This window comes from Streptomyces sp. A3M-1-3 (genome assembly GCF_024213665.1).
Classification (GTDB): Bacteria; Actinomycetota; Actinomycetes; order Streptomycetales; family Streptomycetaceae; genus Streptomyces.
On record NZ_JANAVP010000004.1, the window covers coordinates 1 to 55788 of the forward strand.

Sequence of the window (55788 nt, forward strand, 5' to 3'; positions counted from 1 at the left end):
CCGGGGACCAGTGCGCCCAAGACCGTTCGGGGCGTGCGGCTGAGCGGGCTCACTCCTGCTCAGTCAAGAGGAACGGTTGCAGGGGATGCAGAAGTCGACCCGGTCGGCCGGCGGCCCGGCCACCACCCGGAACGGGTCCTGCCGGTCGTCGGCCGGGGACCCCGGAACCAGGCGGTTGAGCATGGCCCAGGACGGACTGTGCGCGGTGCTGTGCAGCTGGGACACGGGATGAGATCTCCTTACGGTCAGGACGTTCGGCGCTCAGCGCGGACGGCGCCGGAGCAGCAGGGCCGCGCCCACCGCGGCGCCGGCGAGGACCGCCGCACCGCCGGCGAGCAGGGGCACGAGGACGCGCGGCGAACCGGCGGCGGCCGCCGACACGGTGGTACGGGGCACGCTCGCCGGCGGCGACGGAGGCGTCGGCGCGTCAGGGACCGCGTTGGCGACACCGTTCGCGCCACCACCGGGGAAGACCACGTCGGAGCACGAGTAGTAGGTGTCCGGGGTGTCCGTGTTCCGCCACACGGTGTACAGCACATGGCGGCCCGTCAGCCCGGTCGGGAGGGTGCCGCTGATCCGGTACGCACCGCCCGCGAGCTCCGGATCGGTGACGGTGGCGAACGGCTCCGCCGCCAGGTCCGCCCACCGCAGCGGTACGGCAGGATCGTGGCCCTCCTCGGTGAGGTAGAGACTAAACGTCCCCCGGTGCGGGATGGTCGACCGGTACGTGAGCGTGAACCGGGCCCCGGCCGTCAGCTCGGTCGCGGGCCAGTCGGCCCGCGCGAGGTCCAGCCCCCGGTAGGCGTCGATGCCCGCACTGCACAGCTTCCCGTCGGGCACGACCTCGCGGTCGCGGCCCCCGACACCGGCGACCCGCAGGTTGTCCCACGCGTCGAACGCCCGCCCCCCGTTCGCGGCAACGGCCGCGCGACAGGCCGGCGCCCCCTGCTGCTCCCCCTCGGGACCGCACGCGGCGACCCGGCTGACGGGATCGGTGGGCGCCCCGTGCGCGTACGCGGGCCCGGCCGCCAGGGCCGTGAGCAGAAGCGGTGCGACACCGGCGAGCGCGGCGGTGGCAGTGCGGTGGGCGGTCATCCGTGGCAGACCTCCTTGGTGGGCCCGGCAGCCTGCCGTGTATTACGGCCTGGTCACGCAGACCGTTCAACGGACGGAAGAACCAGCTCCGCACACGGCCCACCAGTCACCCGGTCACCGCTTCCTGGCTGCGGTCCTGCCGTAGCCGCGATCTCCTGGAGTCATGGCAGACCACCCACTGATCCAGTTCACCAACGAGCTGATGCGCCTCACCGACAACCTCGACCAGACGACCGCCGCCGACTTCGTCCAGCGGGTGTACGACGCCGGCCGGGAGACGGGCATGAAGGAAAAGGCAATCGAAAGCCCACCGTGACCACGCCTCGGCCGCGACCCCGATCGTGCGGCTTGGTGGCTCCGCTGTGACTAACCGTCCGTCGAACTGGCGGACAGGGTTGGTGAATTCGCAGGGCGTTCGCAGAACCGGCGCTTGTAGGGAACGCGCAGCAGTGCGGCATAGAGGACACCGAAAGCTGTCCACGCCAGATAGAGGCCCGGAAGGCCGAGCCCGGCGTGGACACCGAGGAGCCAGCCGAGCGGGACGAGCAGCGTGTAGTCGCTGGTCACGGAGGCGATCATGACGGTCTTGGTGTCACCGGCAGCGCGTAGCAAAGCAGCGTGGGACATGGCGAGCGCCAAGGGGGCCATGCTGAGCAGCGCCAGCGGTGTTGCGGTCCAGGCGTGATTCACGACTTCGGAATCGGTGGTGACCTGGGAGAGCAGTGGTCGGCCGAGGGCGAGCGCGGCAGCGGATGGCAGGGCGAGCATGAGGAGGAGCAGCTTGGCTCCGGTCCGTTGCCAGGCGGCGGCGCGTTCGTGGTGGCCGCTGCCGAGTTCCTGGCCGGCCAGGATGGTGATCGCCGTGGAGGCCGAGGCGAGGAAGGTGAAGATGACGAGGGTCAGGTTGTCCACGATGCGGTAGGCGGCCAGGTCGTGGGTGCTCATGCGGGCGGCGAAACCTGCCATCAGGGCTTCGTTGACATAGCCGATGCCCAGGGTGCTCATCTCGGGCCAGCCGATGCGCCACAGTTCCCTGGTGCTGGGGTGTGCGTTGTCCAGGTCTTCGGTGCGCCGCGGCAGCCGGTTGCGGCTGTACAGGAGCAGGTAGCCGGTTCCGGTGGCGGTGGCGGCGAGGGTAGCGAGGGCGGCGCCGGTGACGCCGAGGCCGGCGTGGAAGATGAGGAGCAGGCCGAGGGGAAGGTTGACCAGGTTGACGAGTAGCGCGGTGTACATCGAGACGCGTGTGGCGCCGATGCCGGCGCAGGCGGCCTGGAGCGTGAAGGAGACGGCGGCGAACGGCACGGCGATCGCCATCAGTCGCAGGTAGGTGCTGCCGGGCCCGAGGACGTCATCGGGTGCGCCCAGCACGGTCAGGGCGAGGGGGGCGACGGCGTACAGGACAGCGCCGAGGGCTGCGCCAACCCCGATGGAGGTGACGATCCCGGCGCGCACGACCTGGGCGACCTCGCCGGGCCGTCCTGCGCCATGGCTCCTGGCGACCAGGACCTGAACGGCGGTGGCCCAGCCGCGAACGACGATCAGGGCGATGAGGTACACGGGGGCGGCGAGGGCGAAGGCCCCCAGAGCACGGGTGGACAGCCGGGCGAGCATGACCGTGTCGACGATGTTGAGGGTGATCTGGGTCAGCCCGGCGATGAGCAGCGGATAGGCCAGGGTCCATGCGCGGCGCACGGTGGGGCGTTCGGGGTCGTTCACAGTGCGGCCTGGGCGGCTTCCAGCAGTTCGACGTCGCGGTCGAGGAGGATCAGGGTGTCCACGCGTGAGTCCTTCCAGGCCAGGATCCGATCGATGATGGCCGGGAGGGGGCCTGGCAGCGCGAATTGGTCGAGCAGCGTGTCGGGGACCGCGGCGATGGCGTCGGGCTTGTGACCATCGGTGAGGTGCTTGCGGATGGTGTGCGCCGGGCCTTCGTATCCCACCCGGCAGGCCACATCGAAGTAGGTGTTGCGTCCGCCTGGTCCCACTGCGCCGAACAGGTGCGCGAACAGGGGGCGCAGTTTGTCGCGCCCCTGTTCGACGGTTTCGGCGCGGGCCACGTACAGGATGGGACAGATCTTGATGTCGGCGGGGGTGCGGCCCGCGAGGGCGAGGCCCTCGTCCAGGGGGCGGGTCAGTGCGGCTTCATGTTCGGGGGCGTACATGCCTGCCAGCCAGCCGTCGGCGATCTGTCCGGTCAGCCCGACGTTCCGAGGGCCGATCGCGCCGAGGTAGAGGGGGATGTCGGGGCGCAGGGGTTTCATGTCGGACCTCACCGGGCGGGCGCTGCCGCTGGAACCTGGTCCGCGGTAGGGGAGCTGGTAGATCTCGCCGTCGTGTTCGACACGCTCTGTGTGGGTGACGGCTTTGCGGACGATCTCGACGTACTCGCGAGTGCGCCGGAGCGGTTTGGCGTAGGGCTGGCCGTGCCAGCCTTCGACGATCCACGGGACGGACAGGCCCAGGCCGAGCTGGAATCGTCCGCCGGAGAGCATGTCCAGTGTCATGGCGGTCATCGCGGTGGCGGCGGGGGTGCGTGCCGGGATTTGCATGATGGCGGTGCCGAGCTTGATGCGGCTGGTGGTGGCGGCCAGGTAGCCGAGGATGCTCACGGCGTCGGGGCCGTACTCTTCCACGCTCCATACGGAGTCGACACCGATCTGTTCGGCTCGCTGGACTGTGGGGAGGAGTTCTTCGATGGGTTCTCCGCCGTAGCCCAGGGCCAGCCCGAGACGCATGTAGTGGCTCCTTGTCGTAGTGCCGAAGCGTGTGTGGGTGAGGATCGGTCGCGTCAGGAGAACGGCAGGGGGTCGTGGACGAGTCCGGTCGCGGTGGGCGGTCGGGGAACCCAGCCGCGGGCGACGGGTTCGCGGTAGAGGCGCACACCGCCGAGGAAGGAAAAGGCGGCCGGGGCGTTGCAGGACAGGCCGGGCACCATGACGCGCGCGACATGCAGTCCTGCGGCTCGCACCTCCGGGGTCGTCAAGTCGACCGTGATGGCCCGCAGCCCCTGCGCGGCGAGCACTTGGAGGTAGTCGTCCAGTCCGGTTGCGAGGCGGCCGCTGTCCTGCGACTGGTGCCCCCGATGCGGGCTTCGGGGGGTGCGGAGCCGGTCCAGCCGGGTGTCCTGCATGCGTGGGTCGAGGTAGACCTGAAGGTGCAGGCGTACGTCGTTGACGTCGCGCCAGTCGGGTCGGAAGTCTTCCCGGTAGGCACGGTCTTCCCGGTGGGGCCGGTAGGGACGGTGGTCGATGCGGCCGGCGCGGACGGCGCTCCAGAAACCGCTGTCGTGGTCCAGCAGTTCCAGGCCGGTTTCGTGCATGCCGATGGCCTCGGTGAATGCCTTGACCGCGGACGCCTCGGGAGTGGAGCGGCAGGCGCTGCCGAACGCGACCAGGTGCCGCTCCAGGTCCTCGATGAACACACCGGCGACGGTGATGTCGAACGTGGACGGGATCCGCAGGAAAGTCACGCGGAGGCCGGAGGCGGTGGCCTCGCCCAGCGCGGTGGCGAGCGGCCCGCTCAGCTCCAGGGGCAGGAGGCCGGCGGGGGCGCCGCTGAGCCACCACAGGGTGACTGCGTCCCGTTCCAGCACCTCCCGCAGTGCGGCGAGTTGCGCTTGCTCCTGGCTCGTGCCGGCTGCTGTACCGGCCAGAACCGGGTAGTTGGTGGGTGGTTCGGCACGGCGCGCGCCGCGGAAGTAGTTGACGTACGTCAGCGACGCGGGAACAAGGATCTCGTTGTCGTCGCGGAGGTCGCGACCGGTCGCCCAGGAGATCGGCAGGTCAGGGGTCATCGCAACGAACGGGAAGCCGCGTTGGGCGTACTGGGCAGATGAGTACAGGGCGAACTCTCGGGGATCGACACCCGTGTGGCCTGCCCGGGACAGCTGGGCGTAGGACGCGGTCGGCAGTGTGTCGGGGACGACGTTTCCGCAGTAACGTTCGACCGCCTCACCGATGGCCGCGCGGCGTGCCTGCTCGTGGTCGCCGAGCGCGGCGCCGCCGGTGACGGTGTCGACCGCGGCCGGGGCGAGCTCGGCGTGCGTCGACAGGTGGGCACTGTAGGAAATACAGCTCGGCACTGTTTCCACGCGTGGAAGGTCCTGGACGACCCGTCGGATCAGACGGAGTCCGGTGTCCCCAAGACGGCGGGCGCCATTGTCTGCGCCGGCGGCCCCGCGTTCCACCGGTGTTGTTCGGCCGGATGGTGCCACAGGTAACTCCACACTCCTCGGTCCGTGGAACGGAACGGGCACTCACTGGGCTGTCATTGGCTCACGACGTACGGCGGGAGGCGACGAAGCCGCCACCTCCCGCCGCCCGGTTCAGCTCGCGGTCTGCTCGTCCTCGACGTCCTCACGCCACTCGAACGGTGCGTCGACCGCCGGCGTGTGGGACTTCAGGCAGCCCGACTGCGGCTCTTCGGGTTCCTGCCAGCCTGCGTGTGCCATGTGCGTCCTCCTTGAGATCGGCACAGGAGGCACCTTGTTGCACATCCTGTGCAGTTACAAGTGCTGGGCATGAAGGCTAAGGGGTGGGCTCGGGGTGCTCAACACCCCTAACGGGCCAGGGTGGTGCGTTCCGGCCGCTCGTACTGACGGGACGGCTCATGGCATGAGTGCGGTCAGCGTCCCGCGCCTGAAACGGATGGGACAGTGATGACAGGCCGCAACACAGGAGGCACAGGCCGGACCGATCAGCATGAGCGGGCTCGGCCTGTTGCCACGCCTGCTCACGGAGTCTGGTTGGCGTGTTTTCCTCCGTTCAGTCGCTCGTTGCTCGCCCACTCGAGGCCGGGAAGAACGGTGACTTGCGGGATCCCGGTGCGGGGGTGTTCGGTCACCTCCGCCTTGACGCGGTAGATGTCGGCCAGCAGCGCCGGTGTGAGGACCTCCCCGGGTGCTCCGGTGGCCACCATCCGGCCGCCGTCCATCACGCAGATCCGGTCGCAGAAGGATGCGGCCAGGTTGAGGTCGTGCAGTGCGATGACGGAGGTGGCGCCGAGTCTGCGGACGAGCCGGAGCGCGTCGAGTTGATGGCGCAGGTCCAGGTGGTTGGTGGGCTCGTCCAGGACCATGGTTCCGGTGCCCTGCGCGAGCGCGCGGGCGATCAGTACCCGCTGCTTCTCCCCGCCCGAGAGCCGGTCGAAGGGCGCGTGTGCCAGGGCGGCGACATCAAGTTCGTCCAGCGAGCCCAGGATGATGTCGCGGTCGTCGGCATCGTCGCCTGCGAAGGCCCGCTTGTGCGGGGTGCGGCCCATGGCCACCACGTCGTACACGGTGAGCTCGAAGTCCCCGGCAGTTTCCTGCAGCACGGCCGCAAGCCGCTGCGCCAGGCGCTTGCCGGGCATCCGCCATACGTCGTCGCCGTCCAGGAGTATCCGCCCCGACGTGGGGCGCACCGCTCGGTAGATCGTGCGCAGCAGGGTGGACTTGCCTGCGCCGTTGGGGCCGACGAGGCCCACCACCTCACCGGGTTTCACCTGCAAGGAGACCTGGTTCACCAACGGCCGGCCGTTCACGACGACGGATACGGCTTCGGCTTCGAGGGCGCCGGGTTCAGGTATCGGCCTGTCCGTCATCGCGTCGCCTTCCGCCGCATGAGCCAGAGGAAGAACGGGCCACCGACCAGGGCGGTGAGGATGCCGACGGGTATCTCCTCCGGGCTCATGAGCGTGCGCGCGGCCAGGTCGGCGGCGATCAGGAAGGCTGCACCGAGAAGCGCGGCGGCGGGCAGCGCACGGCGGTGATCGGCGCCCACCAGCAGCCGCACCACGTGCGGCATGATCAGGCCGACGAAGCCGATCTGGCCACTGACCGCGACGATGGTGCCGATCATCAGGGCGACCAGCGTGAACAGGGCACCGCGGAAGCGGTGTACGTCCAGGCCGAGGGCCGCGGCCGCTTCCTCCCCGGCCAGCAGCAGGTTGAGCGGACGGCAGACGCCCAGCAGGATCGCCGTACCGAGCAGCACGGCGCCTACGGGGATCCATACCGTCGTCCAGGTGGTGCCGGCCAGTCCGCCGAGCATCCACCGCAGTGCCGACTGCGTCTTCTGGGGGTCGTTGGAGGTGACGACCAGGAAGCTGGCCACTGCCGAGAGGACTTCGGCCATGGCCACGCCCGCCAGCACCAGCCGTACCGTGGTCATCCGCCCGCCGGACCGAGCCAGGAAGTAGACCGCGAGCAGGGCGGCCAGTGCCCCGCAGAATGCCGCCGCGGGCAGGGAGAACATGCCGAACAGCGTCACGTTGAGGACCAGGACGAGCACCGCTCCGACCGACGCGCCCGACGACACCCCGAGCAGCATCGGATCGGCCAACGGGTTGCGGACCAGGGCCTGCAGCGCCATCCCCGACACCGACAGACCGGCGCCCACCACTCCGGCCAGCAGTACTCGGGGCAGCCGCACGTCGATGACGATCGTCTCCCGGACCGGTGTCCAGGTCGGCTCGGCGAGTGCCGGATGCATCCGGTGCAGCAGAATGCTCCAGACCTGGTCGGCCGGGACGCTGATCGAACCGACCGCGATCCCGGCCGTCGCCGTACCCGCCACGAGGAGGCCCAGGAAGGCGAGCACCATCGTGTAGGGGATCCCCGGCCGGCGGGCGGTGGCTTCCCCGGCTCCTGTTCGTGTGCTGACGGCGCCGGCTGCCCCGGGTGCTTGCTTCACATCGGTCACTGGAAGCGGTCCGGGTGGATCTGACGGGCCAGCGACTCGACGGCCGACGGCACCCGGACGCCGAGCACGGTGGACGACAGTGGCAGCACCGCGAACCGCTTGTTCTTGATCGCGGGCACGTCCTTCAGCGCCGGGTTGGCGAGCAGGAACTTCTTCTTGTCCTCGACGGGCTGGTCGCCGTAGTCGTAGATGACTATGACGTCGGGAGCGCGTTCGGCCACCTGCTCGAACGACACATCGCCGAAGGCCTTGTTCACGTCGGCGAAGAGGTTCACCCCGCCGGCGCGCTTGATCATCTCGTTGCCGATGCCCTTGCCGCCGGCGGTGAAGGCGGTTTTGTCTCCGCTGTCATAGACGAAGAGCTTGGTCGGAGCGATACCGGCGAGCTTGTCCTCGACTCGCTCAAGGGTGCCGTGCAGTTTGTTCACCTGCTGTTCGGCCCGCTCCGGTACGCCGAAGATCTTCGCGACGGTGCGGATCTCCTCGTCCATCTTGGCCATCGTCACGGGCCCCGTGGAACATTCCTCGATGTTGAGGTGGGTGTTGATCCCGGCCTTGGTGAATGCGGGGCGGCTGCGTCCCTCCTTCTCGTCGAAGGTGGTGGCGAAGCCGCCGTAGATGAAGTCCGGTTCGGCGGCCAGCAGCGTCTCGAAGGACGGGTACTCCTTGGACAGCACCTTGATGCTGCCGTAGGCGGCCTGATACTCCGGCAGGATCTTGTCGTCGAGATAGCCCGTGCCCACCATCGACTTCTCCAGCCCCAGCGCGAGCATGACCTCACTCGCATGCTGGTTGAGCGACACCGCCCGCTGCGGAGGACGCTGATAGGTGGTCTTCACGCCGCAGTTGGACACCGTGACCGGAAAGCCCTTGGCAACGGAGCCCGCCGAGTCGGCGTCGTTCCGGGCGCTGCCGCCACAGCCGGATATCAGCAGAGTCGACGCCATGGCCAGCAGCAGGGACAACGAGCGTTTACCCATCATCTGGTGGGTCCTCTCACAGCATGGTGGATCGGATGGTCATCGCGTGTCGCGAAACGGCCCGGAACGGGCGCGCGCCGCATGGAGTGGAGACGTCGGGCGGAAGCGATCAGGCCGGCGGCTTGGCCCGCCGAGCCCTGGCTCAACGCCGGATCGCCTGGTTGGCCGCTTGCTTCATGAACTGCCCAACCCCCTTCTCCCGAGGGAATCCGGCCAGCATCTCGGTTCACCCACCCCGCACTGCTGCACGTTATTGGCAAGTACCAAACAACTGCAATACGCCAATGTCTGGAGGGGAGGGCTCACAGGTGCACGCCAGGTCGCGCTCGGGGCGACGCGCCCCGGGACGTGACCGACGTAGCGCCCGCAGCCGTCTGCGGCTTGGTGAGAAGGAAACGGACGAGGCGGCCGACCAACCCGGCCGAGATGGTCCTGCACATGCCGGCCGTTCCCCTGGACGATGCCCGCGAGGCCGCCCGGCGCCCCCTGCCTGACCAGGCCCGACCGAGGCGCATCAGCCCGCTACACCGTTCGAGTGGACCTCGCGCGGACGCTGGACGCGTCTGCGACTGTCCGAGGACAATGCGATCGGCCGCCAGGATGCCCGGTTCCACTACCCGGGGAACGCAAGCCAACGCTACGGGCCTGTCCCCCATCGGCTTTCGCGCCTTCATGGCCATGAATGGTCGTGACTGAACCTCCGTCAACAGGCAGCCATCGGCTGAAACGCGTCATGGTCGGGCGCGGACGTCGCGCTGCTGCACTTCCTTGATAACCGTGGCCACAGTGGCGAAGTCGTTGTGATGTACCCAAGGGTGGGGTGGTGAGCATGTCCGTTCCCCAGATCGACCTTGATGACGAGACGCTGGCCGAGTCGATGCGCCTGATGGGCGTGACGACGAAGAAGGAGACCGTCAACGCGTCTCTGCGGGATTATGTGGCTCGTATCAGGAGGCTTGAGGCTGCCGAGAAGCTGGCCGAGCGGGGCGAGCGCGGCGAGTTCGAGGAGGCCGCAGCCGCGTACGACGCTGCTGAGCGCGCACGGCGGGGCTTTGGGTGATCACCTATCTTGTTGACACCTCTGCGCTGTGGCACCTGTTCCGCACCCCTGGGGCGCTGCATCCCTCGGACGGGCACATCGCCGCCGGCATGTTCCGTATCTGCGAGCCGACGCGTACCGAGTTTCTGTGCTCGGCCACCAGCCCGTCTCACCGCGACGAGTTGGCGGGGGGCTGGATGCTCTTTGCCAGCTCTCGCCGGTCCCGAAGAACGCGTGCCTCTGGAGCCATCGATCTCCTGGTATGCGCGACAGCGGTCCATCACGGCGACACCGTGCTCCACCGTCGCGGGAGTCTCGGTGAAGAGGGGTCGGCGCGAAGCCGGATGGGCGAGCTCGCCCAAGGCTCGCAGCCCTGTTTCCACCGCATGCGACGACCAACCCTGATCACCCCAGTAGGTCACGCGCGCCCCCATCGGGCATCCACTACATTTCGGACGCGCGGCGTCCACTGTGCGTCCACTTGATCTTGGTTCGGGGCTACAGTGAGGGCCCTCGGGGATTCCCCGAGGGCCCTCACTCCTGCGTTTTCGCAGGTCAGAACGATTCTGCGTCACCACTGCACGGTGGGGCGGGTGGGACTCGAACCCACGGCCGACGGATTATGAGTCCGCTGCTCTAACCGGCTGAGCTACCGCCCCTAACGGCGCGTCGCGCACATTTGTGCGCGCCGTCTGCCGCAGCATAGCCGCTCATACGATCTCCTGCCTCGGGTGGTCGGCAATGCATGACCATGAGGACTGCGCTGCCCCCTGCCCGGTTCCGGGAGACACGGAACCGGCACGAAAGAGGCAGGTTGCGGCAGGTTGGAGACGCGAAAAAGGACCCTCTGGAGGGTCCTTGTTTCGGTTCTGCTCCCCCGGCTGGACTCGAACCAGCAACCCTCCGGTTAACAGCCGAATGCTCTGCCAATTGAGCTACAGGGGATCGCGCTCCCCCGACTGGACTCGAACCAGTAACCTGCCGGTTAACAGCCGGCTGCTCTGCCAATTGAGCTACAGGGGATTGCTGCGTTGCCTCGAACGTACCCCCCTCCGGCTCTGCCGGGCGGCGCGTGCTCGCTGCGACACATACATTAGCGCAAGCAGGGGGGTGCTCCGCCAATCGGTTCGCCCCTGGGTGATCACGGGCCCCGACGGGTAGGCGGCCAGCACCGACGCAAGGGAAGGGTGGCAGCCATGCGGTACAGGCTCACGTTCGTCGCCGGACTGGCCCTCGGATACGTACTCGGCACACGGGCTGGACGCGAGCGCTACGAACAGCTGAAGAAGTCCGCACGGCAGGTCTCTCAGAACCCTGCCGTGCGCAACGCCGCCGAGGCGGCCGCGCAGAGCAGCCGCGAGGTGGCCGGGAAGGCGTTCGCCAGCGTCAGCGACAAGGTCGGGGACCGGATGCCCGAGTCGGTCGCGCAGCGGGTGCGCTCGCTCCGGGAGCGCGGCACGAACGCCGAGGACGACTGGGGAACCACCAATACCTAGTGGTGCTGGCCGGCCCGGCCGTGCGGCAGAATCTTGCGGCATGGGGATAGTCGCCGGGCTGGACAGCTCTTCCGCCTTTACACGCATCGTCGTCTGCGACACGGACACGGGTGCCGTGCTGCGACAGGGGTATGCGCCCCATCCCCAGTCCGGAGCCGCCGGACCGGAGGGCAAGCCGACCGAGGTCGACCCGCAGGCCTGGCTGCTGTCCCTCGGTGAGGCCGCCACCGGCGGGCTGCTCGAGGGGGTCCAGGCCATCGGCGTATCGGCGCAACAGCACGGTCTGCTCCCGCTGGACGCGCAGGGCTCCCTGGTACGTCCGGCCCTGCTCGGCAACGACAAGCGGGCGCAGGTCGCCGCCGCCGATCTGATCGACGCGCTCGGCGGGCGGCAGGCCTGGGCCGAGGCCGTCGGCTGCGTACCGCAGTCCGCCCAGCCGGTGGCGAAGCTGCGCTGGCTGGCGAAGAACGAACCCGAGGCGGCCCAGCGCACGGCCGTGGTGATGCAGCCGCACGACTGGCTGGTGTGGCAGCTGCTCGGGCGGCCCGTGCGAAGGACCACGGACCGCGGGGCCGCGTCGGGCACCGGATACTGGTCGGCCGCGACCGGGGCGTACCGGCCGGATCTCGTCGAACTGGCCCTCGGGCACCAGGCGCTGTTGCCCGAGGTGCTCGGCCCGGCCGAGGCCGCCGGCACCACCCCCGAGGGGCTGCTGATCTCCGCCGGGACCGGCGAGACGATGGCCGCGGCCCTCGGGCTCGGGCTCGGTCCGGGTGACGCAGTGGTCTCGCTGGGGGCTTCCGGTTCGGTGATGGCCGTGCACCACGAGGCGCTGGCCGACTCCCAGGGGCTGATCACCTCCTTCGCCGACGCGACCGGGATGCACCTGCCGGTGGTGCACACGCTCAATGCCGTACGGGCCCTGCGGGGGACCGCCGAGCTGCTGGGTGTAGACCTGGAGGGGCTGTCGACGCTCGCGCTGAAGTCGTCCCCCGGTGCGTACGGGCTCGTACTGCTGCCCTATCTCGAGGGCGAGCGGACCCCTCAACTGCCGCACACCGCCGGATCGCTGAGCGGGCTTCGGCGCGAGTCGATGAAGCCCGAGCACCTGGCGCGGGCCGCCTTCGAGGGCATGCTGTGCTCGCTCGCGGACGCGATGGACGTACTGCGGGGCCGGGGGGTCGAGGTGCGGCGGGTGTTCCTGCTGGGGCAGGCCGCCGAGCTGCCGGCAGTGCAGGCCGCGGCGCCGATGCTGTTCGGCACGCAGGTCGTCGTACCGCAGCCCGCCGACTACGCGGCGCTGGGCGCGGCCCGGCAGGCGGCCTGGGCGCTGGGCGTCGCGCAGGGGACGCTCGCCCCGCACACCCCGCCGGCCTGGCAGGGCGCGGCGGCGCAGGTCTTCGAGCCGGGCGAGGAGCTGGCGGTGGGTCGGGCGGTACGGCAGCAGTACGTCGCGACGCGCGAGCAGCTCCACCCGGGCGCCTTCGGTCACGCCGCTACCTGACACGGCCGCTTCCTGACACGACCGCGTCCTGACACGCCCTTGGCTTAATCGCTTGAGGTTCCAGGGGGCGGTGGGCGGAAGATGGGGCGACCGCCCGATCATGCCGACCGGAGAGCCTGCGCGTGCTCATACGACTCCTGCGGACCTACCTCGGTCCGTACAAGAAGCCCATCGGCCTGCTGGTGCTGCTTCAGCTGCTCCAGACCAGTGCCACGCTCTATCTGCCGAACCTCAACGCGGACATCATCGACAACGGTGTCGTGAAGGGCGACGCGGGCTACATCCTCGCCTTAGGCGGCCTGATGATCGGCGCCAGCCTGGTCCAGGTGCTGTGCAACGTCGGCGCGGTCTACTTCGGCGCGCGGACCGCGGCGGCGCTCGGGCGCGACGTCCGGGCCGCCGTCTTCGACCGGGTGCAGAGCTTCTCGGCCCGTGAGCTGGGACGGTTCGGGGCGCCGACGCTGATCACACGCACCACCAACGACGTCCAGCAGGTCCAGATGCTGGTGCTGATGGCGTTCACCCTGATGGTCTCGGCGCCGATCATGTGCGTCGGCGGCATCGTGATGGCCCTCGGCCTGGACGTGAAGCTGTCCGGAGTGCTGCTGGCCGTGGTGCCGGTGCTGGGCATCGCCGTCTCGCTGATCGTGATGAAGACGCGGCCGCTGTTCCGCCTGATGCAGGAACGCCTCGACACCGTGAACCGGGTGCTGCGTGAGCAGATCACCGGCAACCGGGTGATCCGCGCCTTCGTACGTGACGCGTACGAGAAGGAGCGGTTCAGGGACGCCAACACCGAGCTGACGGATGTCTCGCTGTCGACCGGGCGGCTGCTGGCGCTGATGTTCCCGACGGTGATGACGGTCGTGAACGTCTCCAGCATCGCGGTGGTCTGGTTCGGTGCGCAGCGCATCGACGGCGGCGCGATGGAGATCGGCGCGCTGACCGCGTTCCTCGCTTATCTGTTGCAGATCGTGATGGCCGTGATGATGGCCACCTTCATGTTCATGATGGTGCCGCGCGCCGAGGTGTGCGCCGAGCGGATCGAAGAGGTGCTGGGCACCGAGTCCAGTGTCGTACCGCCGGTGGAACCGGTGCGGGAGCTGCGCCGGCACGGCCATCTGGAGCTGCGCGGCGCGGACTTCTGTTATCCGGGCGCCGAGGCGTCCGTACTGCGTTCGGTGGATCTGGTGGCCCGGCCCGGCGAGACGACGGCCGTCATAGGGTCGACGGGCAGCGGGAAGTCGACGCTGCTGGGGCTGGTGCCGCGGCTCTTCGACGCGACGGGTGGCGAGGTGCTGGTGAACGGCGAGGACGTACGGCGGATCGATCCCGTACTGCTGGCCAGGACGGTGGGGATGGTGCCCCAGAAGCCGTACCTCTTCTCGGGGACGGTGGCGACGAACCTGCGGTACGGAAGGCCCGGCGCGAGCGACGCCGAGCTGTGGCAGGCGCTGGAGGTCGCGCAGGCGAGGGAGTTCGTGGAACTGCTGGACGGCGGGCTGAACGCGCCGATCGCGCAGGGCGGCACGAATGTCTCGGGCGGTCAGCGGCAGCGGCTGGCGATCGCGCGGACGCTGGTGCAGCGGCCGGAGATCTACCTCTTCGACGACTCCTTCTCCGCGCTGGACTACGCGACGGACGCCGCGCTGCGGGCCGCGCTCGCGCGCGAGACGGCCGAGGCGACTGTCGTGATCGTCGCCCAGCGGGTGTCGACCATCCGTGACGCGGACCGGATCGTGGTTCTGGACGAGGGGCAGGTCGTGGGCGTGGGACGCCATCACGAGCTGATGGAGGACAACGAGACCTACCGGGAGATCGTGCTCTCCCAGCTGACGGAGGCGGAAGCCGCGTGAGCGACGCGCGCGCGGCCGCCGGGTCGCAGCCGACAGCGAAAGCCGCACCTCTGCGCCGCGCGGGCGGCGATGGGGGCACGCCCGGGCCGAAGGCTCTGGGGGAAAACGAAAGGCGCACAGCGTGAGCGGGCCCGGTGGACGCATGATGATGGGGCCCGCGCAGCGGTCCATGGACTTCATGGGCTCGGGCAAGCGGCTGCTGCGGCAGCTCGCGGCCGAGCGGGCCACGCTCTGGGGGATGCTCGTCGCCGTCGTCGGCGGCGTCGCCCTCTCGGTGGTGGGGCCCAAGATCCTCGGGCAGGCCACCGACCTGGTCTTCGCCGGGATCATCGGCCGGCAGCTGCCCGAGGGGCTGACCAAGGAGCAGGCGCTGCAGGGCCTGCGCGACCGGGGTGACGGCGGGACGGCCGACATGCTGTCCGGGACGGCCTTCACGCCGGGGCAGGGCATCGACTTCGACGAGGTCGGTGCGGTCCTGCTGACCGCGCTCGTCGCCTTCACGGCGGCCGGGCTGCTGATGCTGGTCGCGACCCGGCTCTCCAACCGCGCCATCAACGGGACCATGTTCCGGATGCGGGAGGAGATCCAGGCGAAGCTGTCGCGGCTGCCGCTGTCGTACTTCGACCGGGCCAAGCGCGGCGAGGTGCTGAGCCGGGCCACGAACGACATCGACAACATCTCGCAGACCTTGCAGCAGACGATGGGCCAGCTCATCAACTCACTGCTGACGATCATCGGTGTGCTGGTGATGATGTTCTGGATCTCGCCGCTGCTGGCGCTGGTCGCGCTGGTGACCATACCGGTCTCGGTGGTCGTGGCGACGCGGGTGGGCAAGCGGTCGCAGCCGCAGTTCGTGGAGCAGTGGAAGTCGACCGGCAAGCTGAACGCGCACGTGGAGGAGATGTACTCCGGGCACGCACTGGTGAAGGTGTTCGGGCGGCAGGAGGAGTCGGCGGAGGCCTTCCGGGAGCAGAACGAGGCACTTTACCGGGCGAGCTTCCGGGCGCAGTTCGTCAGCGGCATGATGCAGCCGCTGATGTTCTTCATCTCCAACCTCAACTACGTGCTGGTGGCGGTTGTCGGTGGGCTGCGGGTCGCCTCGGGCGCGCTGTCGATCGGTGATGTGCAGGCTTTCATCCAGTACTCGCGGCAGTTCTCGATGCCGCTCACTCAGGTCGCCTCGATGGCGAACCTGGTCCAGTCGGGTGTCGCGTCCGCGGAGCGGATCTTCGAGCTGCTGGACGCGGAGGAGCAGCAGCCGGACGCCGTGGCCGGGCAGCGGGCGGACGGCCTCGGCGGTCGCGTCACGCTGGAGAAGGTGGCCTTCCGGTACGAGCCGGAGAAGCCGCTCATCGAGAACCTGTCCGTGGACGTCGAACCGGGCCACACGGTCGCGATCGTCGGTCCGACGGGCGCGGGCAAGACGACGCTGGTCAATCTGCTGATGCGGTTCTACGAGGTGACGGGCGGCCGCATCGCCCTCGACGGCGTGGACATCGCGCGGATGTCACGGGAGGAGCTGCGGTCCGGGATCGGCATGGTGCTCCAGGACACCTGGCTGTTCGGTGGCACGATCGCGGAGAACATCGCGTACGGCGCCTCCGGCGATGCCACCCGGGCCGAGGTCGAGGAGGCTGCCCGGGCCGCGCACGCCGACCGCTTCATCCGCACCCTGCCCGACGGTTACGACACGGTGATCGACGACGAGGGCACGGGCGTCAGCGCGGGCGAGAAGCAGCTGATCACCATCGCACGGGCGTTCCTGTCCGACCCGGTGATCCTGGTCCTGGACGAGGCGACCAGCTCGGTCGACACCCGGACCGAGGTACTGATCCAGAAGGCGATGGCGCGCCTCGCCCACGGCCGTACGAGCTTCGTGATCGCGCACCGGCTGTCCACCATCCGCGACGCGGACGTCATCCTGGTGATGGAGAGCGGCTCGATCGTCGAACAGGGCACGCACGACGAGCTGCTTGCGGCGGAGGGCGCGTACGCCCGTCTGTACGCGGCCCAGTTCGCGCAGGCGGTCGCCGAGGTGGACTGAGGTGAGGGGCGTTTCGGGGGCCCGTCGGCGCGCGTGCGCGTGCCGACGGGCCGGACTCGTTGGTTGGGGCTCCGGTCCGGACGTAGCCTGAAATCGGACGTGCCACCCACTCCCGCTTGGCAAGGTGATCGTCGTGACACTCGACATCGATCGCATCGCTGAGTCCATCGCCCGCATGGACAACGACGACCTCGGCAAGAGGGCGGACCTGCATCCCTCCATGCTGTGGGACTTTCCCGAGGGCAGCGACACCCGCAGGCAGATTGAGGCCCTGCTCGGCCACGTAATCGAGGCACAGGAAGCCTACGAACGCCGCTGAGCGCGGTGCCCGCCGCCGGCCCAGGCCGTGAACCGGCGGCCGAAGCACTACGCTCGGTTTGTACGGATATTTGCCCAACCGAGGAGGCGTCCATGAGCCAGTACGACGAGTATTCGACTCCGTCGCAGGCCGAGGGCGAGCGGCTGGAAGAGGACATGGATCCGGGCGAGGAGCGGCACCCCGCGACGATGCGGACCACGCCGTCCCAGGCGGAGGGTGAGCGCCGGGCGGAGGAGGACGAGAGCTGACAGGGCTGACAGGGGTGACAGGGGTGACAGCTGATCAGGTCAGACCCGCGCACGCGGGCCGGACCTAGTCCAGGTAGCCGCGGAGCTGGTCCGCGAAGGCGTGGTCGCGCAGCTTGTTGAGGGTCTTGGACTCGATCTGCCGGATGCGCTCACGGGTCACCCCGAAGATCCGGCCGATCTCCTCCAGCGTGCGGGGCCGACCGTCCGCCAGGCCGTAACGCAGCTGCACCACCTTGCGTTCGCGCTCGCCGAGGGTGGAGAGCACAGCCTCCAGGTGCTCACGCAGCAGCAGGAACGCGGCGGACTCGACCGGGGACGCGGCGTCGCCGTCCTCGATCAGGTCGCCGAGCGCGACATCGTCCTCCTCGCCCACCGGGGCGTGCAGGGACACCGGTTCCTGGGCGAGGCGCAGGACTTCGCTGACCCGCTCGCCGGAGAGGTCGAGCTGGCCGGCGACCTCCTCGGGCGTGGGCTCGTACCCGCGCTCCTGGAGCATCCGGCGCTGCACCCGTACGACCCGGTTGATCAGCTCGACCACATGGACCGGGACGCGGATCGTGCGGGCCTGGTCGGCGAGGGCGCGGGACATGGCCTGGCGGATCCACCAGGTCGCGTACGTCGAGAACTTGTAGCCGCGGGCGTAGTCGAACTTCTCCACCGCCCTGATCAGGCCGAGGTTTCCCTCCTGGACCAGGTCGAGCATGGTCAGGCCGCGGCCGACGTACCGCTTGGCAACGGAGACGACCAGGCGGAGGTTGGCCTCGATCAGTCGGCGCTTGGCCATCCGGCCCATGACGACCAGGCGGTCGAGGTCGACGGCGAGCTGGGAGTCGAGGTCGGGGGTGCTGCTCAGCTTCTCCTCGGCGAAGAGTCCGGCCTCGACCCTGCGGGCGAGGTCCACCTCCTCGGCGGCGGTGAGCAGCGGAATGCGGCCGATCTCGCGCAGGTACTGGCGGAAGAGGTCGGAGGAGGGCCCTCCGGTGTCGGGGCGGCCACGCGGCTCCGGCCGCTCCGCCCGCTCCTCCACCGGTTCGTCCACCGGTTCCTCCGCGACGACTTCGGCCGCGGCCGCAGCCGGTTCCGCCTGCGTGGCTTCGGGCCGGTGAACGGTCCGGCTGCGCGGTGGGACTGCCGTGGCGATGTCGGTCAGGGTCTGGGTCTGGGTCTGGGTCTGGGTCTGCACGGGGGCGACCTCCAGGGTGATCGCTGCCGGTTCGGGGGCGTGCGGCAGCGGGACGGTTGCGGCCGAGCCGCCTTCCGTCCCGTACAAGTTGAGCGGATCCGCGGGAAGATCCGGTCCCTGCTCCAGCGACCGGCCGCGCTCCGAGGACTCAGGCACCGGAACCCAGTGTGGGGTACGACACATCGCCGCCACGAGGGGCGTGCGGTGACTTTTTGAAGCCGGTTCGTGACCGGGCGGATACGCGGGGGCGGCCACACGGGGGCCATGCCGGGGGTCCGGGGGTTGCCCCCGGGAGACCGCAGCGAAGCCGGTCCGTGACCGGGCGGATACGCGGGGCCGACCGTCAGAGCGCGTCGGCGCCGCGGTTGCGCAGGGACTGGCCGTACTGCTGGAGCACCCACAGCTCGTTCTGTACGGCCGTCAACTGCTCGGGGTCGCCGTGGCCGCCGAGGCGGGCCAGGCTGCCCTGAACGTCGCGGATACGGCGGTCCAACGCGCGCAGGCGGACCTGGACGAGCTGGACGCCCGCGTACGCCTCGTCCACGTGCTTGGAGTGGATCGCCTCGACCGCGAGCTCGGTGACCATCGCGCGCACGGTGTCGTTCGGCGCCGCCTCCCTGACCCGGGCCAGGTAGTCCTCCGCGCCCTGGGCCGCGCCGCCGGCCTCCTCGATGCACTGGCGGACCGCGGCGTACGGCGGGGCGGTGAACTCGTCGATGCCGTACGCGTCGAAGGCCGGGGAGACCAGCTCCGGACGCTGGAGGGCGAGCTTGAGCAGCTCCCGCTCGGTCCGGTGTGCGGGGCTGCGCAGATTCAGCGCGGGGCCGGACACCGCCGCGGGCTGCTGCTGACCGTACGGCTGGGGGCCGCGCTGCGACGCGGGGGCAGCCGGGCCCCGGCCGCCACGGTCCCGGGCCCAGCGGGCCAGTTGGGCCACCCGCTTGACGACGAACTGGGTGTCCAGGATGCCGAGCATGCCCGCGAGCTGCACGGCGGACTCGTGCTGGATGGCGATGTTCTTGATGTGGGCGACGATCGGCGCGGCCTCGTCGAGCGCGGCGGCCCGCCCGGCCGGGGTGTCCAGGTTGTGCCGGTCCACGACATGACGAATGGCGAACTCGAACAGCGGTGTACGGGACTCCACCAGCTTCGCCACCGCCGGGTCCCCCTCCGCGAGCCGCAGGTCGCAGGGGTCCATGCCGCCGGGCGTGATCGCGATGGACGTCTCGGCGGCGAACTTCTGGTCGTCCTCGAAGGCACGCAGGGCCGCCTTCTGGCCGGCCGCGTCACCGTCGAAGGTGAAGACGACCTCGGCGCCGGAGTTGTCCATCAGGAGCCGGCGGAGGATCTTGATGTGGTCGCCGCCGAAGGCCGTACCGCAGGTGGCGATGGCGGTCGTGACGCCGGCCAGGTGGCAGGCCATGACGTCGGTGTAGCCCTCGACGACGACGGCCCGGCTGGTCTTGGCGATGTCCTTCTTCGCCAGGTCGATACCGTACAGAACCTGGGACTTCTTGTAGATCGCGGTCTCGGGGGTGTTGAGGTACTTCGGACCGTTGTCGTCGTCGCGGAGCTTGCGCGCGCCGAAGCCGACGACCTCGCCGGTGATGTCGCGGATCGGCCACATCAGCCGGCCCCGGAAGCGGTCGATGGGCTTTCCGCTGCGGCTGTCCTGGGCGAGGCCGGAGAGGATCAGCTCCTTGTCGCTGAAGCCCTTGCCGCGCAGGAAGCGGGTGAGGTGGTCCCAGCCGGCCGGGCTGTAGCCGACGCCGAAGTGCGTGGCCGCGGCCTGGTCGAAGCCGCGCCCGGCCAGGAACTTGCGGCCGATCTCGGCCTCGGCGCAGTCGAGCTGCTCGATGTAGAACTGCGCGGCGGCCCGGTGCGCCTCGACCAGCCGGATGCGCTCGCCGCGCTGGCTGCCGGGGTTGTAGCCGCCCTCTTCGTACCGGAGCGTGATGCCGGCCGTGCCGGCCAGCCGCTCGACCGCCTCCGAGAAGGAGAGGTGGTCGATCTTCATGATGAAGTCGAGGGTGTCGCCGCCCGCCTGGCAGCCGAAGCAGTGGTAGAGGCCCTTGCTCGGGCTGACCTGGAAGGACGGCGACTTCTCGTCGTGGAACGGGCACAGGCCCTTGAGGTTGCCGCCGCCCGCGTTGCGCAACTGCAGGTACTCGGACACGACGGCGTCGATCGGGACCGCGTCCCGGACCGCCTTCACGTCGTCGTCGTTGATCCTGCCTGCCACGCCAGAAGTGTACGGGCGTGCGCCGACACTCCCGTCAGCCTCCGAGAGACTCCAGCGGTACGGCCGGATCCGCGAGCCGGTCGGGATCGACCTGCCCGCCGGAGCGGATCAGCCGCTGGATGGACTCGGCGACGTCCCAGACGTTGACGTTGAGCCCGGCGAGCACCCGGCGGTCCTTCAGCCAGAAGGCGATGAACTGCCGCTTTCCGACGTCTCCGCGCAGGAGCACCTGGTCGTACGTGCCGGGGGGCGCGTAGCCGGAGTATTCGAGCCCTACGTCGTACTGGTCCGAGAAGAAGTACGGGATCCGGTCGTACGCGACCGCCTGGCCCAGCATCGCGCGCGCCGCCGCCGGTCCGCCGTTCAGCGCGTTGGCCCAGTGCTCGACGCGCAGCCGCACGTCGAGCAGCGGGTGGTGGGCGGCGGCGACGTCGCCGGCCGCGAAGATGTCGGGGTCGGAGGTGCGCAGGCTCGCGTCCACGGCGATTCCGCCACCGTGCGCCCGGTCGACGAGGGCGAGGCCGGCGGCCTCGGCGAGCGCCGTCCGGGGCGCGGCGCCGATGGCGGCGAGGACGTGGTGCGCGGGGTGCTCCTCTCCGTCGTCGGTACGGACCGCCAGGACCATGCCGTCCTGGCCGGTGATCTCGGTGAGGCGGGCGCCGAAGTGGAAGCGGACGCCGTGCTCGCCGTGCAGATCGGTGAACAGCTGGCCCAGCTCGGGCCCGAGCACGGCGTGCAGGGGTGTGGGCTCCGGCTCGACGACGGTGACCTCGGCCCCGTACCCGCGGGCGGTGGCCGCGACCTCCAGGCCGATCCAGCCCGCTCCCGCGATGACGAGATGCCCGTTCTCGCGGCCCAGGGACGCCAGCACGCCGCGCAGCCGTTCGGCGTGTGCGAGCCGGCGCAGATGGTGGACGCCCGCGAGGCCGGTGCCCGGGATGTCCAGTCGGCGTGGTTCCGCGCCGGTGGCGAGCAGCAGCCTGTCGTAGTGGATGGCGGTGCCGTCGCCGAGGCGGACGGACTTGGCCGTGCGGTCGAGCCGGACGGCCGGCAGGCCGAGGTGCAGCTCGACCTCGGAGCGTGCGTACCAGGAGGGCTCGTGGACGAAGACGCTGTCACGCTCCTCCTTGCCCGCCAGGTAGCCCTTGGACAGCGGGGGGCGTTCGTAGGGGTGGTCGCGCTCGTCACAGATGAGGATCACCCGGCCGGTGAATCCCTCGGCCCGGAGGGTTTCGGCGGCCTTGGCGCCCGCGAGCCCCCCGCCGACGATGACGAATGTCCGATGTGCGTCGACCACTTGATGCCTCCTCGCCGGGGATCCGGGGCCCGCGGCGTCAGCCGCTCATGCAAGGGTCCCCGGACGAACACAGCCGTGCCGCCACATGTGAGCGTCCCGCACCGAGCGTGATGCGGGAAGGGGGAGTGGACCGATCAGGTCACACGCGGTGCGGCAGGTGTTCGAGGGCGGCAGGCATGGCGATGACCCGCGAGCACTCCCCCGTGGAGCGCCCCGCAGGCCACCGGAGCGGGGGACAGCAGGTACGGGCGGCGCTCGCCGCCAAGCAAGCTGACCGGACGGCGGCCGCGCTGATGCGGATCGCGCCGAGCGCCGTGTACTTCCCGGACTTCCTGACGCCGGGGCGCGGCACGGCGGAGCTGGAGACCGGGCTCGACCTGGTCGCGGCCACGCCGAAGCGCCGGCCGGCGGAGGAGCTCGGCCGGATGTTCACCGGCGGGCCGGGCGAGGCGCCGGTCCCGGCGGGGGTCCGCCGACTCGCCGTGGCCGTGGAGCCGTACCTGCCCGCGATCCGCGCCGCCATGGCCGCCGACCGGCCGGTGCGGGCGGAGGCCGCGCTGGAGGCGGGGCCGGACGGGCTGCTGGAGAGCTACCAGCCGCAGCTGATGTGGCGCCACGGGGTGCTGGAGTCGTCGTATCCGGTGGATCGGGAGCTGAAGCTGCGCGGCCGCTCCCTCACCCTGATCCCGTCGTTCTTCTGTGTCCGGCGTCCGGTGGCGCTCGCCGACGAGGAGCTGCCGCCCGTGCTGGTGCACCCCCTCGCGCCGGAGCCCGGCTGGCTGGAGCGGTCGGCCGCTGACCCGGCCGAGCTCCCGGTCGGGCAGCTGATCGGGGTGACCCGGGCGCACGTACTCGAAGCGCTGGAACATCCACGGACCACCGGCCAGTTGGCGGCGGCGCTGCGGGTCACGCTGTCGACCGCGAGCCGCCACGCGACCGTGCTGCGGGAGGCCGGTCTCGTCGCGTCCGCGCGGCGCGGGAATTCGGTGGTGCACATCAGGAAGAAGCTGGGCGACGCGCTGATGAACGGCGTGCTGTGAGCCTCGCGTGCAGGGAGCGGGCCGAGGCGTCCGTCAGTACGGAGATCTGGTCGACGACCACCCGCTTGCGGGCCCGGTCGTCGGGCGCCTCGTCGAACAGCGCGCGGAACTGCGGATCCAGGCCCTCGGGGGCGCGGGCCGTCAGCGCCTCGGCCAGTTCGGCGAGGACGATCCGCTGGTCCGCGCGCAGCCGCTCCTGCTCGTCGCGCTGCATGACGTAGCGGTCGGCGACGGCTTTGAGGACCGCGCACTCGTTGCGGGCCGCGCGGGGGACGACGAGCTCGGCTTCGTACCGGGTGAGCCGGCCGGAGCCGTACGCCTCACGGGTCGCCCCCTCCGCCGCCAGGCAGAACCGGCCGATGAGCTGGCTCGTCGCGTCCTTCAGCCTGGCCTGGGCGACGGCCGAGCCGTCGTACCCGTGCGGCCACCACTCCTGCTCCAGGAGCCGGTCGAGTGCCTCGCGCAGCTCTTCCGGATCGGTGTCCTGCGGTACGTACCTGCCGATCGCGACCGTGTAGATCTCCCGGCGCTCGGGCTCGGCGAGGAGGAGGTTGGGATCGAGGTGGCCGGCGTGCAGGCCGTCCTCGACGTCGTGCACGGAGTACGCGACGTCGTCCGACCAGTCCATGACCTGGGCCTCGAAGCACTTGCGGTGCTCGGGGGCGCCCTGCCGGAACCACTCGAACACGGGCAGGTCGTCCTCGTACACCCCGAACTTCACGGAGTACGGCTCGGTGGGGTGCCCGCCGCGGGGCCAGGGGTACTTGGTGGCGGCGTCCAGGACGGCGCGGGTGAGGTTGAGCCCCACGCTGACCAGCTCGCCGGACTGCTCGGAGCGCACGAACCGCTTGGGCTCGATACGGGTCAGGAGGCGCAGCGACTGGGCGTTGCCCTCGAAGCCGCCGCAGTCCTTGGCGAAGTCGTTGAGCGCCTGCTCGCCGTTGTGGCCGAAGGGCGGGTGGCCCATGTCGTGGGAGAGGCAGGCCGTCTCGACCAGATCGGGATCGCAGCCGAGGGCCGCGCCCAGTTCCCGGCCCACCTGGGCGCACTCCAGCGAGTGCGTCAGCCGGGTGCGCGGGCTGGCGTCCCAGTCCTGGTGGCTGATTCCGGGCGTGACGACCTGGGTCTTGCCGGCCAGGCGGCGCAGCGCGGCGGAGTGCAGCACGCGGGCGCGGTCGCGCTGGAAGGCGGTGCGGCCGGGACGTTTGTCGGGCTCGGCGGCCCAGCGTTCGGTGGCGGACGGGTCGTAGGGCGGATCGTAAGGGGTGCCTTCCATGCCCCGACGTTAACCGGAGCCGATGACAATTGGACGGTCAGGCCGTAGCCAGTTCGCGCCGGGTCTGCGCTACCGCCCCGGTCAGCGCTTCGTCGTAACGGTGCAGGAGCAGCCGGGCCAGGGCCGGATGCGCACCGAGCGGGGCGGAGGCGATCCAGGGCGCGCGCTCGGCGCACTGGGTGGCGAACCGTCCCGGCGCGGCGAAGTACGACGCCACGGCCACCCGGTGGCGGCCACGGGCGGTGAGCGCGCGCACCGCCTCGGGGACGGTGGGGGAGGCGGCGGAGGCGTAGGCCGGCAGCACCGGTATTCCGCCGAGTCGTTCGCTGAGCATCTCCGCCGTACGGCGGGTGTCGGCGGCGGACTCCGGGTCGCGGGATCCGGCGGCGGCCAGGACGACGCCGGCCCCGCTCGGCGCCCGCTGCCCGTCCGGCCAGCCGGCCTCGACGAGCCGGGCGTACAGCGCCTCGACGAGCAGCGGATGCGGGCCGAGCGGCCGCGCGATGCGGGTGTGCAGGCGGGGGGCGGCGGCCGCGGCCTGCGGAAGGTCCTGCTTGACGTGGTAGCCACGGCTGAGCAGGAGGGGCACGAGGACGGCCCGGCCGATGCCGCCGGTGCCGGTGCCGATGCCGGTGCCGCCGGTGCTGAGTGCGGCGAGGGTGTCCGGCAGAAGCGGCTCGTTCAGCTCGATGTGCCCGAGGCGTACGGAAAGCTGCGGCCGCAGCTCGCGGACCCGCTCGAGGAGCGCGGTAACCGTGCGAAGCGCCTGCGGATCGCGGCTGCCGTGAGCGACGACGACCAGGGTGGGCGAGGGCATGGGCCTACGGGTTCCGTTCAGATGGACGTGGCTGAGCTGGCTGCCGAGCTGGGTGGTGATCCGGCTGAGCAGTTGCGCGGTGGTGTCGAGGGGGCTGCTGAGTGGGCTGTCGGGGGGACTATCGAGGAGACTGTCGAGGGGCAGGGACTCGCGAAGGTGTGCCGACTCCGTCATGAACCGATCCTGACGCCCGGAGGTTGCCGGGTCATTGCGCGAGAGTGACGGGTGTTTTCCAGCGCCTCACGGATGGGGGTGGGGGCGCGTGCGGGGGCCTTCGGGCGCGGGGTAACCCGGGGCCGCCCGGCTTGAGAGTCTGGCGGGCCCCGTCTCCCTGTAAAGGGCACTCCCTCCGGTCGCGTCGCTGCGCGATTCCGCTTCGCTGCACCCTTGACAGTGAGCCGTGTCCCGCTGCTGCGGATAGACGTCGGGCGGCCCCGGGGAGCGGGGCCCCATCGAGCTGCTCGGGCGGCCGGGCTTCGTTCAGTGGCGGTCGGCCGGTGGGTGGGCGAGTAGGGGCCCGGCCCGGCTCAACGGCCGCCGCCCACCGAACCGTTTCGGGCTGGTTCGCGTCTGATCGTTTTGAGGGCTGCTCAGATCACAAGGGAGACATCCATGCGCAAGCTGCGGTTGCCACGCGTGCACTTCCGGCTTCGGCCGGCCGGCGCGGCGGCGCGCCGTGCAGGGCCTGATGCTGGGGTGCGTGCTCGCGCTGCTGCCGTCCGCCTGGACCCATGTCGTCGCCGCCGACCGCATGCACAGCACCGCCACCGCACCGGCGACCGACGTCGCCGTCGTCTTCGGGGCCGGGCTGTGGAAGGGCAGACCGACGCCGTACCTCGCGCACCGGCTCGACGCCGCCGCCGAGCTCTACCGGCAGGGCAAGGTCAAGGTCGTACTGGTGACGGGGGACAACGGACGGGTGGAGTACGACGAGCCGGACGCGATGCGCGCGTACCTCGCGGCACGCGGCGTGCCGGACGGGCAGATCGTCAGCGACTACGCCGGCTTCGACACCTGGGACTCCTGCGTCCGGGCCAAGGAGATCTTCGGAGTGAACCGGGCGGTGCTCATCAGCCAGGGCTTCCACATCCGCCGGGCGATCGCGCTCTGCCGGGCCGCGGGCGTCGAGTCGTACGGGATCGGTGTCGCGGCCGTGCACGACGCGACGTGGTACTACGGCGGCGCCCGTGAGGTCATCGCGGCCGGCAAGGCGGCGCTGGATGCGGCGGTCAAGCCCGAGCCCCGCTTCCTCGGACCGGAGGAACCCGGCGTCAGTGAGGCACTTGCCACGCACGAGCGCTGACAGGACGGGACGGCTCTGGCAGACTGACGCGGCCAGCAGCGATATGCCGAATAGGCATATCCCTTTCTGTACGACCTGACCGTAAGAGGTGTGAGTCGTGGCTGTTGTGGATCTGAGCGGCAAGGTCGCCGTCATCACCGGCGGAGCCCGCGGCCTGGGCGCCGCCGCCGCGCAGGCCGTCGTGGACGGCGGCGGGCGGGCAGTGATCACCGATGTACTGGAGGAGGACGGCGCCACGACCGCCGCCAAGCTGGGCGACGCGGCGCGCTTCATCCGCCACGACGTCACCAGCGAGAGCGACTGGCAGGCGGCGCTGGACTTCGCGCCGGCCCTCACCGCCGGATACGGCGCGTCCAAGTGGGGCGTGCGCGGCCTGTCGAAGATCGGCGCGGTGGAGCTGGCCGAGGCGAAGATCCGTACACCCCGGCATGACCCTCACACCGATGACCGCCCCCGTCGGCATCCAGGTGGGCGAGGGCAACTACCCCGGCACCCCGATGGGCCGGGTCGGCGTCCCCGAGGAGATCGCCGCCGCCGTAGCGTTCCTGCTGTCCGACGCGGCGGGGTACATGACCGGCGCCGAGCTGGCGGTCGACGGCGGCTGGACGGCCGGGCTCACCGTCAAGTACCTCACGGGGCAGTGAGACGCGACAGGAGAGCGGCGTACCGGGGGCGTAACCCGGAACGCCCATCGCCGTAACACGGCCGTCGCACGCTGGGCAGCATGCTCGCACCGAACTCCGCCACTCCGACCCCGACCCCGACGCAGACCCACTGTCCGTACTGCGCCCTGCAGTGCGGAATGGGACTGCGACCCGACCCGGTCTCCATCGTCGAGGTCGTGGAGCGGCCGGACTTCCCGGTCAACCGTGGCGCCCTCTGCGGCAAGGGGCGTACGGCACCCGCGGTGCTCTCCTCCCAGGTACGGCTGACCGGGCCCCTGGTCCGCACCCATGCCACGGGCAGGCTCGAACCGGCCGCCTGGGAGGAGGCCCTCGCGCGGATCGCCGAGGGGCTGACGGGGACGAGGCAGCTGTACGGGCCGGACGCGGTCGGCGTCTTCGGCGGCGGCGGGCTCACCAACGAGAAGGCGTACACGCTCGGGAAGTTCGCCCGGCTGGTGCTCGGCACCTCCCAGATCGACTACAACGGCCGCTTCTGCATGTCCTCGGCCGCGGCGGCTCATGGCAAGGCGTTCGGGCTGGACCGCGGGCTGCCCTTCCCGCTCGAGGACATCCCGCGCACCGGATGCGTGATCCTCGTCGGGTCGAACCTCGCCGAGACGATGCCGCCCGCGCTGCGCTACCTCACCGAACTGAAGGAGAACGGCGGCACGCTGATCGTCATCGATCCGCGCCGCACCAGGACCGCCGAGCAGGCGGATCTGCACCTCGCGCCGCGGCCCGGCACCGATCTCGCGCTCGCGCTCGGGATGCTGCACCTGGTGATCGCGGAGGGGCGTACGGACGAGGAGTTCATCCGGGAGCGGACGAGCGGCTGGGACGAGGCCAGGGCAACGGCGATGGCCCACTGGCCCGAACTCGTCGAGCGCATCACGGGTGTTCCCCTCCCGCAGCTCCGCGAAGCCGTCCGGATGTTCTGCGCGCCCGAGGCCGCGATGGTGCTCACCGCGCGCGGCCCGGAGCAGCAGTCCAAGGGCACGGACACGGTCGGCGCCTGGATCAACCTCTGCCTGGCGACCGGCCGGGCGGGCCGGCCACTGTCCGGTTACGGCTGCCTGACCGGCCAGGGCAATGGCCAGGGCGGACGCGAGCACGGTCAGAAGGCCGACCAGCTGCCCGGCTACCGCAAGCTCACCGATCCGGCGGCTCGGGCGCACGTCGCCGAGGTCTGGGGCGTGGACCCCGACACGCTGCCCGGTCCCGGACGCAGCGCGTACGAACTCCTCGACGCGCTCGGCGGTGAGGTGAAGGCCCTGCTGCTGATGGGCTCCAACCCCGTCGTCTCGGCGCCGCGCGCCGCGCACATCGAGGAGCGGCTGCGCTCGCTGGACTTCCTGGCCGTCGCGGATGTCGTCCTCTCGGAGACCGCTGCGCTCGCCGACGTCGTACTGCCCGTGACGCAGTGGGCGGAGGAGACCGGCACGACGACCAGCCTGGAGGGGCGGGTCCTGCTGCGCCGGCAGGCGATTCCGGCACCACCCGGAGTGCGCACCGACCTGGAGGTGCTGCATGCACTGGCGGGCCGGCTGGGCTGGGAGAAGGGTTTCCCGACGGACCCCGAGGAGGTCTTCGAGGAGCTGCGCCGGGCGTCGGCGGGCGGGCCCGCGGACTACTCCGGCATCACCTACCGCCGGATCGCGGACGAGGACGGTGTGTTCTGGCCGTGCCCGGAGACGCCGCTGCCGCTGGAGGCGGGCACGCACGCCGACGACGCCCACGCCGACCCGTCCAGCGACGCCGGGGCAGCCGGGCCGGCCCCCGATGCGCCCGCGCCCGCGGCCGCGGGCGTGCCCGCACCGCATCCGGGTACGCCCCGGCTCTTCCTGGACGGGTTCGCCACCGACGACGGGCGGGCCCGGTTCACCGCCGTCGGACACCGGCCCGCCGCCGAGGAGACCGACGCCGAGTACCCGTTGCTGCTGACGACCGGGCGCGTCGTCGCCCAGTACCAGTCCGGGGCGCAGACCCGCCGGGTGGCCGAGCTCAACGCGGCCGCTCCAGGGCCGTTCGTCGAGCTGCATCCGCGGCTCGCGGACCGGATGGGGGTGGCCGAGGGGGACCCGGTCGCGGTGGTCTCCCGCCGCGGCCGGGCGGTCGCCCCGGCGCGGATCACCGGGACGATCAGGCCGGACACCGTGTTCATGCCGTTCCACTGGCCGGGCGAGGGGCGGGCGAACACGCTCACCAACCCGGCGCTGGACCCGACCTCGCGCATGCCGGAGTTCAAGGTGTGCGCGGTCCGCGTCGAACCGGCGAAGGACGAGGACCGGGACCGCGGTTGAGCCAGTCGCCTCCCGGGATGACGTCCCCGTTGCGGCGCAGTTCCCGCTCCACCCGCGCCGCCGCGACGTACACCCAGGCGCGTACGGCGGTCCCGTCCGGCCGTACGGCGTCCCGCGCCACCCGGTCGTACACATTGAGCGGATGACCGGGGCCGTAGAACTCCTCCAGCGTGTCGAGTACGGAGAGCAGCTCGCCGTACTCGGCGGGCGCGGCGATGACGAGGTCGCCCACGACCGCGCCGGCTCCCTCACCGGCGCGGCGCTCCTCGATCACGTACGGGTAGCCGGGCCCGTCGTAGAGCAGCGCGCCCGCCAGCGTCGCCGGCTCCTCCGCCGCCGTGCGGCCGCGCAGGAACAGGTGGTGGTTGTACTGGCCGGGGCGCAGCGTCCCGTACACGAAGAAGGGGAGCGGCTGGGAGGTCAACGCGTCTCCTCCGACACCCAGCCCAGGTATTCCGCGCTTCCGCGCACGACGGGGGTGGCGATGATCTCGGGGGTGTCGTAGTCGTGGACGGCCTTCAAATGCGCTTCCAGGGCGTCGTACCGTGCGGCCGTCGTCTTGAACAGGACCTGCCACTCCTGCGCGGTCTCGACGTCCCCGCCCCAGCGGTAGACGGAGGTGACCGGGCCGGCGATCTGCGCGCAGGCCACCAGCCGCGCCTCCACCGCGCCGCGAGCGAGGGCCGCAGCCTTCTCGGCGCTGTCGGTCGTGGTCAGCACCGTCAGCGCGGCGGGTGCGGTCGGTTCGGCCGGTGTCACTGGTCGTCTCCCTCGGGCAGTAACCCTGCTGTGTCTGTGCGCACGAACACCGTACTCAGCCGCCGTAGGGCCGGACCGCCTTGGCATCCCGCAGTGCGATCGCCCACCACGCCAGCTGGTCGAGCATGGTCTTGGCGGCCGCGTTGGCGGCCTCCGGATCCTTGTGCTGTCCGTCCTGGTCGAAGTGGGCACGTGCGTTGTGGAAGCTGACCGTGTCGCGGACCGTGACGGCGTGCATCTCGGCGAACACCTGGCGCAGTTGCTCGACGGCGCGCAGGCCGCCCGAGATCCCGCCGTAGGAGACGAAGCCGACGGGCTTGGCCTGCCACTGGCCGTAGTGCCAGTCGATGAGGTTCTTCAGGGAGGCGGGGAAGGAGTGGTTGTACTCGGGCGTGACGACGACAAAGGCGTCGGCGGCGTCCAGCCGGGGTGAGACCCGGTCGAGGACCGCCTTGACCACGGGGTCCGGGTCGTACGAGAGGGAGGTGGGCAGGTCCACCTCGGCCAGGTCGACGAGGTCGATGTCCAGGTCCGCGCGCTGCGCCGCGAGGGACAGGAACCAGTCGGAGACGGCCGGGCCGAAGCGGCCGGCCCGGTTGCTGGCGAGGATGACGGCCAGCCTGAGGGGGGCGTGGGCCGATGAGGATGCGCTCGTGTTGAGATCCATGAGGGGAGCTTCGTACCTGAAGCTTGGTTGAGGTCAAGCACCGCCGAGCGCCGTCGGCGCCCGTCACCCGTTCGGCGAGCTGGGTCCGGCCGGCCGCCCCGCCGCCTTCCACCGCACTGACCTGCCGGAACGCGATCCGATGGGGGCGACACGACGGTCCGTACGGTCAAATCTGACGGGTCATCAGCATGCGCGCTCGGCGTGCCGCCCGTTTCCTCGTATACAGGAGCACTGACATGTCCGGCCCGGACCGGTCGGGCTCCGCCTGTGCCACCCGACCACTCACCCGACCACTCGGAGGAGCACCCGTCATGGGACGTACGCGACGCACCGCGCCTCTCGACGTCGGCGGTGGCACGACGACGATCACCGACACCACCCAGGTCGCGGCGGGAGTGGCCGACCGGCCACAGCCGCCGTCGGCGGTACCAGGCTCCTGCGTCGCCGGGCGAGCGGCACGCAGAGCTGACCGGACGCCCATAGTCCACCGGTGCCGCCCCGTCCCTGCCTCTGGAAGCCTCTCGCTTCCGGAGGCAGGTCGACGAGCCATCAGCGGAGCGTTCAGCCGACCCACTGGTCGAAAGCCAGCTTCGCGATCAGCGAGAAGACCACCACCAGCAGCACCCCCCGGACGAACCCGCTGCCCTTCTTCAGCGCCATGTGCGCGCCGACCGTGCCGCCGAGCAGGTTGAAGAGCGCCATCAGTGCGGCCAGCTTCCACAGCACCGTGCCCTGGTAGGCGAACATCGCGAGCGCGCCGGCGTTGGTGCAGACGTTGACGATCTTCGCGGTCGCCGAGGCCGTCACCAGGTCCATGTGCAGGACGGCGGTCAGCGCGAGAACCAGGAAGGTGCCCGTGCCCGGCCCGAACAGCCCGTCGTAGAAGCCGATCCCGACACCCGCGAGCAGGATCGCGGCGATGGTCCTCTGCCGGGTGGCGGGGCCGGTGGCCGGGGCGGTGCCGAAGGCGGGCTTCAGCATGACGAAGGCGGCGACGCCGAGCAGTACGACCATGATGACGGGCCGCAGCACCTCGCTGTTGATCCCGGCCGCGAAGAAGGCGCCGGTCATCGAGCCGGCGAGGGCGGCGAGTCCGATCCGCACCGCGATCTTGACGTCGACCGGCGCTTTACGTACATACGTGACCGCCGCACCGGTCGTCCCGACGATCGCCACCGCCTTGTTGGTACCGAGGATGTGCACGGCGGGGACGTTCGGCAGCCCCAGCAGCAGCGCCGGCAGGAGCAGCAGCCCGCCGCCGCCCACCACGGCGTCGATCCAGCCCGCTGCGGCCGCGGCGAGGCAGAGGACGACGATCATGGTCAGCGGTATTTCGGGCACGGTCGCGACCCTATGGACGGGATACGTGTGGCGTCCAACGATCCCGGGAGAGTTGAGCCACATCTGAGGTTCGGCGACGGTACCGGGGACGGTTCCGGCGGCGGTCCCGGCGGCGGCGCGCCCTCACACGCCGCGGCGCCCCACGCTGAGGGCAGCGTTCCCCGGGGGAAACAGTGGGGATGCGGGAGGGAAACAGCCGCAGCGCAGGCTTCGGGCATGACCTCGGAAACACGTGTGGTGGTGATCGGCGGCGGAATGGCGGGCGCGCGACTCGCCCAGCAGCTCGCGCCCGCGCCCGGCACGGCAGTCACCGTCCTCGGCGAGGAGTCGCACGCGCCGTACAACAGGGTGCTGCTCGCAGAGGTCCTCGCGGGCCGCTACGGGCCCGACGTCATCGCCCTGCCCTCCCCGGGCCCGGCGCTCCGGCGCGGGGTACGGGCGGTCCGGGTCGACCGCGCCGACCGCGTGGTGCAGTGCGACGACGGCAGCGTCGTCGGGTACGACACGCTGGTCCTGGCGACGGGGTCGAACCCCGTACTGCCGCCGCTGCGCGGTCTCGGCCGCGAACTGCCCTCCGGGGTCCACCCGTTCCGGACGATGGACGACTGCGTCGCCCTCTCCGCCGCCGCGAGCCCCGGCACCCGCGCCGTCGTCATCGGCGGCGGGCTGCTCGGCGTATCGGCGGCCCGGGCGCTGGCGGAACGCGGCGCGCAGGTGGTACTGGCCCACCAGGGCGAGCACCTCATGGAACGCCAGCTGGACCCGGCGGCCTCGGCACTCCTGCGCACCCACCTGGAAGGGCTGGGCGTAGAGGTCCACGCAGAATGCCGCGTCCGCGGCCTGCGCTGTGCGCCTCCGGTTGGGGGCGCGGGGGCCGGTGCGGCATCGCCGACCGGGGCGAGGTTCGGCACGCCGTTGTCCGGCACGGGCCTCGCGCCCGGCACGGGCCTCGCGCCCGGCACGGGCCTGGGGGCCGGCGCCGCCCTCGGCGTCCCAGCCAGGTCCGGCGCCCCGGGGTCCGGTGCGGACAGGCGCCACGCGACTCGCCCGGGGGCCGGCGTCGGTCCGAGGTCCGGCACGCCGGGCGTCGAGGCGGGCAACGCAGCCCGCGCGGCCGGCGCTCCGGCGTCCGGCGCCGGGGTCGTCAGCGCCGTCGAGCTTGCTGACGGGTACGCGCTCGATGCCGAGCTTGTCGTTCTCGCCTGCGGCGTGCGGCCGAGGACCGGGCTCGCGCAGGCCGCCGGGCTCGACGTGCGGCGCGGCATCGTCGTCGACGACGAGCTGCGTACGTCCGATCCGTACATCCGCGCCATCGGCGACTGCGCCGAACACGCCGGCAAGCTGTACGGCCTGGCCGGCCCCGCGCTGGAGCAGGCCGACGTCCTGGCCCGGCTGCTGACCGCCGGAGAGGCATCCGCCCGATACGCCGGCACCCGCGCGCTCACCCGGCTGACCCTCGCGCACCCCGGCCAAGGGCCCCGCCCCGGCCAGGACACGCACGCGGGCCCCGGCCCGCTCGACCTCGCCGCGTTCGGCGAGACGACCCCGCTTCCCGGCGACGACGTCCTGCACCTGGCCGATGCCACCCGCAGCACGTACCGCAAGGTCGTCGTCCGCGGCGACCGCCTCGTCGGCGGCGTACTGCTCGGCGATCTCGGCACCGTCGGTGCCCTCGCCCGTACCTGGGAGGGCGACGAGCCGCTCCTGGATTCCCCGGCGAATCCGCTGCTCCACCTGCTCACCAACGATGGAGGCTCCTGATGTCCGCCCAGTCCAACCAGTCCGCTCCGACGATCGTCCTGGTCGGCCACGGGATGGTCGGCCAGCGCTTCCTGGAGGCGCTCGCCGGCCAGGGGGTGACCGAGCGGGCCCGCGTCGTGGTGCTCTGCGAGGAGCCGCGGCCCGCGTACGACCGGGTCCAGCTGACCTCCTACTTCGCCGGCCGCACCCCCGACGACCTGTCCCTCGTCGAGGCCGGCTTCATGGAGCGGCACGGCATCGAACTGCACCTGGGCGACCCGGCGGAGACCATCGACCGCACGGCGCGCACCGTCACCTCGCGCGCCGGTCAGGTGTTCGCGTACGACACGCTGGTGCTGGCCACCGGCTCGTACCCGTTCGTACCGCCCGTGCCGGGCAAGGACGCGACGGGCTGTTTCGTCTACCGGACCATCGAGGACCTGCTCGCGATCGAGGAGTACGCCAAGACCAGCACCACCGGCGCGGTCGTCGGCGGCGGGCTCCTCGGCCTGGAGGCGGCCGGGGCGCTGAAGGGGCTCGGACTGGCCACGCACATCGTGGAGTTCGCGCCCCGGCTGATGCCGGTGCAGGTCGACGAGGGCGGCGGCGCGGCGCTGCTGCGCACCATCGAGTCGATGGGTCTCGCCGTCCACACGGGCGTCGGCACCCAGGCGGTGCTCGCCGACGAGGCGACCGGCGCGGTGACCGGGATGCGGCTGTCGGACGGTTCGACGGTCGCCACCGACCTCGTCGTCTTCTCGGCCGGCGTACGCCCCCGTGACCAGCTGGCCCGCGACTGCGGACTGGCGGTCGGCGAGCGGGGCGGCATCATCGTCGACGAGCAGTGCCTCACCTCCGATCCGGCGGTGTACGCGATCGGTGAGTGCGCACTCGCCGCCGACGGGCGGGTGTACGGACTGGTCGCGCCCGGTTACGAGATGGCGGAGACGGTCGCGGGCGCCCTGGCCGGGTCGGCCGGTTCCTTCACCGGCGCCGATCTGTCGACCAAGCTCAAGCTGCTGGGCGTGGACGTGGCATCGTTCGGTGACGCGCACGGCGCCGCCGAGGGCTGCCTCGACGTGGTCTACTCCGACTCCCGCTCGGGCGTCTACAAGAAGCTGGTGGTGGGCCCGGACGGGACGCTGCTGGGCGGAGTGCTGGTCGGCGACGCCGACTCGTACGGCATGCTGCGCCCGCTCACGGGTTCCGTACCGCCGGTCTCGCCGGAACAGCTGGTGCTGCCCGCCGGCATCGGCGCCCCGGCGGCGCTCGGCCCGTCCGCGCTGCCGGACGAGGCGGTCATCTGCTCCTGCCACAACGTCACCAAGGGCGCGATCCGCGGCGCGGTCACCGAGCACGCGTGCACCACCGTGCCCGAGGTGAAGAAGTGCACCAAGGCCGCTACCGGCTGCGGCAGTTGCGTCAAGGTCCTCACCACCCTCGTCAACGACGAGCTGGAGACCCAGGGCGTGAGCGTCGACAAGGGGCTGTGCGGCTGCTTCTCCTACACGCGGGCCGAGCTGTACGAGATCGTCCGCACCCTGCGCGTCACGTCGTTCGCCGAGCTGCTCGACAGCCACGGCCGCGAGGAGGCCCGCGGCGGCGAGGGCTGCGAGGTCTGCAAGCCGACTGTCGGCTCGGTCATCGCCTCACTCGCGCCGACGATCGGCGCGGACGGCTATGTGCTGGCCGGCGAGCAGGCCGCGCTCCAGGACACCAACGACCACTTCCTGGCGAACATGCAGCGCAACGGCTCGTACTCGGTCGTGCCGCGCATCCCCGGCGGTGAGATCACCCCGGACAAGCTGATCGCGATCGGCGAGGTGGCCCGCGACTTCGGGCTCTACACGAAGATCACCGGTGGCCAGCGGATCGACCTGTTCGGAGCCCGGGTGGACCAGCTCCCGCTGATCTGGACCCGGCTGGTGGACGCGGGGTTCGAGTCGGGGCACGCGTACGGCAAGGCGCTGCGTACCGTGAAGTCCTGCGTGGGCCAGACCTGGTGCCGCTACGGCGTCCAGGACTCCGTACGCATGGCGATCGACCTGGAGTTGCGCTACCGGGGGCTGCGGGCGCCGCACAAGCTGAAGTCGGCCGTCTCGGGCTGCGCGCGCGAGTGCGCGGAGGCGCAGAGCAAGGACTTCGGCGTCATCGCGACGGCGAGCGGCTGGAACCTGTACGTCGGCGGCAACGGCGGCGCCACGCCGCGCCACGCGGACCTGATCGCGCAGGACCTGTCGGACGCCGAACTGGTCCGGCTCATCGACCGGTTCCTGATGTTCTACATCCGTACCGCGGACCGGCTGGAGCGCTCCGCGGCGTGGCTGGACCGCCTGGAGGGCGGCCTCGATCACCTCAGGGACGTGATCGTGCACGACTCGCTCGGGCTGTGCGACGAGCTGGAGGCCCTGATGGCCGACCATGTGGCCCACTACCGCGACGAATGGGCCGAGACGATCAACGACCCGGACCGGCTGCGCCGATTCGTCTCCTTCGTCAACGCGCCCGACGCGCCGGACCCGTCGGTGCGGTTCGTACCGGAGCGCGACCAGGTCAAGCCGGACCTGACGGTCCTGTCCGGCCCGGTGATACCCGTCCGAACGCTTGAGCTTGAGCTTGAAGGGACCACGGCCCGATGACTCTCCAACTGATGCTCCAGGACGACGACAACAGCGACTGGTTCACGGTCTGCGATGTGTCCGCGCTCACCCCCGGCCGGGGGGTGGCGGCGCTGCTGCCGGACGGCAGCCAGGCGGCGGTCTTCCTGGACCGGTCGGGGCGGGCGTACGCGATCGCCAACCGCGACCCGTTCACCGGCGCGCAGGTCCTCTCCCGGGGCCTGCTGGGCTCCCGGGACGGCCGGCCGTTCGTCGCCTCGCCGCTGCTGAAGCAGCGCTTCGACCTGGAGTCGGGGCGCTGCCTGGACGACGAGTCGGTCGCGATCGAGGCGTTCCAGGTACGGGTCATGCGTCGTCAGGCAGCAGCCTGAAGGCTGTGTGGTGGGTGAGCGGCCGAATTGCGCGGAGGTCCCTGCGGTCCGTCGTCAGCATCGTGTCCGTGCGGTAGTCCGCAGCCAGTACGACGTTGACCGCGTCGGCGAGGTCCAGGTCGAGGGCCGCATAGCGATCTCGGACGCCTTCCGCGTGGTCCAGGGTGTCCGGAGTGATCTCAGGGATCACATAGCGCAGAATCCTGGCGTTGCGGCGGATGTCGCCCATCACGAAGCGCGTGTTGTTCCGCCCGAGTCGTGCCGTGCCGACATGGTCGACTTCCGCCAGTACCAACGCAGAGACGACCACCAGGGAAGCCTCATTCAGAGCGGATTCGCAGCCGTTCGTGTCCTGGTGGTCGGCGTCGTACGCAGCGATGATCGCGCAGGTGTCAGCGACGAGGATCATTGATCGCCCGCCCCTGATCCCTTACGCAGCACGCCTTCGACGACCGCCTCTCGGACGTCCTGCCTGGTCAGTTGCCTACCGCCGCCACGGAACTTCCGCGAGACTGCGGGCTCGTCCCACGTGCGTTCCGAGAGTGCCGCCAAGTGGATTGCTTTGCGGATTATCTCTGCCTCGGAGATCCCCTTGCGTGTCGCGGCCTCCTTGATGATCGCCAGGTCCTCGGCGTCGGCGTACACGTTGGTTCGCTTCAGTGTCATGTACCAAAGGTAGTACATACCACGGCCCCGAGTGCCGGGGCGATGCGGCGGGAGCAGCTCTGCCGGCGTGGCGTTGGGGGCTCAGGCGCTGAGTCCTGAGCCCCTCGTAGGCTGCGCGTCCGTCGTGGTGCGGCTCGTGGTAGGCCCTCGGGGGTCAGCCCTGCTGCTGCACGGCCGACGGGTCCATCCACATGACCTCCCAGAGGTGGCCGTCCGGGTCCTGGAAGGAGCGGCCGTACATGAAGCCGTGGTCCTGGGGCTCGTTCGCCTCGGAGCCGCCGGCTCCGAGGGCGCCGTCGGCCAGCTCGTCGACCTTGGCCCGGCTTTCGGCGCTGAGGCAGAGGACGACCTCGGTGCTCTTGGAGGAGTCCGCGATCTCCTTCTTCGTGAAGTCCTTGAAGCGCGGCTCGGTGAGGAGCATGGCGTAGATCGTGTCGCTGATTACCAGGCAGGCAGAGTTCTCGTCACTGAACTGGTCATTGAAGGAGTAGCCGAGCTTGCTCCAGAACGCCTTGGTGGTCTCGAGGTTCTTGACCGGGAGGTTGACGAAGATCATCGTGGTCATGAGCTGTCTCTCTTCTCTCGTTCGCTTGCGCGCGTGCCGGGTGGCCTTGCTTTCGAGGGGTAGACCGGGGCGCTCCACGGAACTCATCGCTCGACGGAAAAATAATCCCGGTAGTTCGCGCCGACTGCGGACGGACCGGCATAACCGCTGGTCAGAGCGGAGTGGGCCACCAGGCCGGTGGACGGGTGGGCGGCTCGGGGGCGCGGTCGCTCGGGCATGGGCCCGGGCTCGGATGACGGCCGCCGGGTGGGCGGTGGGTGGTTACGGGCGCGGTCTCTCCGGAACGGGCCCGGCCGGCTTGGCGGCCGGCAGGCCGGTGGTCGTGGGTGCGCGCGGGGCCCAGTGGCGGGTTGTTCGGGGATGGGGGCCGCCCGAGGGGGATTGTGGCGGCCCCCATCGCCGAAGCACTCGCTACCGGACCAGCCCAACCGCCCCCACCCACCGGCCTGGCAGCCGCTGAGCCCGGCCGGGCCCCTCCCCGACCTGCCGCGTGCCTTGCCCAACCCTCCGGCCGGTCGCCACTGAACAAACCCGCGCCGCCCACCAGGCTCAGGTGGGGCCCCGCTCCCCGGGGCCGCCCGACGTACATCCGCAGTAGCGGGACACGGCTTCCTGTCAAGGGTGGAGCGAAAGCGGAATCGCGCAGCGACGCGACCGCAGGGAGCGCCCTTTACAGGGAGACGGGGCACGCCAGACTCTCAAACCGGGCGGCCCCGGGTTACCCCGAACCAGGCACCCCCGGCCGCCGCACCCGCACCCGCAGCCGCGGCCCCGCCGCACACGCCCCCTACCGACTTCTCCGCTTTACCGGTTGTTGCTGCACCGTCAATTCGGTACTTCTAGGTTCCCGTAGCGCGCGACCCCGCAGCTGTCCGGCACGCGGGGCACCTCCACCTCTGGAGTGACCATGGAACGTCGCAGCCTCCTGCGCGCAGCAGTGATCGGCACCTCGGCCGCCGTCTTCGGCGGCACGCTCTCACACGGCGCCGCCTACGCCGCGCCCGCCCAGCCCGGTCCCAGCCCGTACGGCGCGCTGGGCGCGGCCGACTCCAACGGCATCATGCTGCCGAGCGGTTTCACCAGCCGGGTGATCGCCCGTTCCGGGCAGACCGTGTCCGGCACCTCGTACACCTGGCACAACGCCCCCGACGGCGGCGCCTGCTTCGCGGACGGCAGCGGCTGGATCTACGTCTCCAACTCGGAGATCAACCCCGGCGGCGGCGCCAGTGCGGTGAAGTTCAACTCCTCCGGCACCGCCACGAGCGCCTACCGGATCCTCTCCAACACCCGGCAGAACTGTGCCGGCGGCGCGACCCCGTGGAACACCTGGCTGTCCTGCGAGGAGGTCTCGCTCGGCTACGTCTACGAGACCAACCCGTGGGGCGGCACCAGCACCCGCCGCGACGCCATGGGCAAGTTCAAGCACGAGGCCGCCGCCGCCGACCCCGTTCGCCAGGTCATCTACCTGACCGAGGACGAGTCCAGCGGCTGCTTCTACCGGTTCATCCCGACCACCTGGGGCGACCTCTCCTCCGGCACCCTCCAGGTCCTCAAGGCCGGCACCGCCACGTCCGGCTCGTTCACCTGGGCCACCGTGCCCGACCCCGACGGCTCCCCCACCGTCACGCGCAGCCAGGTCTCCGGCGCGAAGAAGTTCAACGGCGGCGAGGGCTGCCACTACGCCGACGACACCGTCTGGTTCACCACCAAGGGCGACAACCGCGTCTGGCAGGTCAACCTGCTGAACAGCACCTACGAGCTCGCCTACGACGACTCGCTCGTCCCCGGCGGCGCCGCACCGCTGACCGGCGTCGACAACATCACCGGATCCTCCTCCGGCGACCTGTTCGTCGCCGAGGACGGCGGCAACATGGAGATCTGCATCATCACGCCGGACGACATCGTCGCGCCGTTCCTGCGCATCACCGGCCAGTCCGGCTCGGAGATCACCGGACCGGCCTTCTCCCCCAACGGCTCGCGGCTCTACTTCTCCAGCCAGCGCGGTACGAGCGGGAGTTCGTCCGGCGGCATCACCTACGAGGTGACGGGTCCCTTCCGCGCGTAACCGGCACACGCCTCCATCGTGGCGCCGCCCCTCAACAGGGCGGCGCCCAACGGCGTCACCGTATGCAGGACGGAGTTGCCGTGCCGCAGGGTGGCGACCAGCCCCGCCTCGCGCAGCACGCACGCGTGCTGGCTGGCCGAGGCCAGTGACACCTCGGCGCGGCGGGCGAGTTCGCTGGTGGTGGTGCCGTTGCCGATGGCCCGCAGGACGGCCGAGCGGGTGTGGCCGACGAGCTTGCCGAGCGACTGGCCGGGGTCGGCCCGGCCGGGCGCCGAGGTGTGCTGGGCCGGATAGACGAGCACCGGCGGCAGCGCCGGATCGTGCAGGGTCACCGCGGTCCGGCGGCAGAAGAAGGAGGGCTGCAGCAGCAGTCCCCGGCCGTCCAGCCGCAGATCCCGGTCGACCGGATAGTCCACCTCCAGTACGGGCGCCTGCCAGCGCAGCATGGGCGGCAGCGAGGCCAGCAGTTCGTCCGCGCCGCCGTCCAGGAGCGCCCTGCCGCGCACCGCCCGCTCCGCCTCCACCTGGGTCTGGATGTGCGTCCAGTACGGCTCGATGGCCGCCCGGTGGTAGTTGCGCAGGGCGCCGAGCAGCCGGCCGAGCGGCTGTACGCCGCCCTCGGACAACGCCCGCAGCCAGCCCGGCAGATGGCGGCCGGCGGCGAGCAGGCAGAGCTCGGAGCGCAGCCGCTCGCGGGGAGTCCCGCGCAGCACGTCCAGAGCCGTGTCCATACCGTGCAGGCCCTCGGCGGGCGTCAGAAAGTCCGGGAAATAGCCCCGCGCCGGTATCAGCGGGGCGAGCAGCCGTGTTTCACCATTCAACCGCGCACGGGTTTCCCGGCGCCATTCACCGAAGACCATGGCGCCGCGCCGGTCTCTTATTCGGTGAAAACTGAGAATGGTTTCCCACATGGCGTCGGGTCTGGCGGCCATCCGCACCCGGGCCAGGTCCACTCCAGTGAAATGGATGCGCAGCACCCGAACCCCCACCTGTTGCAACCGCAATCGTCCCGCCAACGAGTATGCACATCATCACAGGACGTCACCACGCCCTTTCGGCCACAGTTGAAACGCCTCGCGGCGTTCCCCGTCGAACGGAATGCTGTAGCTCGCCGGGCACACGCCAGAGCGTTCGGAAACGCACCGCGAAGGCCGTGGGGGGCTTTGCGGAGCATGGCGGCGGACGCTTTGGAAGCGCTTGACGTGTCCGGCAGCGTGACAGGAGGCGGCGGGTGGGTGGGGATCCGCACGCCGCCTCCTGCTGAACCGTTCACCGGTCTCCCGCAGACCGCACGCAGAATTTCTGCAGAATTCAACCTCTTGAGTTCTGTACGGCGAAAGGGCTTTCCGGGAGGGGGCAGAAAATACCGACTCCCCGCATGCCGAAGGGGCGGCACCCCGCACAGGGTGCCGCCCCTTCTCTGTGGTGCGCCGGAGTCAGCGGCTGTCGCTGCCCTTCGACTCCGCCGCCGCGCGGCCGGCCTCCAGGCGGGCCACCGGGATGCGGAACGGCGAGCAGGAGACGTAGTCCAGGCCCACCTCGTGGAAGAAGTGCACCGACTCCGGGTCGCCGCCGTGCTCACCGCAGACGCCGAGCTTCAGGTCGGGGCGGGTGGCCCGGCCGGCCTGGACGGCGTTGCGTACGAGCGAGCCGACCCCGTCCTTGTCGATGGTCTCGAACGGGGAGACCCCGAAGATGCCCTTCTCCAGGTAGGCGGTGAAGAAGCTCGCCTCGACGTCGTCGCGGGAGAAGCCCCACACGGTCTGGGTGAGGTCGTTCGTACCGAACGAGAAGAACTCGGCGGCTTCGGCGATCTGACCGGCGGTCAGCGCGGCGCGCGGCAGCTCGATCATCGTGCCGATGGTCAGCTTGAGTGCGGTGCCGGTGGCGGCCTCGACCTCGGCGATGACCTGGTCGGCCTCCTCGCGGACGATCTCCAGCTCCTGGACGGTGCCCACCAGCGGAATCATGATCTCCGCACGCGGGTCGCCCTTGGCGTTCTTGCGCTCGGCCGCTGCCTCGGCGATCGCCCGTACCTGCATGGCGAACAGGCCGGGGATGACCAGACCGAGGCGTACACCGCGCAGGCCCAGCATCGGGTTCTGCTCGTGCAGCTTGTGCACGGCCTGGAGGAGGCGCAGGTCGTTCTCGTTGGCGTCCTTGCGGGACTCGGCGAGGGCGACGCGGACCGACAGCTCGGTGATGTCGGGCAGGAACTCGTGCAGCGGCGGGTCGAGCAGCCGGACGGTGACGGGCAGCCCGTCCATCGCCTCGAACAGCTCGATGAAGTCCTTCTTCTGCAGCGGCAGCAGGGCGCCGAGGGCCCGGTCGCGCTCGTCGTCCGTGTCGGCCAGGATCAGCCGCTCGACCATCTCGCGGCGCTCGCCGAGGAACATGTGCTCGGTGCGGCAGAGGCCGATGCCCTGGGCCCCGAAGCGACGTGCGCGCAGGGCGTCCTCTGCGTTGTCGGCGTTGGCGCGTACGCGCAGCCGCCGCACCCGGTCCGCGTACGCCATGACCCGGTGCACGGCGGCGACCAGCTCGTCGGCGTCGTCGGCGCCCGCGTGCATCCGGCCCTCGAAGTATTCGACGACCGGCGACGGCACGACGGGGACCTCACCGAGGTACACCTTGCCGGTGGAGCCGTCGATGGAGACGACGTCGCCCTCTTCGATGACGATCCCGCCGGGCGCGGTCATCCGGCGCCGCTTGGTGTCGACCTCGAGCTCCTCGGCGCCGCAGACACAGGTCTTGCCCATGCCGCGGGCGACGACGGCGGCGTGCGAGGTCTTGCCGCCGCGCGAGGTCAGGATGCCCTCGGCGGCGATCATGCCGTTGAGGTCGTCGGGGTTGGTCTCGCGGCGGATCAGGATGACCTTCTCGCCGGAACGGGACCACTTGACGGCGGTGTACGAGTCGAAGACGGCCTTGCCGACCGCCGCACCCGGCGAGGCGGCGATACCGCGGCCGAGCTTCTCCGTCTTGGCGGACTCGTCGAAGCGCGGGAACATCAGCTGCGCGAGCTGGGCGCCGTTGACGCGCTGGAGCGCCTCGGCCTCGTCGATGAGGCCCTGGTCGACGAGCTGGGTGGCGATCCGGAAGGCGGCACCGGCGGTGCGCTTGCCGACACGGGTCTGGAGCATCCACAGCTGGCCGCGTTCGATGGTGAACTCGATGTCGCACAGGTCCTTGTAGTGCGTCTCGAGGGTTTCCATGATCTGCATCAGCTGGTCGTACGACGCCTTGTCGATCGACTCCAACTCGGCGAGCGGGACCGTGTTGCGGATACCGGCGACGACGTCCTCACCCTGCGCGTTCTGCAGGTAGTCGCCGTACACGCCCTGGTGTCCGCTGGCGGGGTCGCGGGTGAAGGCGACGCCCGTACCGGAGTCGGGGCCGAGGTTGCCGAAGACCATGGAGCAGATGTTGACCGCGGTGCCGAGGTCGCCGGGGATGCGCTCCTGGCGGCGGTAGAGCTTGGCGCGGTCGGTGTTCCACGAGTCGAAGACCGCGCGGACGGCGAGGTCCATCTGCTCGCGCGGGTCCTGCGGGAACTCCCGGCCGGCCTCGCGGGAGACGGTCTTCTTGAAGTGCTTGACCAGCTTCTTGAGGTCGGCGGCCTCGAGGTCCACGTCACTGGTGACGCCCTTGGCCTGCTTGGCCTCTTCGAGCGCGTCCTCGAAGAGTTCGCCGTCGACGCCGAGCACGGTCTTGCCGAACATCTGGATGAGGCGGCGGTAGGAGTCCCAGGCGAAGCGCTCGTCGCCGGCCTGGGTGGCGAGACCGCTGACGGACTCGTCGGAGAGGCCGATGTTGAGGACGGTGTCCATCATGCCGGGCATCGAGAACTTGGCGCCGGAGCGGACGGAGACGAGCAGCGGGTCGTCGGCCTGGCCGAGCTTCTTGCCCATCTTCTGCTCGAGGGCGTCGAGGTGCGCACTCACCTCGTCGCGCAGTGCGGCCGGCTCGGCACCGCTGTCGAGGTAGACCTTGCATGCCTCGGTGGTGATGGTGAAGCCGGGAGGAACCGGCAGACCGAGGTTGGTCATCTCGGCGAGGTTCGCACCCTTCCCGCCGAGGAGGTCCTTGAGGTCCCTGTTGCCCTCGGTGAAGTCGTAGACGAACTTCTGGGGCTCGGGCTGGGATACGTGGGGATCTTTGTTTTCCGACACGGGATCTCGACTCCTCGAGCGACGGCTGCCCTGACGGCGAGGAACATACCCAGATCGAAGGCGTCTGGGTACGTCCACTTGGCCGTCATACGGCTGTAACCACTCGTCCGCCACCAGATCGAAAGTGACTGCCGAGTAGCTGGCTCACCTGAGCGCTTTCAACCCTTGAATGAATAGGCACATGAGGTGACGACCGATCCGCTCAGCACTACGGAGAGTGAAGAAATGATCGATCATCTGAACGAGAAACGGGTGGCACTCAGTGCCACCCCTTCCGGAGATGCAATCGGGCTCTGAGTGCTCATCTGAGCGCTACCCCTATCAGGGGTGGCGAGAATCACGCCGTCCTCGGTGCCAGGATTCCACGATTCGGACCGCGAAACCGGCCCTTAACCGCCCGAGGTGTCCAGCTCAGCGTCGGAGCTGACCCCCGCGCAGTCGTACGGGTCCTTCAGCCAGCCGTCCGGCAGCACGACCCGGTTGTTGCCCGACGTACGGCCGCGCGGGCCGTCCGCGCCCACCGGCCACGGCTGGTCCAGGTCGAGCTCGCTCAGATGAGCGTCGATTTCGGCGAGCGAGGAGGTGATCGCGAGCTTCTTGCGCATCTCCGAGCCGACCGAGAACCCCTTGAGGTACCAGGCCACGTGCTTACGGAAATCGATCACTCCGCGCGTCTCGTCCCCGATCCACTCCCCCAGCAGTTCCGCGTGCCGCCGCATGACGACGGCGACCTCCTTGAGCGTCGGCGTCGCGTACACACCCGTGCCCTCGAAGGCGGCCACCAGGTCCCCGAACAGCCACGGCCGCCCCAGGCAGCCGCGCCCCACGACCACCCCGTCGCAGCCCGTCTCACGCATCATCCGCAGCGCGTCGTCCGCCGACCAGATGTCGCCGTTGCCGAGCACCGGGATCTCCGGGACGTGCTCCTTGAGCCGCGCGATGGCGTCCCAGTCCGCCGTACCGCCGTAGTGCTGGGCTGCGGTCCGCCCGTGCAGCGCGATCGCCGTGACGCCCTCCTCGACCGCGATCCGGCCCGCGTCGAGATAGGTGGTGTGGTCGTCGTCGATGCCCTTGCGCATCTTCATCGTCACCGGCAGGTCACCGGCGCCCGCGACGGCCTCGCGCAGGATCGAGCGCAGCAGGTTCCGCTTGTACGGAAGGGCCGAGCCGCCACCCTTGCGGGTGACCTTGGGCACCGGGCAGCCGAAGTTGAGGTCGATGTGGTCGGCCAGGTTCTCGTCCACGATCATGCGGGCCGCCTTGCCGACGGTGGCCGGGTCGACCCCGTACAGCTGAATCGAGCGCGGCTCCTCGCCCTCGTCGAAGTGGACCAGCTGCATGGTCTTCTCGTTCCGCTCGACCAGCGCCCGCGTCGTGATCATCTCGCTCACGAACAGCCCCTTGCCACCGGAGGCCGCACCCATCGGGGGGCGACCCCCGAACCCCCGCACGCCTTCGGCGAATTCGCGGCAGAGGGTCCGGAACGGCGCATTGGTGATGCCGGCCATGGGAGCGAGCACCACGGGGGGCTGTACCGCGTGCGGGCCGATCGAGAGCATCGTGGACGGGGTGGTCATTCGCCCATTGTCGCGCACGGCGGGCGTCGTCAGTTAAACGTACGATTCACGCATGCCCGAGACAGGCCCTCGCAGGCGGCTGCTCGTGCTGGCGATCTGCTGCATGAGCCTGCTCATCGTCAGCCTCGACAACACGGTTCTCAATGTCGCCCTGCCGTCCATGCGGAACGAGCTGGGCGCGAGCGTCGCGGGCATGCAGTGGACCATCGACGCGTACACCCTGGTCCTGGCCTCGCTGCTGATGCTGGCCGGCTCGACCGCCGACCGGATCGGCCGCCGCAAGGTCTTCAAGGCCGGTCTCGTCCTCTTCACCCTCGGCTCGCTGCTCTGCTCGCTCGCGCCCAACCTCGAATCGCTCGTCGCCTTCCGCATGGTGCAGGCGGTCGGCGGCTCGATGCTCAACCCGGTGGCGATGTCGATCATCACCAACACATTCACCGAACCGCGCGAGCGCGCCCGCGCCATCGGCGTGTGGGGCGGGGTCGTCGGCATCTCCATGGCCGCCGGGCCGGTCATCGGCGGGCTCCTGGTGGACAGCGTCGGCTGGCGCTCGATCTTCTGGATCAACCTGCCGGTGGGGCTGGCCGCCCTGCTGCTCACCATCCGGTACGTCCCGGAGTCGCGCGCCCCGAAGCCGCGCCGCCCCGACCCGGTCGGGCAGCTGCTGATCATCGCGCTGCTCGGCTCACTGACGTACGCGATCATCGAGGTGCCCTCGGACGGCTGGAGCTCGCCGCTGATCGTCGGTTGCACCGCGCTCGCCGTGCTCGCACTCGTCGGCCTGCTGCTGTACGAGCCGAGGCGAGCCGAACCGCTGATCGATCTGTACTTCTTCCGCAGCGCGCCGTTCAGTGGTGCGACGATGCTCGCGGTGTCCGCCTTCGCCGCGCTGAGCGGCTTCCTCTTCATCAACACCCTCTACTTGCAGGACGTGCGCGGGCTGTCCGCCCTGAGTGCCGGGCTCTACATGCTCCCGATGGCAGGCATGGCCTTCCTCTGCGCGCCGCTGTCGGGCCGGCTGGTCGGCACCCGGGGGCCGCGGCTCCCGCTGCTGGTGGCGGGGGTGGCGATGGCCGCGAGCGGGCTGCCGTTCGCGGCGTTCGGAGCGTTCGAGGCGGAGTCCGGCGATGCGCTGATGTTCACCGGGTACATACTGTTCGGCCTCGGCTTCGGCATGGTGAACTCGCCGATCACCAACACCTCGGTGTCCGGCATGCCGCGCGCGCAGGCCGGGGTCGCGGCAGCCGTGGCCTCGACCAGCCGGCAGATCGGCGCCACCCTCGGCGTGGCCGTGGTCGGCGCGGTCCTGGCGGCAGGGGTGAACAGCGCCCCGTCGTACGCGGCGGGGTTCGTCGACGCGAGCCTGCCCGCCTGGTGGATCATCACCGGCTGCGGCCTGGCCGTCCTGGTGGTGGGGGCGCTGACCAGCGGGCCCTGGGCGCAGGAGACCGCGCGCCGCACGGCCCGGCGGCTGGAGGCGCCGGCCGACGGCCGGACGCCGTCCTCGACCCATGCGTAAAGGCCCGGACCGGCGATGAGCGGTCCGGGCCCGTACGAGACCTGTAAGGGATACGAGGGAGGCGGTCAGTCCTGCGCGGCCGTCCGGTCGCCCGCGTTGTCCGCGTCGTCCGCGCCGGCCTGACTGGCCTCGGCCCGCTCGCGCATCTTGCGCAGCAGCTCCTGCTTGTGGTCGGCAGCGGCCTTGCGGTCGGCGTTGCGCGCCGGACCGTTGCCCTGCTGGTCGGCGCGGGACAGCTTCTTGCGCTGTCCGCCGACGCCGAGAAGGTTGTTGCGGCTTTTGGCCACGGGGTTCTCCCGAAGTGATGAGAAGTGATCTGCGGATTCGTCTGGTGGGGGGCGGTGCGTGACCGCCGCGCTCTCACTCGTAGATCTGGAAGAACATGCACGTGACGCTACCACTGGGCAGCTTGCGCGGTTCACCGCTTTTCTGGCGCCCGCGGGGCAGCCTCTATGACTGCTGGGGGTCCACCGTCGCCTGATGTGCCTCGGCGAGGTGCTCCTCGGCCTTGAGCCAGGGCAGGAACTGCGCGCTCTTGCGCCAGCCGCAGGTGTCGCAGGTCAGCGCCTTCTGGATGCCCGCCTTCCGCACCCGTACGACATGCTCACGCCCGTGCTGGTCCCATCTGCTGACTTTGCTGGTGGTCATGGACGGCATCTGTGCCTCCTGGAGACGATGGGGCCCAGTGTGCTGCACAGCCCGACCGCCCCTCAGCCGTTTCCCGGAAGGCGAAAGCCCCCGGCTCCGTCCAGCGGATCCGGGGACTTTCGCCCTGCCGTACGGGCGGTCAGCAGCCGAGGAGGCGGCCGCCCAGGTAGGACTGGATCTGGTCCAGCGAGACGCGCTCCTGCTTCATGGTGTCGCGCTCGCGCACGGTCACCGCGTCGTCGTCGAGGGTGTCGAAGTCGACCGTGACGCAGAACGGCGTACCGATCTCGTCCTGGCGGCGGTAGCGGCGGCCGATGGCGCCCGCGTCATCGAACTCGATGTTCCAGTTCTTGCGCAGGTCGGTCGCCAGGCCCTTGGCCTTCGGGGACAGCTGCGGGTTGCGGGACAGCGGCAGGACCGCGACCTTGACCGGGGCCAGCCGCGGGTCGAGGCGCATCACGGTGCGCTTCTCCATGACGCCCTTGGCGTTGGGAGCCTCGTCCTCGATGTACGCGTCGAGCATGAAGGCCAGCATGGCGCGGTTGACGCCGGCCGCCGGCTCGATGACGTACGGAGTCCAGCGCTCGCCGGCCTCCTGGTCGAAGTACGACAGGTCCTGGCCGGAGGCCGCGGAGTGCGCCTTGAGGTCGAAGTCGGTGCGGTTGGCCACACCTTCGAGCTCGGAGAACTCATTGCCGCCGAAGTTGAAGCGGTACTCGATGTCGGCGGTGCGCTTGGAGTAGTGGGAGAGCTTCTCCTTCGGGTGCTCGTACCAGCGGATGTTCTCCTCGCGGATGCCGAGGTCGCGGTACCAGTTCCAGCGCTGCTCCATCCAGTACTCGTGCCACTGCTCGTCCTCGCCGGGCTTGACGAAGAACTCCATCTCCATCTGCTCGAACTCGCGGGTACGGAAGATGAAGTTGCCGGGAGTGATCTCGTTGCGGAAGGACTTGCCCATCTGCGCGATACCGAACGGCGGCTTCTTGCGCGAAGTCTGCTGCACGGCGGCGAAGTTGGTGAAGATGCCCTGCGCGGTCTCCGGCCGCAGGAAGGCGCGCGAGCCGGTGTCCTGGGTCGGGCCGAGGTGCGTCTCGAGCATGCCGGAGAACTGCTTGGGCTCGGTGAAGTGGCCCTTGGTGCCGCAGTGCGGGCAGTTGATGTCGGCGAGGCCGTTGGCGGGTTCCCGGCCGTGCTTGGCCTCGTACGCCTCGATCAGGTGGTCCGCGCGGTGCCGCTTGTGGCACGCGGTGCACTCGGTCAGCGGGTCGGAGAACGTGGCGACATGGCCGGAGGCCTCCCAGACCTCGGGAGCCAGGATCACCGACGAGTCGAGACCGACCACGTCCTCGCGCGACGTGACCAGGGCGCGCCACCACTGACGCTTGATGTTCTCCTTGAGCTCTACACCCAGCGGTCCGTAGTCCCAGGCGGCACGCTGACCGCCGTAGATCTCGCTGCACGGGTAGACGAAGCCACGGCGCTTGCTCAGGCTGACGATGGTCTCGATCTTGTCGGCGGCCACGGTGCTCTCTTCATTACGACGGCGAACGGCGAATGGTTCAGATTACCGGCGCCCGTACCCCCCATATCAAATCGGTCCGCGTTCGAGCGGGAGGGCGGCGGGAGGGCGGGTGCCGAGTCGGACGTTTGTTGACAATCGTTTCCAGTTTTGTTGAAAATGAGTGTCATGAACGTACGACGCCTCATACCTGCCGCCACCATCGCCGGCTCCGTGACCCTCGGCATGGTGGCCCTGTCAGCCTGCTCCTCCTCCAGCGCGACGGGCAAGGACAGTGGCAAGTTCGACGTCGTGGCGTCGTTCTACCCGATGCAGTTCCTGGCCGAGGAGATCGGCGGTGACCATGTCGCCGTGAGCAGCCTCACCAAGCCGGGCGTCGAGCCGCACGACCTCGAGATCACCCCGCAGCAGACTGCGGCGCTCGGCGAGGCCGACATGGTCCTCTACCTCAAGAGCCTCCAGCCCGCGGTCGACAAGGCCGTCGAGCAGGCCGCCGTGAAGAACACCGTCGACGTCGCGACCCTGACCAAGCTCGAGGAGCACGGCACCGGGCACGCGGAAGAGGAGCGCGCCGGGGACGAGCACGCCGGCGAGGAGCACGCCGAGGAAGGGCACGGCGAGGAGGGGCACGGCCACGACGAGGCCGGCGCCGACCCGCACATCTGGCTGGACCCGGCGAAGTACGCCGAGGCCGCCAAGGGCGTCGGCAAGGCCCTGGAGAAGGCCGATCCGGACCACGCGGCGGACTACAAGAAGAACACCGACGCGCTGGTCGGCAAGCTCACCGCCCTGGACACCGAGTTCAAGGACGGCCTGAAGAACACCACCACGAAGACCTTCATCACCACCCACTCCGCCTTCGGCTACCTCGCCGAGCGCTACGGGCTGGACCAGGAGGGCATCTCCGGCCTCGACCCCGAGTCCGAGCCCAGCCCGGCCCGGATGAAGGAGCTCCAGAAGATCGCCGCGCAGGAGAAGGTCACCACCGTATTCTTCGAGACCCTCGCCAGCGACAAGACCGCCAAGACGCTCGCCGCGGACACCGGCCTCAAGACGGACGTGCTCGACCCGCTCGAGGGAATCACCGACAAGTCCCAGGGCGATGACTACTTCGGCGTCATGCGGGCCAACCTGGAGAACCTGAGGAAGGCGCTCGGCGCGAAGTGAGTCCCATGACAGCGGTAGTTCAGTGACAGCAGTATCGGAGGCGCGAACCGTGGCAGCCATGAGTCCCCCGGACCAGCCCGTCATATCCCTGCGCGGAGCCACGGCCTCGCTCGGCTCGCGTCCCGTGCTGCGCGGGGTCGACCTCACCGTGCACCAGGGTGAGGTCGTCGCGCTGCTCGGCGCCAACGGCTCCGGCAAGTCCACCGCCGTACGCGCCGTGGTGGGGCAGGTCCCGCTCTCCGGCGGCGAGCTGTCCCTCTTCGGTACGGAGTACAAACGCTTCCGGGACTGGTCGCGCATCGGCTACGTACCGCAGCGGACCACTGCCGCGAGCGGGGTGCCCGCCACCGTGCGCGAGGTCGTCTCCGCCGGGCGGCTCGCCCGGACGAAGCTCGGGCTGCTGCGGAAGGCCGACCGGTCCGCCGTCGACCGGGCCCTGGAGCTCGTCGGTATGCGGGAGCGGGCCAAGGACTCGGTGAACGCGCTCTCCGGCGGTCAGCACCAGCGGGTGCTGATAGCCCGGGGGCTCGCCGTAGAACCCGATCTGCTGATCATGGACGAGCCGATGGCAGGAGTCGACCTGGCCAGCCAGGAGGTCCTCGCGGGCACCCTGCGCGAGCAGGTCGCTGCCGGCGTCACCGTGCTGCTCGTACTGCACGAGCTCGGCGCGCTCGAACCGCTCATCGACCGCGCGGTCGTCCTGCGCGACGGCTGCGTCGTGCACGACGGGCCGCCCCCGGAGGCCGTCGGCCAGCACGCGCTGCCCGGCCACGACCACGTACACCCGCACGAGGCGCACCACGCCGAGCCGATCCGGACGGGGCTGCTGACCTGATGGACATCCTGACCTACGACTTCATGCAGCGGGCGCTCCTGGCCGCACTGCTCGTCGGCCTCACCGCGCCCGCCATCGGCACGTATCTCGTCCAGCGCCGCCAGGCGGTCATGGGCGACGGCATCGGCCATGTCGCCATGACCGGTGTCGCCCTCGGCTTCCTGCTGAACACCAGCCCGGTGTGGATGGCCACGCTGGTCGCCGTCCTCGGCGCGGTCGGCATGGAGGTGATCCGCTCGCGCGGGAAGACCAGCGGTGACATCGCGCTCGCCATGCTCTTCTACGGCGGCCTGGCCGGCGGTGTCATGATCATCAACCTGGCGCCGGGCGGCTCGACGGCGAATCTCACCAGCTACCTCTTCGGCTCGATCACCACGGTGTCGAACGAGGACGTCACCGCGGTCGTGATCCTCGCCGCGTTCGTGATCGCCGTCACGCTCGGGCTGCGCAAGCAGCTGTTCGCGGTCTGCCAGGACGAGGAGTTCGCCCGGGTCACCGGCCTGCCGGTCCGGCTGCTCAATCTGCTCATGGCGGTGACCGCCGCGGTCACCGTCACGGTCGCCATGCGCATCGTCGGTCTGCTGCTGGTGAGCGCGATGATGGTGATACCGGTCGCGGCGGCCCAGCGGGTCACCCGCGGCTTCGCCGCGACGCTGGGCCTGGCAATGGGTCTCGGCGTCGCGGTCGCCGTGAGCGGCACTGTCACGACGTTCTACGTGGACGCCCCGTCCGGAGCCGCCATCGTGCTGATGGCCATCGGCGTCTTCCTGGTGCTGTCGGTGGCCGCCGCGCCACTGGCCAGAAAGCGCGCCCAGGCCGTACGGGCAGCGGAGGCGGAATGCACACTGGACATGCCCGGTTCGCGTCGTACGCACGACGATGTGAAGGTCTGACCACGTCCGACCACGGCATCGGGCCCGTGCCGCCTGGCACAATGACCCGACGGCTGATGTGAGGAGGCACCTGTGGCGACTGCGCCTGGCGAAACGAACACAGCGCCAGTACGAGGACGATCGACCCGGCAGCGTGCCGCTGTGGCGGCGGCACTCGACGAGGTGGACGAGTTCCGCAGTGCCCAGGAGCTGCACGACATGCTCAAGCACCGCGGCGACTCGGTGGGACTGACCACCGTCTACCGGACGCTCCAGTCCCTCGCCGACGCGGGCGAGGTCGACGTACTGCGCACCAGCGACGGCGAGGCCGTCTACCGGCGCTGCTCGTCCGGCGAGCACCATCACCACCTGGTGTGCCGGATGTGCGGCAAGGCGGTCGAGGTCGAGGGCCCGGCGGTGGAGAAGTGGGCCGAGGCGATCGCCGCGGACCACGGCTTCGTGAACGTCGCGCACACGGTGGAGATCTTCGGCACCTGCGCGGAGTGCGCGGCGGCGGCCGCGAAGAACTGACCGTCTCGCAATCCCGGCCCTGCCGCCGGTGCTGCCGGTCCTGAGTACGCGTACTCAGGACCGGCAGCACCGCTTGCTGCAGGCGGTCAGGCGAGCGGCTCCTGCCCGTCCACCTCGTTCGGCAGGGCCCCGCCGAAGCGGCGGTCGCGCTGGGCGAACTCCAGGCAGGCCCGCCACAGGTCGCGGCGGTCGAAGTCCGGCCACAGCACGTCCTGGAAGACCATCTCCGCGTACGCGCTCTGCCAGATCAGGTAGTTGGACGTGCGCTGCTCGCCGCTCGGGCGGACGAAGAGGTCCACATCCGGCATGTCCGGGTAGTACAGGTACTTGGCGAAGGTCTTCTCGTTCACCTTGGACGGGTCGAGCGTGCCCGCCGCGATGTCACGCCCTATCGCCGCCGCCGCGTCCGCGATCTCGGCACGGCCGCCGTAGTTGACGCAGAAGTACAGCGTCATCGCGTCGTTGTTCTTCGTCTGCTCCTGCGCGACCTGGAGCTCCTGGACGACCGACTTCCACAGCTTCGGCATCCGGCCGGTCCAGCGGATGCGGATACCCAGCTCGTCCATCTGGTCGCGGCGGCGGCGGATGACGTCGCGGTTGAAGTTCATCAGGAAGCGGACCTCGTCGGGCGAGCGCTTCCAGTTCTCGGTGGAGAAGGCGTACAGCGAGAGGTTCTTGACGCCCATCTCCAGACAGCCGTTGAGGACGTCGAGCACGACGGACTCACCGACCTTGTGGCCCTCGGTGCGCGGCAGCCCGCGCTCCTTGGCCCAGCGGCCGTTGCCGTCCATGACGACCGCGACGTGCTTCGGCACCAGCTCACCGGGGATCTTCGGCGGGCGCGCCCCGGAGGGGTGCGGCTCGGGTGTCTTGTACTCGCGGCGGGGGCGTCCCAGAATCCCGCGTCGTGCCATGGGGTTCACAACTCCTGTTTCTCGACGTACCTCAGCGAGCGCAGCCCGCGCTCCAAATGCCAGTGCAGATAGGCGGACACCAGCCCGCTGCCCTCCCGGACATGCCGCGGCTCACACGCGTCCGCCGTCCCCCAGTCCCCCGTCAGCAGCGCGCTGAGCAGGCCGATGGCCTCCGCAGAGGGTACGACGCTTCCGGGCACCCGGCAGTCGGCGCAGATGACGCCGCCCGCCGCGACGGAGAAGAACCGGTTCGGGCCGTGCATGCCGCACTTGGCGCAGTCGTCGAAGCTGGGCGCGTAGCCGTTGACGGCGAGCGAGCGCAGCAGGAACGCGTCCAGGATGAGGTGCGGCTCGTGCTCACCCCGTGCGAGGGTGCGCAGCGCGCCGACGAGCAGCAGATACTGCTGCACGGCCGGCTCGCCCTCCTGATCGGTGAACCGCTCGGCGGTCTCCAGCATCGCGGTGCCGGCGGTGTAGCGGGCGTAGTCGGTGACGATGCCGCCTCCGTACGGAGCGATGGTCTCACTCTGCGTACACAACGGCAGCCCGCGCCCGACAAGTTCGCTGCCGCGCGCGAAGAACTGCACGTCGACGTGCGAGAACGGCTCCAGCCGCGCGCCGAACTTCGACTTCGTACGCCGTACCCCACGAGCGACAGCCCGCACGCGCCCGTGCCCACGGGTCAGGATCGTGATGATGCGGTCCGCTTCCCCCAGCTTCTGGGTGCGCAGCACGATGCCGTCGTCGCGGAAGAGACTCATACGGCCCATTGTCGCGTACGCGGGCGGAGGCCGGGCCGGATGCACAATGAATGAGGTATACTGATACACATCAGCGTGTACATCAAAGGAGCCAAGGAGCCACTCGTGAGTCGCACGGTTATTGATCTTGACGACGAAGCTCTCGCGGCGGCCGCCGAGGAACTCGGCACGACCACCAAGCGGGACACCATCAACACTGCCCTGCGGGAGGTAACCGCTCGCTACCGGCGACTGCGCGCCCTCGAAGAGTCCCGCGAGCTCGCCGCGGATGGTGCCGTTGATCTGGATATCCTCCTGGACAAGCGCAGATATCGGGGCGTACGGGAGGAGTCGGTTGATCTGCACAGGAGCGCGTGAATGAGCGTCGCCGACTACCTCATCGACACATCGGCCCTCGTTCGTGTACTGCTCGGCCAGGCCACCCGCGAGTGGGATAACAGGATCGGTGCAGGTCTCGTAGCCATCTGCGACTTCACCGAGCTCGAAGTGCTCTACTCTGCCCGTTCGTCAGCCGACCGCGAACAGATGAAGAACGCCTTCGCCGCGTACTACACCTGGTGCCCCACGCCGGACGGCATCTACAGGCGCGCGCGCGTGGTGCAGGAGCAGCTCACGGCCAAGGGCGAACATCGCAGCGCGGGGCCCGTCGACCTCCTCGTCGCCGCCGTCGCCGAGGAGTCCGGGCTCACACTCCTGCATTTCGACCGGGATTTCACGACGATCGCCCGCACCACCGGCCAGCCTGCCCGCATGATCGACCTGCGGAGCTAGCGCCGTCCGGTCACTGCGCCGAACTGGCATGGCGCCCGGTACGAGACGGCACAGGCCGGATCAAATCACTTCGGTACCGTGGAGCCGAGCCCGCCGGCGCCTTCGGCACCCAGCCGGGCACGGCCGTCACGTCCTTCGGATCGGGCTCGCCCATCTTCACTCGCCAGCCGTCCTCGCAACCGATGCCGTCGAGCCGGTTTCACGCGCCGGACTGGAACCAAAGGAGCGCGGATTCCCTCCGTGGCGTTCGGGCGGCCGCCGAGGGCGCCGGTACCGGGTGGAGGGAACTCACACCGTTTGCCGGTTCCGCCACTGGGCGACCGGTA

At 70.3% G+C, this 55788-nt stretch carries 51 protein-coding genes, 3 tRNA genes and 2 pseudogenes; 24 read left to right on the forward strand and 32 right to left on the reverse strand.

The annotated features are described in order from the left end of the window. Nucleotides 1–63 precede the first annotated feature (63 nt). Nucleotides 64–225 (reverse strand): hypothetical protein, encoded by a 162-nt coding sequence (locus NLX86_RS05340; protein WP_254370418.1) that lies wholly within the window; start codon nucleotides 223–225, stop codon nucleotides 64–66. Between the two features lie 36 nt (nucleotides 226–261). Continuing rightward, on the reverse strand, nucleotides 262–1095 hold the full coding sequence (locus tag NLX86_RS05345; RefSeq protein ID WP_302060986.1) for a lytic polysaccharide monooxygenase: 834 nt from the start codon (nucleotides 1093–1095) through the stop codon (nucleotides 262–264). A gap of 163 nt (nucleotides 1096–1258) precedes the next feature. On the opposite strand from NLX86_RS05345, the gene NLX86_RS05350 reads away from it, so the two are divergent. Continuing rightward, the gene (locus tag NLX86_RS05350; RefSeq protein WP_254370419.1) at nucleotides 1259–1411 is read left to right on the forward strand and encodes a hypothetical protein; all 153 of its coding nucleotides are present in this window, start codon (nucleotides 1259–1261) and stop codon (nucleotides 1409–1411) included. Nucleotides 1412–1461: 50 nt separating this feature from the next. Here the strand turns inward: NLX86_RS05350 and NLX86_RS05355 are convergent, their stop codons facing one another. The 7 genes from NLX86_RS05355 to NLX86_RS05380 all read right to left on the reverse strand — a co-directional run bounded on the left by NLX86_RS05355 (nucleotide 1462) and on the right by NLX86_RS05380 (nucleotide 8758). Then, nucleotides 1462–2811 carry an MATE family efflux transporter gene (locus NLX86_RS05355; RefSeq protein ID WP_254370420.1) on the reverse strand — a complete coding sequence of 450 codons (1350 nt, stop codon included), beginning with the start codon at nucleotides 2809–2811 and terminating at the stop codon, nucleotides 1462–1464. Further along, nucleotides 2808–3830 (reverse strand): LLM class flavin-dependent oxidoreductase, encoded by a 1023-nt coding sequence (locus NLX86_RS05360; RefSeq protein WP_254370421.1) that lies wholly within the window; start codon nucleotides 3828–3830, stop codon nucleotides 2808–2810. The genes NLX86_RS05355 and NLX86_RS05360 overlap by 4 nt, the downstream gene beginning before the upstream one ends. 53 nt (nucleotides 3831–3883) lie before the next feature. Continuing rightward, nucleotides 3884–5185 carry a YcaO-like family protein gene (locus NLX86_RS05365; RefSeq protein WP_254370422.1) on the reverse strand — a complete coding sequence of 434 codons (1302 nt, stop codon included), beginning with the start codon at nucleotides 5183–5185 and terminating at the stop codon, nucleotides 3884–3886. Nucleotides 5186–5419: 234 nt separating this feature from the next. Next, nucleotides 5420–5545 carry a hypothetical protein gene (locus NLX86_RS34330; protein ID WP_302060987.1) on the reverse strand — a complete coding sequence of 42 codons (126 nt, stop codon included), beginning with the start codon at nucleotides 5543–5545 and terminating at the stop codon, nucleotides 5420–5422. A 281-nt stretch (nucleotides 5546–5826) separates the two neighbouring features. Next, a complete protein-coding gene (locus tag NLX86_RS05370; RefSeq protein ID WP_254370423.1) occupies nucleotides 5827–6675 on the reverse strand; it encodes an ABC transporter ATP-binding protein in 849 nt (282 codons plus the stop codon). Next, complete coding sequence (locus tag NLX86_RS05375; RefSeq protein WP_254370688.1) at nucleotides 6672–7676, reverse strand: iron ABC transporter permease; 1005 nt, start codon at nucleotides 7674–7676, stop codon at nucleotides 6672–6674. The genes NLX86_RS05370 and NLX86_RS05375 overlap by 4 nt, the downstream gene beginning before the upstream one ends. Nucleotides 7677–7771: 95 nt before the next feature. Beyond that, a complete protein-coding gene (locus NLX86_RS05380; RefSeq protein WP_254370424.1) occupies nucleotides 7772–8758 on the reverse strand; it encodes an ABC transporter substrate-binding protein in 987 nt (328 codons plus the stop codon). Nucleotides 8759–9584: 826 nt separating this feature from the next. On the opposite strand from NLX86_RS05380, the gene NLX86_RS05385 reads away from it, so the two are divergent. Together NLX86_RS05385 and NLX86_RS34975 are read left to right on the forward strand one after the other, a co-directional pair. Then, on the forward strand, nucleotides 9585–9815 hold the full coding sequence (locus NLX86_RS05385) for a type II toxin-antitoxin system VapB family antitoxin (protein ID WP_254370425.1): 231 nt from the start codon (nucleotides 9585–9587) through the stop codon (nucleotides 9813–9815). Beyond that, nucleotides 9812–10096: pseudogene (locus tag NLX86_RS34975) on the forward strand (VapC toxin family PIN domain ribonuclease); the annotation flags it as partial. The gene NLX86_RS05385 and the pseudogene NLX86_RS34975, both read left to right, overlap by 4 nt. Nucleotides 10097–10379: 283 nt before the next feature. Here the strand turns inward: NLX86_RS34975 and NLX86_RS05390 are convergent. The 3 genes from NLX86_RS05390 to NLX86_RS05400 all read right to left on the reverse strand — a co-directional run bounded on the left by NLX86_RS05390 (nucleotide 10380) and on the right by NLX86_RS05400 (nucleotide 10817). Further along, nucleotides 10380–10453: transfer RNA gene (locus tag NLX86_RS05390), tRNA-Ile, on the reverse strand. Nucleotides 10454–10666: 213 nt separating this feature from the next. Beyond that, a tRNA-Asn gene (locus tag NLX86_RS05395) sits at nucleotides 10667–10739 on the reverse strand. A 5-nt stretch (nucleotides 10740–10744) separates the two neighbouring features. Further along, nucleotides 10745–10817 (reverse strand) — tRNA-Asn (locus tag NLX86_RS05400). 173 nt (nucleotides 10818–10990) lie between these two features. On the opposite strand from NLX86_RS05400, the gene NLX86_RS05405 reads away from it, so the two are divergent. From NLX86_RS05405 to NLX86_RS05430, 6 genes are all read left to right on the forward strand, one after another. After that, on the forward strand, nucleotides 10991–11290 hold the full coding sequence (locus NLX86_RS05405; protein WP_254370426.1) for a YtxH domain-containing protein: 300 nt from the start codon (nucleotides 10991–10993) through the stop codon (nucleotides 11288–11290). A gap of 40 nt (nucleotides 11291–11330) precedes the next feature. Further along, nucleotides 11331–12794, forward strand: a complete 1464-nt coding sequence (locus NLX86_RS05410) for an FGGY family carbohydrate kinase (protein WP_254370427.1) — start codon at nucleotides 11331–11333, stop codon at nucleotides 12792–12794. Nucleotides 12795–12916: 122 nt separating this feature from the next. Beyond that, nucleotides 12917–14650: an ABC transporter ATP-binding protein gene (locus NLX86_RS05415; RefSeq protein ID WP_254370428.1), complete on the forward strand. Its 1734-nt coding sequence runs from the start codon at nucleotides 12917–12919 to the stop codon at nucleotides 14648–14650. Nucleotides 14651–14771: 121 nt separating this feature from the next. Further along, nucleotides 14772–16694 carry an ABC transporter ATP-binding protein gene (locus tag NLX86_RS05420; protein ID WP_254370429.1) on the forward strand — a complete coding sequence of 641 codons (1923 nt, stop codon included), beginning with the start codon at nucleotides 14772–14774 and terminating at the stop codon, nucleotides 16692–16694. A 133-nt stretch (nucleotides 16695–16827) separates the two neighbouring features. Beyond that, nucleotides 16828–17013 carry a hypothetical protein gene (locus NLX86_RS05425; RefSeq protein WP_254370430.1) on the forward strand — a complete coding sequence of 62 codons (186 nt, stop codon included), beginning with the start codon at nucleotides 16828–16830 and terminating at the stop codon, nucleotides 17011–17013. A gap of 92 nt (nucleotides 17014–17105) precedes the next feature. Continuing rightward, entirely contained in the window at nucleotides 17106–17261 is a 156-nt protein-coding gene (locus NLX86_RS05430; protein ID WP_254370431.1) for a hypothetical protein, read from the forward strand. Between the two features lie 64 nt (nucleotides 17262–17325). On the opposite strand, the gene NLX86_RS05435 is transcribed toward NLX86_RS05430, so the two are convergent. From NLX86_RS05435 to NLX86_RS05445, 3 genes are all read right to left on the reverse strand, one after another. Continuing rightward, nucleotides 17326–18600 carry an RNA polymerase sigma factor gene (locus NLX86_RS05435; protein WP_254370432.1) on the reverse strand — a complete coding sequence of 425 codons (1275 nt, stop codon included), beginning with the start codon at nucleotides 18598–18600 and terminating at the stop codon, nucleotides 17326–17328. A gap of 187 nt (nucleotides 18601–18787) precedes the next feature. Continuing rightward, on the reverse strand, nucleotides 18788–20686 hold the full coding sequence (dnaG, locus tag NLX86_RS05440) for a DNA primase (RefSeq protein WP_254370433.1): 1899 nt from the start codon (nucleotides 20684–20686) through the stop codon (nucleotides 18788–18790). 34 nt (nucleotides 20687–20720) lie between these two features. Then, a complete protein-coding gene (locus tag NLX86_RS05445) occupies nucleotides 20721–21983 on the reverse strand; it encodes an FAD-dependent oxidoreductase (RefSeq protein ID WP_254370434.1) in 1263 nt (420 codons plus the stop codon). Nucleotides 21984–22159: 176 nt separating this feature from the next. Between NLX86_RS05445 and NLX86_RS05450 the strand changes: the two genes are divergently transcribed. After that, complete coding sequence (locus NLX86_RS05450) at nucleotides 22160–23023, forward strand: helix-turn-helix transcriptional regulator (protein ID WP_254370435.1); 864 nt, start codon at nucleotides 22160–22162, stop codon at nucleotides 23021–23023. Here the strand turns inward: NLX86_RS05450 and NLX86_RS05455 are convergent. After that, nucleotides 22980–24299: a deoxyguanosinetriphosphate triphosphohydrolase gene (locus NLX86_RS05455; protein WP_254370436.1), complete on the reverse strand. Its 1320-nt coding sequence runs from the start codon at nucleotides 24297–24299 to the stop codon at nucleotides 22980–22982. The genes NLX86_RS05450 and NLX86_RS05455 overlap by 44 nt on opposite strands. 37 nt (nucleotides 24300–24336) lie before the next feature. Next, the gene (locus tag NLX86_RS05460; RefSeq protein WP_254370437.1) at nucleotides 24337–25290 is read right to left on the reverse strand and encodes a sirohydrochlorin chelatase; all 954 of its coding nucleotides are present in this window, start codon (nucleotides 25288–25290) and stop codon (nucleotides 24337–24339) included. A 514-nt stretch (nucleotides 25291–25804) separates the two neighbouring features. On the opposite strand from NLX86_RS05460, the gene NLX86_RS05465 reads away from it, so the two are divergent. The 3 genes and pseudogenes from NLX86_RS05465 to NLX86_RS05480 all read left to right on the forward strand — a co-directional run bounded on the left by NLX86_RS05465 (nucleotide 25805) and on the right by NLX86_RS05480 (nucleotide 29384). Next, nucleotides 25805–26419 carry a vancomycin high temperature exclusion protein gene (locus tag NLX86_RS05465; protein ID WP_254370689.1) on the forward strand — a complete coding sequence of 205 codons (615 nt, stop codon included), beginning with the start codon at nucleotides 25805–25807 and terminating at the stop codon, nucleotides 26417–26419. 97 nt (nucleotides 26420–26516) lie between these two features. Beyond that, nucleotides 26517–27063 (forward strand): annotated as a pseudogene (locus tag NLX86_RS34335) (SDR family oxidoreductase). 80 nt (nucleotides 27064–27143) lie between these two features. Then, the gene (locus tag NLX86_RS05480) at nucleotides 27144–29384 is read left to right on the forward strand and encodes a molybdopterin oxidoreductase family protein (RefSeq protein WP_254370439.1); all 2241 of its coding nucleotides are present in this window, start codon (nucleotides 27144–27146) and stop codon (nucleotides 29382–29384) included. On the opposite strand, the gene NLX86_RS05485 is transcribed toward NLX86_RS05480, so the two are convergent. The 4 genes from NLX86_RS05485 to NLX86_RS05500 form a co-directional block, all read right to left on the reverse strand. Continuing rightward, on the reverse strand, nucleotides 29326–29808 hold the full coding sequence (locus NLX86_RS05485; RefSeq protein WP_254370440.1) for a gamma-glutamylcyclotransferase family protein: 483 nt from the start codon (nucleotides 29806–29808) through the stop codon (nucleotides 29326–29328). The two genes, NLX86_RS05480 and NLX86_RS05485, sit on opposite strands and share 59 nt — an antisense overlap. After that, nucleotides 29805–30143 (reverse strand): divalent-cation tolerance protein CutA, encoded by a 339-nt coding sequence (gene cutA / locus NLX86_RS05490; protein WP_254370441.1) that lies wholly within the window; start codon nucleotides 30141–30143, stop codon nucleotides 29805–29807. The genes NLX86_RS05485 and cutA overlap by 4 nt, the downstream gene beginning before the upstream one ends. Nucleotides 30144–30198: 55 nt before the next feature. After that, on the reverse strand, nucleotides 30199–30810 hold the full coding sequence (locus NLX86_RS05495) for an NADPH-dependent FMN reductase (RefSeq protein WP_254370442.1): 612 nt from the start codon (nucleotides 30808–30810) through the stop codon (nucleotides 30199–30201). Nucleotides 30811–31371: 561 nt separating this feature from the next. Beyond that, complete coding sequence (locus NLX86_RS05500; RefSeq protein WP_254370443.1) at nucleotides 31372–32151, reverse strand: TSUP family transporter; 780 nt, start codon at nucleotides 32149–32151, stop codon at nucleotides 31372–31374. Between the two features lie 216 nt (nucleotides 32152–32367). On the opposite strand from NLX86_RS05500, the gene NLX86_RS05505 reads away from it, so the two are divergent. The 3 genes from NLX86_RS05505 to nirD are packed head-to-tail and all read left to right on the forward strand — an operon-like array spanning nucleotide 32368 to nucleotide 36880. After that, the gene (locus NLX86_RS05505) at nucleotides 32368–33912 is read left to right on the forward strand and encodes an NAD(P)/FAD-dependent oxidoreductase (RefSeq protein ID WP_254370444.1); all 1545 of its coding nucleotides are present in this window, start codon (nucleotides 32368–32370) and stop codon (nucleotides 33910–33912) included. Then, nucleotides 33912–36530, forward strand: coding sequence for a nitrite reductase large subunit NirB (gene nirB, locus NLX86_RS05510; protein WP_254370445.1), 2619 nt, complete (start codon nucleotides 33912–33914; stop codon nucleotides 36528–36530). Before NLX86_RS05505 ends, nirB begins: the two co-directional genes overlap by 1 nt. Then, entirely contained in the window at nucleotides 36527–36880 is a 354-nt protein-coding gene (gene nirD / locus NLX86_RS05515) for a nitrite reductase small subunit NirD (protein WP_254370446.1), read from the forward strand. The genes nirB and nirD overlap by 4 nt, the downstream gene beginning before the upstream one ends. Here the strand turns inward: nirD and NLX86_RS05520 are convergent. The 3 genes from NLX86_RS05520 to NLX86_RS05530 all read right to left on the reverse strand — a co-directional run bounded on the left by NLX86_RS05520 (nucleotide 36855) and on the right by NLX86_RS05530 (nucleotide 38111). Further along, a complete protein-coding gene (locus tag NLX86_RS05520) occupies nucleotides 36855–37289 on the reverse strand; it encodes a PIN domain-containing protein (RefSeq protein ID WP_254370447.1) in 435 nt (144 codons plus the stop codon). The two genes, nirD and NLX86_RS05520, sit on opposite strands and share 26 nt — an antisense overlap. Next, complete coding sequence (locus NLX86_RS05525) at nucleotides 37286–37546, reverse strand: CopG family transcriptional regulator (RefSeq protein WP_254370448.1); 261 nt, start codon at nucleotides 37544–37546, stop codon at nucleotides 37286–37288. The genes NLX86_RS05520 and NLX86_RS05525 overlap by 4 nt, the downstream gene beginning before the upstream one ends. A 154-nt stretch (nucleotides 37547–37700) precedes the next feature. Then, nucleotides 37701–38111, reverse strand: coding sequence for a VOC family protein (locus NLX86_RS05530; protein ID WP_254370449.1), 411 nt, complete (start codon nucleotides 38109–38111; stop codon nucleotides 37701–37703). 907 nt (nucleotides 38112–39018) lie between these two features. Between NLX86_RS05530 and NLX86_RS05535 the strand changes: the two genes are divergently transcribed. Further along, a complete protein-coding gene (locus NLX86_RS05535; RefSeq protein WP_254370450.1) occupies nucleotides 39019–40176 on the forward strand; it encodes an alkaline phosphatase PhoX in 1158 nt (385 codons plus the stop codon). Here NLX86_RS05535 and NLX86_RS05540 read toward each other — a convergent pair. The 3 genes from NLX86_RS05540 to dusB all read right to left on the reverse strand — a co-directional run bounded on the left by NLX86_RS05540 (nucleotide 40146) and on the right by dusB (nucleotide 45925). After that, on the reverse strand, nucleotides 40146–41153 hold the full coding sequence (locus tag NLX86_RS05540; protein ID WP_254370451.1) for a helix-turn-helix domain-containing protein: 1008 nt from the start codon (nucleotides 41151–41153) through the stop codon (nucleotides 40146–40148). The two genes, NLX86_RS05535 and NLX86_RS05540, sit on opposite strands and share 31 nt — an antisense overlap. Before the next feature lie 459 nt (nucleotides 41154–41612). Beyond that, nucleotides 41613–44348: a pyruvate, phosphate dikinase gene (gene ppdK / locus NLX86_RS05545; protein WP_254370452.1), complete on the reverse strand. Its 2736-nt coding sequence runs from the start codon at nucleotides 44346–44348 to the stop codon at nucleotides 41613–41615. 389 nt (nucleotides 44349–44737) lie between these two features. Then, nucleotides 44738–45925, reverse strand: coding sequence for a tRNA dihydrouridine synthase DusB (gene dusB, locus NLX86_RS05550; protein ID WP_254370453.1), 1188 nt, complete (start codon nucleotides 45923–45925; stop codon nucleotides 44738–44740). Nucleotides 45926–45977: 52 nt separating this feature from the next. Between dusB and NLX86_RS05555 the strand changes: the two genes are divergently transcribed. Next, nucleotides 45978–47444, forward strand: a complete 1467-nt coding sequence (locus NLX86_RS05555; RefSeq protein WP_254370454.1) for an MFS transporter — start codon at nucleotides 45978–45980, stop codon at nucleotides 47442–47444. A 65-nt stretch (nucleotides 47445–47509) separates the two neighbouring features. Here NLX86_RS05555 and NLX86_RS05560 read toward each other — a convergent pair whose 3' ends face one another. From NLX86_RS05560 to NLX86_RS05570, 3 genes are all read right to left on the reverse strand, one after another. Beyond that, a complete protein-coding gene (locus NLX86_RS05560) occupies nucleotides 47510–47731 on the reverse strand; it encodes a DUF6243 family protein (protein ID WP_254370455.1) in 222 nt (73 codons plus the stop codon). Between the two features lie 163 nt (nucleotides 47732–47894). Further along, nucleotides 47895–48101, reverse strand: coding sequence for a hypothetical protein (locus tag NLX86_RS05565; protein ID WP_254370456.1), 207 nt, complete (start codon nucleotides 48099–48101; stop codon nucleotides 47895–47897). Nucleotides 48102–48231: 130 nt separating this feature from the next. Continuing rightward, nucleotides 48232–49614, reverse strand: a complete 1383-nt coding sequence (locus tag NLX86_RS05570) for a glycine--tRNA ligase (protein WP_254370457.1) — start codon at nucleotides 49612–49614, stop codon at nucleotides 48232–48234. Between the two features lie 165 nt (nucleotides 49615–49779). On the opposite strand from NLX86_RS05570, the gene NLX86_RS05575 reads away from it, so the two are divergent. The 4 genes from NLX86_RS05575 to NLX86_RS05590 all read left to right on the forward strand — a co-directional run bounded on the left by NLX86_RS05575 (nucleotide 49780) and on the right by NLX86_RS05590 (nucleotide 53016). Next, nucleotides 49780–50778, forward strand: coding sequence for a metal ABC transporter substrate-binding protein (locus tag NLX86_RS05575; RefSeq protein WP_254370458.1), 999 nt, complete (start codon nucleotides 49780–49782; stop codon nucleotides 50776–50778). Between the two features lie 58 nt (nucleotides 50779–50836). After that, a complete protein-coding gene (locus tag NLX86_RS05580) occupies nucleotides 50837–51613 on the forward strand; it encodes a metal ABC transporter ATP-binding protein (RefSeq protein WP_254370459.1) in 777 nt (258 codons plus the stop codon). Continuing rightward, nucleotides 51613–52506, forward strand: coding sequence for a metal ABC transporter permease (locus NLX86_RS05585; protein ID WP_254370460.1), 894 nt, complete (start codon nucleotides 51613–51615; stop codon nucleotides 52504–52506). The genes NLX86_RS05580 and NLX86_RS05585 overlap by 1 nt, the downstream gene beginning before the upstream one ends. A gap of 72 nt (nucleotides 52507–52578) precedes the next feature. Beyond that, nucleotides 52579–53016 (forward strand): transcriptional repressor, encoded by a 438-nt coding sequence (locus NLX86_RS05590; RefSeq protein ID WP_254370461.1) that lies wholly within the window; start codon nucleotides 52579–52581, stop codon nucleotides 53014–53016. Between the two features lie 86 nt (nucleotides 53017–53102). Here NLX86_RS05590 and NLX86_RS05595 read toward each other — a convergent pair whose 3' ends face one another. Further along, nucleotides 53103–53930, reverse strand: a complete 828-nt coding sequence (locus NLX86_RS05595; protein WP_254370462.1) for an isoprenyl transferase — start codon at nucleotides 53928–53930, stop codon at nucleotides 53103–53105. A gap of 5 nt (nucleotides 53931–53935) precedes the next feature. Beyond that, complete coding sequence (gene recO, locus NLX86_RS05600; protein ID WP_254370463.1) at nucleotides 53936–54691, reverse strand: DNA repair protein RecO; 756 nt, start codon at nucleotides 54689–54691, stop codon at nucleotides 53936–53938. Between the two features lie 105 nt (nucleotides 54692–54796). On the opposite strand from recO, the gene NLX86_RS05605 reads away from it, so the two are divergent. Together NLX86_RS05605 and NLX86_RS05610 are read left to right on the forward strand one after the other, a co-directional pair. Further along, nucleotides 54797–55048, forward strand: a complete 252-nt coding sequence (locus NLX86_RS05605; RefSeq protein WP_254370464.1) for a type II toxin-antitoxin system VapB family antitoxin — start codon at nucleotides 54797–54799, stop codon at nucleotides 55046–55048. Further along, nucleotides 55049–55462: a PIN domain nuclease gene (locus NLX86_RS05610; protein WP_254370465.1), complete on the forward strand. Its 414-nt coding sequence runs from the start codon at nucleotides 55049–55051 to the stop codon at nucleotides 55460–55462. Nucleotides 55463–55788 lie beyond the last annotated feature (326 nt).

Coding starts and splice junctions, on each gene's coding strand:
- NLX86_RS05345 (WP_302060986.1), bottom strand. CDS start 1,095: ATGACCGCCCACCGCACTGCCACCGCCGCGCTCGCCGGTGTCGCACCG.
- NLX86_RS05350 (WP_254370419.1), top strand. CDS start 1,259: ATGGCAGACCACCCACTGATCCAGTTCACCAACGAGCTGATGCGCCTC.
- NLX86_RS05360 (WP_254370421.1), bottom strand. CDS start 3,830: ATGCGTCTCGGGCTGGCCCTGGGCTACGGCGGAGAACCCATCGAAGAA.
- NLX86_RS34330 (WP_302060987.1), bottom strand. CDS start 5,545: ATGGCACACGCAGGCTGGCAGGAACCCGAAGAGCCGCAGTCGGGCTGC.
- NLX86_RS05370 (WP_254370423.1), bottom strand. CDS start 6,675: ATGACGGACAGGCCGATACCTGAACCCGGCGCCCTCGAAGCCGAAGCC.
- NLX86_RS05375 (WP_254370688.1), bottom strand. CDS start 7,676: ATGGTGCTCGCCTTCCTGGGCCTCCTCGTGGCGGGTACGGCGACGGCC.
- NLX86_RS05380 (WP_254370424.1), bottom strand. CDS start 8,758: ATGATGGGTAAACGCTCGTTGTCCCTGCTGCTGGCCATGGCGTCGACT.
- NLX86_RS05385 (WP_254370425.1), top strand. CDS start 9,585: ATGTCCGTTCCCCAGATCGACCTTGATGACGAGACGCTGGCCGAGTCG.
- NLX86_RS05405 (WP_254370426.1), top strand. CDS start 10,991: ATGCGGTACAGGCTCACGTTCGTCGCCGGACTGGCCCTCGGATACGTA.
- NLX86_RS05410 (WP_254370427.1), top strand. CDS start 11,331: ATGGGGATAGTCGCCGGGCTGGACAGCTCTTCCGCCTTTACACGCATC.
- NLX86_RS05430 (WP_254370431.1), top strand. CDS start 17,106: ATGAGCCAGTACGACGAGTATTCGACTCCGTCGCAGGCCGAGGGCGAG.
- NLX86_RS05450 (WP_254370435.1), top strand. CDS start 22,160: ATGGCGATGACCCGCGAGCACTCCCCCGTGGAGCGCCCCGCAGGCCAC.
- NLX86_RS05455 (WP_254370436.1), bottom strand. CDS start 24,299: ATGGAAGGCACCCCTTACGATCCGCCCTACGACCCGTCCGCCACCGAA.
- NLX86_RS05460 (WP_254370437.1), bottom strand. CDS start 25,290: ATGACGGAGTCGGCACACCTTCGCGAGTCCCTGCCCCTCGACAGTCTC.
- NLX86_RS05465 (WP_254370689.1), top strand. CDS start 25,805: ATGCTGGGGTGCGTGCTCGCGCTGCTGCCGTCCGCCTGGACCCATGTC.
- NLX86_RS05480 (WP_254370439.1), top strand. CDS start 27,144: ATGCTCGCACCGAACTCCGCCACTCCGACCCCGACCCCGACGCAGACC.
- NLX86_RS05495 (WP_254370442.1), bottom strand. CDS start 30,810: ATGGATCTCAACACGAGCGCATCCTCATCGGCCCACGCCCCCCTCAGG.
- NLX86_RS05505 (WP_254370444.1), top strand. CDS start 32,368: ATGACCTCGGAAACACGTGTGGTGGTGATCGGCGGCGGAATGGCGGGC.
- nirB (WP_254370445.1), top strand. CDS start 33,912: ATGTCCGCCCAGTCCAACCAGTCCGCTCCGACGATCGTCCTGGTCGGC.
- nirD (WP_254370446.1), top strand. CDS start 36,527: ATGACTCTCCAACTGATGCTCCAGGACGACGACAACAGCGACTGGTTC.
- NLX86_RS05520 (WP_254370447.1), bottom strand. CDS start 37,289: ATGATCCTCGTCGCTGACACCTGCGCGATCATCGCTGCGTACGACGCC.
- NLX86_RS05525 (WP_254370448.1), bottom strand. CDS start 37,546: ATGACACTGAAGCGAACCAACGTGTACGCCGACGCCGAGGACCTGGCG.
- NLX86_RS05530 (WP_254370449.1), bottom strand. CDS start 38,111: ATGACCACGATGATCTTCGTCAACCTCCCGGTCAAGAACCTCGAGACC.
- NLX86_RS05535 (WP_254370450.1), top strand. CDS start 39,019: ATGGAACGTCGCAGCCTCCTGCGCGCAGCAGTGATCGGCACCTCGGCC.
- dusB (WP_254370453.1), bottom strand. CDS start 45,925: ATGACCACCCCGTCCACGATGCTCTCGATCGGCCCGCACGCGGTACAG.
- NLX86_RS05555 (WP_254370454.1), top strand. CDS start 45,978: ATGCCCGAGACAGGCCCTCGCAGGCGGCTGCTCGTGCTGGCGATCTGC.
- NLX86_RS05565 (WP_254370456.1), bottom strand. CDS start 48,101: ATGCCGTCCATGACCACCAGCAAAGTCAGCAGATGGGACCAGCACGGG.
- NLX86_RS05575 (WP_254370458.1), top strand. CDS start 49,780: ATGAACGTACGACGCCTCATACCTGCCGCCACCATCGCCGGCTCCGTG.
- NLX86_RS05580 (WP_254370459.1), top strand. CDS start 50,837: ATGAGTCCCCCGGACCAGCCCGTCATATCCCTGCGCGGAGCCACGGCC.
- NLX86_RS05585 (WP_254370460.1), top strand. CDS start 51,613: ATGGACATCCTGACCTACGACTTCATGCAGCGGGCGCTCCTGGCCGCA.
- NLX86_RS05595 (WP_254370462.1), bottom strand. CDS start 53,930: ATGGCACGACGCGGGATTCTGGGACGCCCCCGCCGCGAGTACAAGACA.
- recO (WP_254370463.1), bottom strand. CDS start 54,691: ATGAGTCTCTTCCGCGACGACGGCATCGTGCTGCGCACCCAGAAGCTG.
- NLX86_RS05610 (WP_254370465.1), top strand. CDS start 55,049: ATGAGCGTCGCCGACTACCTCATCGACACATCGGCCCTCGTTCGTGTA.